53 protein-coding genes are annotated in these 42,407 nt (G+C 58.7%); 14 read left to right on the top strand and 39 right to left on the bottom strand.

Translation table 11 applies throughout. The features are described from left to right. Positions 1-14 precede the first annotated feature (14 nt). The 4 genes from BF99_RS0102085 (at position 15) to BF99_RS0102100 (ending at position 4,613) form a co-directional block, all read left to right on the top strand. Positions 15-1,865, top strand: a complete 1,851-nt coding sequence (locus BF99_RS0102085; RefSeq protein WP_025769563.1) for an aldehyde ferredoxin oxidoreductase family protein — start codon at positions 15-17, stop codon at positions 1,863-1,865. A gap of 108 nt (positions 1,866-1,973) precedes the next feature. After that, on the top strand, positions 1,974-3,317 hold the full coding sequence (locus tag BF99_RS0102090; RefSeq protein ID WP_025769564.1) for an NAD(P)/FAD-dependent oxidoreductase: 1,344 nt from the start codon (positions 1,974-1,976) through the stop codon (positions 3,315-3,317). Positions 3,318-3,431: 114 nt separating this feature from the next. Further along, positions 3,432-3,752: a hypothetical protein gene (locus BF99_RS0102095; RefSeq protein ID WP_025769565.1), complete on the top strand. Its 321-nt coding sequence runs from the start codon at positions 3,432-3,434 to the stop codon at positions 3,750-3,752. 3 nt (positions 3,753-3,755) lie between these two features. Further along, the gene (locus BF99_RS0102100; RefSeq protein ID WP_025769566.1) at positions 3,756-4,613 is read left to right on the top strand and encodes a biotin--[acetyl-CoA-carboxylase] ligase; all 858 of its coding nucleotides are present in this window, start codon (positions 3,756-3,758) and stop codon (positions 4,611-4,613) included. A gap of 223 nt (positions 4,614-4,836) precedes the next feature. Here BF99_RS0102100 and BF99_RS0102105 read toward each other — a convergent pair whose 3' ends face one another. Beyond that, entirely contained in the window at positions 4,837-5,553 is a 717-nt protein-coding gene (locus BF99_RS0102105) for a 3-keto-disaccharide hydrolase (RefSeq protein WP_081759066.1), read from the bottom strand. A 393-nt stretch (positions 5,554-5,946) separates the two neighbouring features. Here BF99_RS0102105 and BF99_RS0102115 point away from each other — a divergent pair, with 393 nt between their 5' ends. The 3 genes from BF99_RS0102115 (at position 5,947) to BF99_RS0102135 (ending at position 8,824) form a co-directional block, all read left to right on the top strand. Beyond that, positions 5,947-6,270 (top strand): YbjQ family protein, encoded by a 324-nt coding sequence (locus BF99_RS0102115; protein ID WP_038096977.1) that lies wholly within the window; start codon positions 5,947-5,949, stop codon positions 6,268-6,270. A gap of 481 nt (positions 6,271-6,751) precedes the next feature. Continuing rightward, entirely contained in the window at positions 6,752-8,293 is a 1,542-nt protein-coding gene (locus tag BF99_RS0102130) for a trimethylamine methyltransferase family protein (RefSeq protein WP_197019011.1), read from the top strand. A 36-nt stretch (positions 8,294-8,329) separates the two neighbouring features. Then, positions 8,330-8,824: a GNAT family N-acetyltransferase gene (locus BF99_RS0102135; protein WP_025769571.1), complete on the top strand. Its 495-nt coding sequence runs from the start codon at positions 8,330-8,332 to the stop codon at positions 8,822-8,824. 37 nt (positions 8,825-8,861) lie between these two features. Here BF99_RS0102135 and BF99_RS22750 read toward each other — a convergent pair whose 3' ends face one another. The 8 genes from BF99_RS22750 to BF99_RS0102195 form a co-directional block, all read right to left on the bottom strand. Continuing rightward, positions 8,862-9,017, bottom strand: a complete 156-nt coding sequence (locus BF99_RS22750; RefSeq protein WP_156013124.1) for a hypothetical protein — start codon at positions 9,015-9,017, stop codon at positions 8,862-8,864. A 50-nt stretch (positions 9,018-9,067) separates the two neighbouring features. Beyond that, positions 9,068-9,823, bottom strand: a complete 756-nt coding sequence (locus tag BF99_RS0102145; RefSeq protein WP_038096980.1) for a DsbC family protein — start codon at positions 9,821-9,823, stop codon at positions 9,068-9,070. Between the two features lie 282 nt (positions 9,824-10,105). Continuing rightward, positions 10,106-11,038: a site-specific tyrosine recombinase XerD gene (xerD, locus tag BF99_RS0102155; protein ID WP_051482741.1), complete on the bottom strand. Its 933-nt coding sequence runs from the start codon at positions 11,036-11,038 to the stop codon at positions 10,106-10,108. Between the two features lie 233 nt (positions 11,039-11,271). Next, positions 11,272-11,616 carry a 50S ribosomal protein L19 gene (gene rplS / locus BF99_RS0102165; RefSeq protein WP_025769574.1) on the bottom strand — a complete coding sequence of 115 codons (345 nt, stop codon included), beginning with the start codon at positions 11,614-11,616 and terminating at the stop codon, positions 11,272-11,274. 45 nt (positions 11,617-11,661) lie between these two features. Then, positions 11,662-12,438 (bottom strand): tRNA (guanosine(37)-N1)-methyltransferase TrmD, encoded by a 777-nt coding sequence (trmD, locus tag BF99_RS0102170; RefSeq protein ID WP_038096942.1) that lies wholly within the window; start codon positions 12,436-12,438, stop codon positions 11,662-11,664. A 139-nt stretch (positions 12,439-12,577) separates the two neighbouring features. Beyond that, positions 12,578-13,117, bottom strand: a complete 540-nt coding sequence (gene rimM, locus BF99_RS0102180; RefSeq protein ID WP_025769576.1) for a ribosome maturation factor RimM — start codon at positions 13,115-13,117, stop codon at positions 12,578-12,580. A gap of 23 nt (positions 13,118-13,140) precedes the next feature. Beyond that, positions 13,141-13,434 (bottom strand): 30S ribosomal protein S16, encoded by a 294-nt coding sequence (gene rpsP, locus BF99_RS0102185; protein ID WP_025769577.1) that lies wholly within the window; start codon positions 13,432-13,434, stop codon positions 13,141-13,143. Between the two features lie 276 nt (positions 13,435-13,710). Beyond that, positions 13,711-16,014 (bottom strand): NADP-dependent malic enzyme, encoded by a 2,304-nt coding sequence (locus BF99_RS0102195; RefSeq protein WP_025769578.1) that lies wholly within the window; start codon positions 16,012-16,014, stop codon positions 13,711-13,713. Between the two features lie 427 nt (positions 16,015-16,441). Here BF99_RS0102195 and BF99_RS0102205 point away from each other — a divergent pair, with 427 nt between their 5' ends. Together BF99_RS0102205 and BF99_RS0102210 are read left to right on the top strand one after the other, a co-directional pair. Beyond that, positions 16,442-17,194 carry a VWA domain-containing protein gene (locus BF99_RS0102205; protein ID WP_156013126.1) on the top strand — a complete coding sequence of 251 codons (753 nt, stop codon included), beginning with the start codon at positions 16,442-16,444 and terminating at the stop codon, positions 17,192-17,194. 4 nt (positions 17,195-17,198) lie between these two features. Then, positions 17,199-17,951, top strand: coding sequence for a hypothetical protein (locus tag BF99_RS0102210; protein ID WP_025769581.1), 753 nt, complete (start codon positions 17,199-17,201; stop codon positions 17,949-17,951). A gap of 167 nt (positions 17,952-18,118) precedes the next feature. Here the strand turns inward: BF99_RS0102210 and BF99_RS0102220 are convergent, their stop codons facing one another. Then, on the bottom strand, positions 18,119-18,850 hold the full coding sequence (locus tag BF99_RS0102220) for a sulfite exporter TauE/SafE family protein (protein ID WP_025769582.1): 732 nt from the start codon (positions 18,848-18,850) through the stop codon (positions 18,119-18,121). A gap of 464 nt (positions 18,851-19,314) precedes the next feature. Between BF99_RS0102220 and BF99_RS21735 the strand changes: the two genes are divergently transcribed. Next, positions 19,315-19,884 carry a c-type cytochrome gene (locus BF99_RS21735; protein WP_025769585.1) on the top strand — a complete coding sequence of 190 codons (570 nt, stop codon included), beginning with the start codon at positions 19,315-19,317 and terminating at the stop codon, positions 19,882-19,884. A 296-nt stretch (positions 19,885-20,180) separates the two neighbouring features. On the opposite strand, the gene uvrD is transcribed toward BF99_RS21735, so the two are convergent. Beyond that, positions 20,181-22,475 (bottom strand): DNA helicase II, encoded by a 2,295-nt coding sequence (uvrD, locus tag BF99_RS0102250; protein WP_025769586.1) that lies wholly within the window; start codon positions 22,473-22,475, stop codon positions 20,181-20,183. Positions 22,476-22,894: 419 nt separating this feature from the next. On the opposite strand from uvrD, the gene pmbA reads away from it, so the two are divergent. From pmbA to BF99_RS0102270, 3 genes are all read left to right on the top strand, one after another. After that, on the top strand, positions 22,895-24,283 hold the full coding sequence (gene pmbA, locus BF99_RS0102260; RefSeq protein ID WP_231471282.1) for a metalloprotease PmbA: 1,389 nt from the start codon (positions 22,895-22,897) through the stop codon (positions 24,281-24,283). A gap of 25 nt (positions 24,284-24,308) precedes the next feature. Beyond that, positions 24,309-26,507 carry an anthranilate synthase component I gene (locus tag BF99_RS0102265; RefSeq protein WP_025769589.1) on the top strand — a complete coding sequence of 733 codons (2,199 nt, stop codon included), beginning with the start codon at positions 24,309-24,311 and terminating at the stop codon, positions 26,505-26,507. Between the two features lie 99 nt (positions 26,508-26,606). Then, entirely contained in the window at positions 26,607-27,899 is a 1,293-nt protein-coding gene (locus BF99_RS0102270) for an MFS transporter (RefSeq protein WP_025769590.1), read from the top strand. 94 nt (positions 27,900-27,993) lie between these two features. Here BF99_RS0102270 and rplQ read toward each other — a convergent pair whose 3' ends face one another. Continuing rightward, positions 27,994-28,395, bottom strand: coding sequence for a 50S ribosomal protein L17 (gene rplQ, locus BF99_RS0102275; protein ID WP_025769591.1), 402 nt, complete (start codon positions 28,393-28,395; stop codon positions 27,994-27,996). Positions 28,396-28,488: 93 nt separating this feature from the next. Between rplQ and BF99_RS23890 the strand changes: the two genes are divergently transcribed. Then, positions 28,489-28,614, top strand: a complete 126-nt coding sequence (locus tag BF99_RS23890; RefSeq protein ID WP_306699459.1) for a hypothetical protein — start codon at positions 28,489-28,491, stop codon at positions 28,612-28,614. 11 nt (positions 28,615-28,625) lie between these two features. Here BF99_RS23890 and BF99_RS20015 read toward each other — a convergent pair whose 3' ends face one another. From BF99_RS20015 to rpsJ, 27 genes are all read right to left on the bottom strand, one after another. After that, on the bottom strand, positions 28,626-29,624 hold the full coding sequence (locus BF99_RS20015) for a DNA-directed RNA polymerase subunit alpha (protein WP_038096993.1): 999 nt from the start codon (positions 29,622-29,624) through the stop codon (positions 28,626-28,628). Positions 29,625-29,728: 104 nt separating this feature from the next. After that, positions 29,729-30,352, bottom strand: a complete 624-nt coding sequence (gene rpsD / locus BF99_RS0102290; protein ID WP_025769593.1) for a 30S ribosomal protein S4 — start codon at positions 30,350-30,352, stop codon at positions 29,729-29,731. 31 nt (positions 30,353-30,383) lie between these two features. Then, the gene (gene rpsK / locus BF99_RS0102295; protein WP_025769594.1) at positions 30,384-30,773 is read right to left on the bottom strand and encodes a 30S ribosomal protein S11; all 390 of its coding nucleotides are present in this window, start codon (positions 30,771-30,773) and stop codon (positions 30,384-30,386) included. 18 nt (positions 30,774-30,791) lie between these two features. Beyond that, positions 30,792-31,148: a 30S ribosomal protein S13 gene (gene rpsM, locus BF99_RS0102300; protein WP_025769595.1), complete on the bottom strand. Its 357-nt coding sequence runs from the start codon at positions 31,146-31,148 to the stop codon at positions 30,792-30,794. Positions 31,149-31,204: 56 nt separating this feature from the next. Further along, complete coding sequence (gene rpmJ / locus BF99_RS0102305) at positions 31,205-31,318, bottom strand: 50S ribosomal protein L36 (protein WP_025769596.1); 114 nt, start codon at positions 31,316-31,318, stop codon at positions 31,205-31,207. Positions 31,319-31,342: 24 nt separating this feature from the next. Then, on the bottom strand, positions 31,343-32,707 hold the full coding sequence (gene secY, locus BF99_RS0102310; RefSeq protein ID WP_025769597.1) for a preprotein translocase subunit SecY: 1,365 nt from the start codon (positions 32,705-32,707) through the stop codon (positions 31,343-31,345). Between the two features lie 6 nt (positions 32,708-32,713). After that, on the bottom strand, positions 32,714-33,148 hold the full coding sequence (gene rplO, locus BF99_RS0102315) for a 50S ribosomal protein L15 (protein ID WP_025769598.1): 435 nt from the start codon (positions 33,146-33,148) through the stop codon (positions 32,714-32,716). 3 nt (positions 33,149-33,151) lie between these two features. Then, positions 33,152-33,346 carry a 50S ribosomal protein L30 gene (gene rpmD, locus BF99_RS0102320; protein ID WP_025769599.1) on the bottom strand — a complete coding sequence of 65 codons (195 nt, stop codon included), beginning with the start codon at positions 33,344-33,346 and terminating at the stop codon, positions 33,152-33,154. A 3-nt stretch (positions 33,347-33,349) separates the two neighbouring features. Then, on the bottom strand, positions 33,350-33,859 hold the full coding sequence (gene rpsE / locus BF99_RS0102325; protein ID WP_025769600.1) for a 30S ribosomal protein S5: 510 nt from the start codon (positions 33,857-33,859) through the stop codon (positions 33,350-33,352). Between the two features lie 96 nt (positions 33,860-33,955). Then, positions 33,956-34,309: a 50S ribosomal protein L18 gene (rplR, locus tag BF99_RS0102330; RefSeq protein WP_025769601.1), complete on the bottom strand. Its 354-nt coding sequence runs from the start codon at positions 34,307-34,309 to the stop codon at positions 33,956-33,958. An 11-nt stretch (positions 34,310-34,320) separates the two neighbouring features. Further along, positions 34,321-34,854 (bottom strand): 50S ribosomal protein L6, encoded by a 534-nt coding sequence (rplF, locus tag BF99_RS0102335; RefSeq protein ID WP_025769602.1) that lies wholly within the window; start codon positions 34,852-34,854, stop codon positions 34,321-34,323. 18 nt (positions 34,855-34,872) lie between these two features. Further along, on the bottom strand, positions 34,873-35,268 hold the full coding sequence (rpsH, locus tag BF99_RS0102340; RefSeq protein ID WP_025769603.1) for a 30S ribosomal protein S8: 396 nt from the start codon (positions 35,266-35,268) through the stop codon (positions 34,873-34,875). Between the two features lie 13 nt (positions 35,269-35,281). Next, positions 35,282-35,587: a 30S ribosomal protein S14 gene (gene rpsN / locus BF99_RS0102345; RefSeq protein WP_025769604.1), complete on the bottom strand. Its 306-nt coding sequence runs from the start codon at positions 35,585-35,587 to the stop codon at positions 35,282-35,284. A gap of 38 nt (positions 35,588-35,625) precedes the next feature. Next, positions 35,626-36,174, bottom strand: a complete 549-nt coding sequence (rplE, locus tag BF99_RS0102350; protein ID WP_025769605.1) for a 50S ribosomal protein L5 — start codon at positions 36,172-36,174, stop codon at positions 35,626-35,628. An 84-nt stretch (positions 36,175-36,258) separates the two neighbouring features. Then, entirely contained in the window at positions 36,259-36,579 is a 321-nt protein-coding gene (gene rplX, locus BF99_RS0102360; RefSeq protein ID WP_025769606.1) for a 50S ribosomal protein L24, read from the bottom strand. Positions 36,580-36,598: 19 nt separating this feature from the next. Next, positions 36,599-36,967, bottom strand: a complete 369-nt coding sequence (rplN, locus tag BF99_RS0102365; RefSeq protein ID WP_025769607.1) for a 50S ribosomal protein L14 — start codon at positions 36,965-36,967, stop codon at positions 36,599-36,601. 68 nt (positions 36,968-37,035) lie between these two features. After that, entirely contained in the window at positions 37,036-37,275 is a 240-nt protein-coding gene (rpsQ, locus tag BF99_RS23650; protein ID WP_025769608.1) for a 30S ribosomal protein S17, read from the bottom strand. Positions 37,276-37,547: 272 nt separating this feature from the next. After that, positions 37,548-37,739, bottom strand: a complete 192-nt coding sequence (rpmC, locus tag BF99_RS0102375) for a 50S ribosomal protein L29 (protein WP_025769609.1) — start codon at positions 37,737-37,739, stop codon at positions 37,548-37,550. Then, positions 37,739-38,152, bottom strand: coding sequence for a 50S ribosomal protein L16 (rplP, locus tag BF99_RS0102380; RefSeq protein ID WP_025769610.1), 414 nt, complete (start codon positions 38,150-38,152; stop codon positions 37,739-37,741). Before rplP ends, rpmC begins: the two co-directional genes overlap by 1 nt. Beyond that, a complete protein-coding gene (gene rpsC, locus BF99_RS0102385) occupies positions 38,149-38,841 on the bottom strand; it encodes a 30S ribosomal protein S3 (RefSeq protein WP_025769611.1) in 693 nt (230 codons plus the stop codon). The genes rplP and rpsC overlap by 4 nt, the downstream gene beginning before the upstream one ends. 4 nt (positions 38,842-38,845) lie before the next feature. After that, positions 38,846-39,184 (bottom strand): 50S ribosomal protein L22, encoded by a 339-nt coding sequence (gene rplV / locus BF99_RS0102390; RefSeq protein WP_025769612.1) that lies wholly within the window; start codon positions 39,182-39,184, stop codon positions 38,846-38,848. 36 nt (positions 39,185-39,220) lie between these two features. After that, positions 39,221-39,496, bottom strand: coding sequence for a 30S ribosomal protein S19 (gene rpsS / locus BF99_RS0102395; RefSeq protein ID WP_025769613.1), 276 nt, complete (start codon positions 39,494-39,496; stop codon positions 39,221-39,223). A gap of 23 nt (positions 39,497-39,519) precedes the next feature. After that, positions 39,520-40,350 (bottom strand): 50S ribosomal protein L2, encoded by an 831-nt coding sequence (gene rplB, locus BF99_RS0102400; protein WP_025769614.1) that lies wholly within the window; start codon positions 40,348-40,350, stop codon positions 39,520-39,522. A gap of 62 nt (positions 40,351-40,412) precedes the next feature. Next, the gene (gene rplW, locus BF99_RS0102405) at positions 40,413-40,727 is read right to left on the bottom strand and encodes a 50S ribosomal protein L23 (protein ID WP_025769615.1); all 315 of its coding nucleotides are present in this window, start codon (positions 40,725-40,727) and stop codon (positions 40,413-40,415) included. Continuing rightward, a complete protein-coding gene (gene rplD / locus BF99_RS0102410) occupies positions 40,724-41,341 on the bottom strand; it encodes a 50S ribosomal protein L4 (RefSeq protein ID WP_025769616.1) in 618 nt (205 codons plus the stop codon). The genes rplW and rplD overlap by 4 nt, the downstream gene beginning before the upstream one ends. 23 nt (positions 41,342-41,364) lie before the next feature. Beyond that, positions 41,365-42,000, bottom strand: a complete 636-nt coding sequence (gene rplC, locus BF99_RS0102415; protein WP_025769617.1) for a 50S ribosomal protein L3 — start codon at positions 41,998-42,000, stop codon at positions 41,365-41,367. Positions 42,001-42,016: 16 nt separating this feature from the next. Continuing rightward, positions 42,017-42,328 (bottom strand): 30S ribosomal protein S10, encoded by a 312-nt coding sequence (gene rpsJ / locus BF99_RS0102420; RefSeq protein WP_025769618.1) that lies wholly within the window; start codon positions 42,326-42,328, stop codon positions 42,017-42,019. Positions 42,329-42,407: the final 79 nt, after the last annotated feature.

Raw genomic sequence — 42,407 nt, forward strand, 5'->3', positions numbered from 1 at the left:
AGGAGGATGCAGCCATGGGCTGGACCAGAAAAGTTCTGCGAGTGGACTTGCAAGCGCGCACTTGCACCGAGGAGCCCCTCAATATGGAGTGGGCGAACGATTATTTGGGGCAACGCGGACTCGCCTCCAAATACCTTGCCGAGGAAATCGATCCCAAAGTCGATCCCCTTTCCCCGGGGAACAAGATGATCATGGTCACCGGACCGTTGACGGGCACGATGGCCTCGACCGGGGGTCGGTATTCCGTGGTCACCAAGAGCCCTCTGACCGGAGCGATCGCCTGCTCCAACTCCGGTGGATTCATCGGGGCCGAGATCAAAAACGCCGGCTGGGACATGATCATTTTCGAAGGCAAGGCCTCGTCCCCGGTCTACCTCTACCTGGAAAACGACAAAGCCGAGCTGGTTGCCGCCGACGATCTTTGGGGGAAATCCGTTTGGGAAACGGATCAGCTGCTGCACGGCAAGCATCAGGATCCGAAACTTCGGATCGCCTGCGTGGGTCGCTCGGCCGAGGCCGGATGCCTCTATGCGTCCATCGTCAACGACCTTCACCGAGCCGCCGGACGATCCGGGGTCGGCACCGTCATGGCCTCCAAGAACCTCAAAGCGGTCGCCGTGCGAGGCACCAAGGGAGTCTCCGGCATCAAAGATCCCAAGCGCTTCATGCAATCGACCCAAGACGGCAAGAAGGTGCTAAAAGAACATGCGGTGACCGGCCAAGGGCTTCCGACCTTCGGAACCCAGGTTCTGATGAATGTCATCAACGAGGTCGGGGCGATGCCCACTCGCAATATGCGGGATGTGAAATTCGAGGGGGCGCATAAAATCTCGGCCGAAGCCATGGCCGAAAAGCGAGAAAGCGACAACCGGGCGAATTTGGTCACCAATGCCGCCTGCTTCGGCTGCACAATCGCCTGCGGACGAATCTCGGTGATGGACCAAGGCCACTTCACGATCGAGAACAAGCCTCAATACTGGGGAGCATCGGGAGGGCTCGAGTACGAGTCCGCTTGGGCCTTGGGCTCCGATACCGGAATCGATGATCTTGAAACCCTCACATACGCCAACTATCTGTGCAACGAGGATGGCATGGATCCGATCTCCTTCGGGGCCACGGTGGCGGCGGCGATGGAACTTTACGAAACCGGGGCGATCGACGACACGATCACCGGCGGTGTGAAGTTCAACTTCGGCTCCTCCGAGGCCTTGGCCAAGGCGGCGGAGATGACCGCCATCGGCGAGGGTTTCGGCAAGGATTTGGGCTTGGGTTCGAAGCGTCTATGCGAAAAATACGGGCGCCCCGAACTCTCGATGACCGTCAAGGGGCAAGAGTTTCCGGCTTATGACCCGCGCGGCATCCAAGGCATGGGCCTGACCTACGCCACATCGAATCGCGGGGCCTGCCATCTGCGCAGTTATACCGTCAGCGCCGAGGTATTGGGGCTGCCGGAAAAGCACGATCCTTTGACGACCGAGGGCAAACCGGCTTTGGTCAAGATCTTTCAGGATCTGACCGCGGCGGTGGACTCATCGGGTCTTTGCGTCTTTACCACCTTCGCTTGGGGGCTCGAAGACATCGCACCGCAGATCGATTCCGCATGCGAGGGCGAATGGACGGCGGAGCGTTTGCTGGAGGTCGGTGAGCGGATCTGGAATCTGGAGCGTCGTTTCAATAACCAAGCCGGATTCACCAGCGCGGACGATACCCTCCCCCCTCGCTTCTTCAAGGAGAAAGCGAATACCGGTCCCGCCGAAGGCAAGATCTCGGGGTTGGCCGAGATGTTGCCGGAATACTACGATCTCCGCGGTTGGACACCCGAGGGGGTGCCTTCCAACGAAACGCTGCAACGTCTCAAGCTCTGATAAAGCGGATACCGCCGGCGGGGCTGCGGGCTTTTAAGGGAACACCCCTTCTCGCCCCGCTCCGCCGGTCGGATCACAACCGATCCTCACACACCGGAGAGACGAACGATGCGCCACGTGATCATCGGAGCGGGGCCCGCCGGCGTGATCGCCGCCGAAACTCTCAAAAAAAACGATCCGGCAGCGACCGTCACCATCATCGGGGACGAGCCCGAGCCACCCTATTCCCGCATGGCCATTCCCTACCTGCTGCAAGAGAATATCCCCGAACAAGGCACTTGGCTGCGCAAGAATCGGGATCACTACGATGCCTTGGGCATCCGTATCATCCGGGATCGAGTCGAGTCGATCGATCGCAAAGCAAAGAGCGTTGCGCTCCTCGAAGGGGCGGCCGAATCCTACGATCGCCTGCTGATCGCCACCGGCTCAAGGCCGATCAAGCCCCCGATCGAAGGTATCGATCTGCCGCAAATACATCCTTGTTGGACGCTCGAAGACGCCCGCAACATCATCGCCTCGGCGAAAAAGGACGAGCCGGTGCTGCTGATGGGTGCCGGATTCATCGGCTGCATCATCTTGGAGGCGCTGGCTCGGCGCGGGGTCGATCTGAGCGTCGTCGAAATGGGGGACCGCATGGTTCCCAGAATGCTCGACGAAAAGGCGGGGGGCCATATCAAGCACTGGTGCGAGAGCAAGGGCATCGCCGTCCACACCTCCAATCGGGTCGAGCGTATCGAGCGGGTCAAGGGTAAATGGCCGGGGATCGGCGGCGATTCGAAGCTCGTCGCTCATCTTGCCGATGGCCAAACGATCGAGGCCTCCTTGATCATCCGCGCGACCGGGGTCCTCCCCAATATCGATTTTCTCGATGGCTCCGGTATCGAGATCGGGAGCGCAAAGGGTATCTTGGTGGACCGCCACTTGCGCAGCAGCGACGAGAATATCTACGCGGCCGGGGATGTGGCCGAGGGAATCGATTTCTCGACCGGCGAGCATTCGGTGCAGGCCATCCAACCGACGGCTGCGGATCACGGACGTATCGCAGCCCTCAATATGAGCGGAAGGAAGGCCCTCCATCAAGGCTGCGTCAATATGAACGTGCTCGATACCGTGGGGCTGGTTTCATGCTCTTTCGGTCAATGGATGGGGGTCGATGGCGGCAGCTCGGCGACCTTGGACTCCCCCGAACAATATCGCTATATCAACCTGCAATTCGAAGACGATATCTTGGTAGGGGCCAGCCTGCAGTTCAAGGTCAAGGAAGATGATGTACCGAGCCCTACCGGGCAACACGGAGTCGGCATCTTGCGGGGGCTGATCCAAAGCCGGGTGCGGCTCGGCCGGTGGGTGGAGCATCTGCGCGAGGATCCTTCGCGTTTTGCCGAGGCCTACGTTGCGCAATCCCAAGCGGTCGAGGCCAATACCCGGGCCTTCAATCCTCTCGGGCACTGAACGAGAGCGACCGAGAAGGCATGCATCGACCTTGGCGGGTGATGCGGACCGTCGGGTGAAGGGGGTACCGGAAAAGCCTTGCTCGATCCGCCGGATCATCGATACGAAAAGGCCATGAACTGCGATCCTCGTTTCGCCGAAGAACCCCTCGTGATTCGCCGTCGGATGAGCATCACCCGTCGGGAGTTCATGCGATCGCTGATACCGGCTATCGCCCCCGCCAAGTTCGAAGAGAGTATCGATGGTCACCTCATCGAGGTCATCGGGGCTCCCGGCAGGGTCGAGATACATCTTTCGGATGAGCGAGAGCGACGCCTGGCCTCGCTTCGCCTACCGATCATTGACGTTCGCATCACACTGACCGGCTTCGAGCCGGAGGCGAGGAAACGCTTTCTTTCCCGATTCGAGCGCGCTTTCCAGCGTGGCGGTGGGTGATGGATGATATCGAAGGCCGAGGATTCTTCCGCCCTTGAAGGAGACGACCGAAGCGGCGGACTCGCTTTTACCTCGGCGGACCTGCCGCATCTACCGCCGGCTTTTCATCCGATCCAAGTGGGGGCTGTCGGCAGCGTCGTCGACGAGGCGTTGGCAAGATCCCTTGATGGGGCCGAGGAAGGAACGCTGATCATCGCCGCCGAGCAAAGCGATGCCCGCACTCGTCGGGGGCATCGCTGGCAAGGCGATGCGGGAAATCTTCACCTCGCTCTCATCATCCGCCCCGACTACCCCAACGAGGAGGGTTGGCAGCTCGTCTACGTCAACGCATTGGCCGCAAGCAGCGCCATCGCCCAACTAATCTCGCCGATGACCGGCCTGCGTTTTTCTTGGCCGAATCGCCTGCTCATCAACGATCTGCTCGCCGCTCGTATCGATATGAGGAGCAACGATCCCGAGATCGATCCCCATCCCGATCTGATCCTCGGGCTCAGCGTCAATATCGCTTCCCACCCTCCCCAGCCCGAGCCCGAGGAATACAACTCGATCCACGCTTGCGGGAGTGTCGATATCGGCCCCTTCGATGCGCTCGAAGCTTATGCCAGTTGCTTCTTGTCATGGTCGGCTCTTTGGGCCGACGAGGGATTCGCACCGATCCGCCGGGCCTTTCTCATCCGCATGCAAGGTCTTCATGAGCGATGCGATCTGCGGCTCTTCGGCGGCGAGATCGTCTCCGATCGCATCGAGGATATCGATGATAAGGGGCGGCTGATCATGAGCGCTTCGAGTATCGGACCGGGAGAGTATTTCGGAATGGCCGGTTCTCATCATGATCGATCGAAGACATCGACGAGGATATAAAAAAGCCCGAGAAACGTTCTTTCCCGGGCCGAATCACCTTTGAGCCAAGCAAGCGGATTGGCCCGTATTCATCTACTTTTACCGCTATCCCTATCGACTCCTTGCTCGTAGCTTGCCAAGCCAAAAGAGAACTCCTTCGTCGACTCGAGGCCGAACAGAGGAGCGATGCGGGCTTTTCCCCGCTTTATTTCGAAAAGATCGCCTCGAAGATCGATCGATACCCTCAGCTGGAACCGGGAAATAGCGTGGTTCTGACGGAATCCCACCAAGAACTTCCGATCGGCTCGAAGTGGATCTTCCTAAACTGCACCTTGCCGTCGTTGAAACGCTGCAAGGCGATATGACCCTCTCGGTGGGTCTCATCGATCAAAGAGGCGGTTTCGACTCCGTTGATACTCACCTTGATGAGATCGCCCTCGGCATGGATATCCATTCGACTCCAGCGGCCGGCGGTATTGACCCGCTCGATCGGGGATTTATGGGTCACGATGGCCCCGGTGCGAAAATCCTGATTCTCGTGATCGTCCCAGATATTGAGTTCATAACACTCGAGCGGGGAGATCTTCTCGGGGGAGGAGCAGCGGATCAAGACCCCGCTGTTGACGAAGCTACCGACATGGAATTCGAGCGATAGGTGGAAATCGCCATAACGGCCTTGACTTATCAGCAGGGTATCGGCCTTGGAGTCCGATATGATCACTCCGTTTTCGACCCTCCAGCTACCATCGACGCTTTGCGTCCAACCATCGAGCGTGGCGCCGTCGAAAAATGGCTTGGACGAAAGGATATCGTCAAGGCCGGCGGCGAAGCCGGTACCGAAAAGCCCTCCTCTATTCTCTCCGCTTTGCCCACCGGTATCGAGACTTTGACAGCCGACAAGCACGGCGCTCGAAAAGACGAGAGCAACGAGGGGGTTTAGCAGCCTACGGCATTTCGCCATCTTTCCGCTCCTATGATAGTGCGAAGGATCCACGCTTTGATGCCCGGCTCGGCAATCAAGCAGTTAAATCCATGCCAATATAGCACATTGAAAAGCCTTTGGTATCCATCATGCCGACCATGCTTCGAAGATCGTCATCGAGCGGCATTCTTTCACCTGCCCAACGGAGGTCAAGGGGCGATGGGTGATGGGCAAGCAAACCGTCCCGTAAAGGAATATCCCGCCGACGACACCTCTTTTTCGGATAGGGCAAAGCATCTTTTTCGATGATCGAAAAAACCACCCTTGCGAAGTGGATTTGGATGGATCCAAAGGGCTTCTCCTCGGGCGAGGGAGGCTGATTCGATTCCCTGCACCAAGACCCGGTGACCTGTGGCAAAAGGAGACGCATCCATGCATGTGACAACGACCTTTCAGATCGAGGGATTCAGAATCTTGGAGTACAAGGGGCTGGTTCGTGGAATCGTCGTTCGATCCCCGACCATCAATCAAAGCATCACCGGAGGCCTGAAAAGCATCGTCGGCGGGGAAATCGGCGCCTATACGGAAATGTGCGAGCAAACTCGCGATCAGGCCTACCACGAGATGGTGCAACACGCTGTGGATCTCGGGGCAAACGCCATCGTCGGGATCCGATACGATGCTTCGGAGGTCGTGACGCGATCGACCGAAGTGCTCTGCTACGGTACCGCGGTCGTCATCGAGCGGGAGGTGTAACCCCCTCGATCTCGTTTGACGAGGCCCAAAAGGCATCCCTGAATCCGAGCGATCGACGATCGAGGGGGATGCCCATTCGCTTCGTATCTCTTGGCGTCTCCCCTGGCGGCATCCGAGGCGAGGGGGCGGCAACGACCGACTTGTCAAGGCGCACCGGATCCAAGTCTTTTCGAAGGCGGGCAGCGATGCCGGGAAGTCCGCAAACATCGAAACCCTTTGACCGCCGCAACCACTCTCCTTGGAAGGGATTCGAATGGGATAGTTCGGATCACGAATCCGATGCCTTGTCCATCGACGGATCAAAATGAATGAATCGAAAAAACGACGGCATCGTCGGCAAGGCGGCTCGGGCGATCCTTTATAAGATAGCGATACCTGTCAAGGCCGAGATGAGCGCATCTGCGACCAATCTCGGCTACGCTTGCAATCGAGAAGACCGCGGCCCGCTTCCGGCCCCGAAATATCCGAGGAGATGCTGTCGATGAGCGCTCGTAAAAGCACCAATCGCGCCGAAAAGGGCGGTCGCTCGGCCCGTCGCCGAGCCCGGCTCGAAGCCCCGGTGGAGATGTTACCCCCGCTGGAGATCGCCCTGCCCCTCTACGAGCCTTTGAACGAGGAAGAGGTCGAGAACCTGCACGATGCCTCGATGCGCATCCTGGAAGAAATCGGTATCGATTTTCGAGACCCTGAAGCACTGGAGTATTGGAGGCAAGCCCGCGCCGATGTCGAAGGCAATCGGGTGCGTATCGATCGAGGCCTGCTGATGGAGCTCGTCTCCTTGGCCCCCGAGCGCTTCGTTCTTTCGGCCCGCAATCCCGATCGCGATGTTCCGATCGGAGGGCGTTCGATGGCTTTCGTGCCCACCTACGGCTCGCCCTTCGTGCTCGATTTCGACAATCAGCGACGCTATAGCACCCTCGATGACTTGCAGGCTTTCCATCGACTGGCCTATATGTCTCCCTCGATGCACCTCACCGGCGGCGTCACCTGCGAGCCGGTCGATGTCCCCGTGCCCAAGCGCCACCTCCATATCGTCCACAGCGCGCTCGTCAACTCCGACAAGCCCTTCATGGGAGCCACCACCGCCCGCGACCGCGCCGAGGATACCGTGGCGATGGCCAAGATCGCCTTCGGCGAGGACTTCCTCGAAGAGCACGTCGTACTCACGGCGGTTTTGAGCTGCAATTCGCCCTTGGTCTGGGATGCGACCATGCTCGATGCGCTCAAAGTCTATGCCGCCAATAACCAAGCGATCATCCCCTCTCCCTTCGTGATGGCGGGAGCGAGCACCCCGGCCAGCATGGTCGGGGCGGTGGCCCAAATCAACGCCGAGGCGTTGGCCGGGACCGCCTTCGCCCAATTGGTACGAAAGGGCGCACCGGTGATCTACGGGCAGTTTCTGGCGACCGTGAATATGCAAAGCGGGGCCCCGATGGCCGGGACTCCGGAGATCAGCTTGATGAATTTCATGATCGGGCAATTGGCCCGGCGCTATCGCTTGCCGTGGCGGTCGAGCGGCATGACTGCCGGATCGAAACTCGCCGATGCCCAAGCGGCGTATGAATCGAGCATGACCATGCAATCGGTCTTGCTGTCGGGGGCGAATTATGTCTTTCACTCCGCCGGTTGGCTCGAAGGCGGGCTCATGGCGAGCTTCGCGAAATTCGTGCTCGATGCGGAGCAGATGGAGATGTATCATCGCTTCGGAAGCGGGATCGATATGAGCGATCTCGACGAAGCCATCGCCGCGATGCACGAGGTGGGGCCGAGCGGGCACTTCTTGGGCACCGCCCACACCTTGGAAAGATTCCAAACCGCGTTTTTCGCTCCGAAGCTGCTCGATAATTCCAGTTTCGAGCAGTGGACGATCGACGGCGCCCAAGATGCCAGTCAACGGGCTTTGCTGCGCGCCCGGCAAATGCTCGAATCCTTCGAACCGCCACCGCTATCGGAATCGATCGACCAAGCGCTCAAAGACTATATCGCCGAGCGCGAGCAGGAGCTGCCCGATGATGTATCGTGATAATCGACATTCGCAACCCTTGGATAGCTCGATCCGATGAATATACGCAAAGCGACGATATCCGACATAGCGGCGATCGATCGCATGCTCATGCGCTCGTACTCGCTATTGCTCGCTCCCGACTATGCACCCGATCTGTTGAGCGATGCCCTACCGGTGCTGGCTTGCGCCGAGAAAGGATTGATCGAGGACGAGCGCTATTTCGTTGCGGAAATCGACGGGGCGATTGTCGGGAGCGGAGGCTGGTCCCATCGACAACTCGTCACCGGGAAGGATCTACCCGGCATCGCCCATCTGCGAAGATTCGGCACCGACCCCGATATGGTCCGCCGCGGCATCGGCCGCGCTCTGATCGACCGTATCGCCCTCGATGCGAAAAAAGCGGATCGAAGCGAAATTCACTGCACCGCAACCCTGACCGCCATTCCTTTTTACAAGGCGCAAGGGTTTGGCGTTCTGTATCGAAACAGCGTGGAACTCAAACCCGGTCTGCACTTTCCGACCGCGGAGATGAGCCGAGCCCGGCAATGAATCGATCTTTGATCGACCCCGGCCGCGGGCCAAACACTCAATAAAGCCCGAAGGCCGCGGCGATCAACATATAGGCGGCAAGAAGGCAAAAGACCAAAAAGACCTGCGAAAGGGCGCGATTTCGCTTCCTGAGCTCGAATGAGAGCCAGCCCGATATGACGATGATCGCCGCCAGAATGTAGACGACTCGCATGAGTGGTAAGGGCTCTTGCTATCTCGATGATCGGGATCGCCGACCATCGCCTAGCTCTTACCGATTTCTTTCAGTTTTGCAATGAGATCTTCGGGCGGCATGAAGCCCGGGATCAAATCCCCGCTTTCCAATACCAACGCCGGAGTGCCTCTGATACCGATACTGCGCGCCACTTCGTAGTGCTCTCGAACATTGCGATGACCCGCCTCGCAGGGTTTCGAATCGAGCACCTTGCCCATCTTCGAATCGCCGATCGCGACCTGCGGATTGTCGGCACACCATGCCATCACCGCTTTCATATACGAGTTCGAGCCGATACCCGCTCGCGGAAAGGCGGTATAGCGAATCTCGATCCCGTTCCGGTTGTAGTCGGCCATCCGCTCATGTAGCCGAACGCAATAAGGACAATCGATGTCGGTGAAGACGGTTACGACATGCTCGGGCTTGGCGGTCGGGGTAAAAACGATCATGCCGTCTTCATCGAGAGCCGCCATCGCCTTGGAGCGCTCCCCTCGCCGTGCGATATCGGCAAGATTCATCCCGGTTTGCATATCGCGCATATCACCGGTGAACATATATCGGCCGTTCTCGGCGAGATAGAAAACCTCGACACCGAAACGCACCTGATAAAGCCCGTCGACCGGAGTGGGGGAGACTTCATCGGGTACCTTTTCCGGTACCAAGACAGCCAACCGATCCTTGATCCCCGGAGGAATACTCCCCTGCTGGGCATGAGCCGGTAGTTGGGCGAGGGCGAAGGCAAGGGCCGTGGATACGAAAAAGAGAAATCTCGCAAAGGTACGCATGGCGGTGGCTCCCATGGCAGGAACTTGAATCAAGGATGGTAAAGGGGGTATGATAAGACATTCGCAAAAACCTGCACTATTTCCTTCGCTTCGCTCCCCCTCTTGAAACGCCTTCTTATCGCAACGGCGATCCGGCGAGCGAAAACACCGCATAAGGTCGAGCGGTTTTTTGCCGGCGCCCTTTGCGCCGCCGATCCCTCGTGCATCCGCCTCGCTTGGCCCCTCGCATCGTCGCAAAGCGATGGCAACGAAAGGTGTATCGAGCCTCCGACTTTCGATCCTTCAACCTCGAGGATGATGTTCGAGATGCAGATTTTTCAGGCGCTCTCGAGCGACGTGGGTGTAGATCTGAGTGGTCGATATATCCCGATGCCCCAACAACATCTGCACCACCCGCAGATCCACTCCGTGATTCAAAAGATGGGTGGCAAAAGCATGGCGCAAGGTATGGGGGGAAATGGGATCGGTGATACCCGCTTTCAGCGCATAACGACGGATCATCTGCCAAAAAGCCTGACGGCTCATCGGCTTGCCCAAAGCGGTGGGGAAGAGGGCTTGGGAGGATAGCCCGCCGATGATGCCGGATCGAGCATCGGCGAGGAATCGCTCGATCCATTCGATCGCCGGCTCCCCCAAAGGCGTCAAACGCTCTTTGCCACCTTTGCCCACCACCCGAACCGCTCCTTGGCGTAAGTTCACTTGGGCCAAAGAAAGCCCGACCAACTCCGAAACCCGCAGCCCCGTAGCGTAGAGCACCTCGAGCATCGCGCGATCCCGCAATCCCAAAGGCCTATCGAGATCGGGGGCTTCGAGCAAACGCTCCACTTGGGTCTCGCTCAGGGTCGTCGGCAAGGAGCGCCCCAAACGGGGCGATTCCACCCGATCGCAAGGATTGCCCTCGACCTTTCCTTCTCGTTCGAGATGTCGATAGAAACGCCGCAATGCCGAAAGACGCCTTGCAAGGGTGCGAGGCGGCCAATGCGAATGCTCCGAAATGAACTCGAGAATATCGGCCCGGCGCGCCTTTTCGACCCCCGCCTCGCCTTCCATCTTGGCGAAAAACCATCGACAGAAGTGGACCAGATCGCCGCGGTAGGCGCTCGAAGTGGCGGGGGAAAGACCGCGTTCCAAAAAGCCGGCATCGATGAACCCGTCGATCAATCGGGCATCGGCAGGATGCACATCGCCGGCAACGATCGAACGAGATGGGCTCATCGAAGAAGCAAAAGACTCCTGACCAAGGCTTCGGCAGGATCCGAAATATCCTCGCCGACGACAATGAGCCCCGATCCAAGGCCGAGGCAATCGACCTGCTATCTTGGCAATAGGATGATCGGTGACCTTCTCATGGCTTTCGAACCATGACTTTCAAATCATGGCTTTCAGATCATGGATAAGCGCAAGCGATATTGCATCGAGCGCAAGGCTCTTCAGCCGAGGGAACGATCTCATATCTTTTCCCGGATCCGCGCCGCATTTCCGGAGCGATCCCGCAGGTAATAAAGCTTGGCGCGACGCACCGCACCCCGGCGTTTGACCTTGATATCCTCGATCTGCGGACTATGCGTCTGGAAGACCCGCTCGATCCCCTCACCGTGGGAGATCTTGCGAACGGTGAAGGCGGAATTGAGCCCGCGATTTCGTCGGGCGATCACCACCCCCTCGAAGGACTGCAATCGCTCGCGGGTGCCCTCCCGAACCTTCACTCGGACAACGATCGTATCCCCCACCGAAAACGCCGGCACCTCGGACTTGAGCTGCTCGTTTTCAATATCTTCGATAATTCGATGCATCATGTCTCGTCTCCTTAAAAAACGCTCGGGATTCACATCGCCCCCTTATCCGGGCTTCGTTCCCTTCGATTCGCTATCCTCGGCGGATTCGCCGATATATTCTTTCAAAAGATCCCGCTCGAGCGGCTGCAATCGACGCCGGGCGAGCAAGTCCGGCCGCCTTTGCCACGTACGACCGAGCGATTGCTTGAGTCGCCAACGCGAAACGGCTCCGTGATCCCCGGAAAGCAGCACCCCGGGCACCCTTCGCCCTTCGATCTCCTCCGGGCGAGTGAAGTGGGGGCAGTCCAAGATCCCCTGCGAAAAAGAATCCTCCGCGGCCGACTCCTCGTTCCCCAACACCCCGGGGAGCAACCGGGTCAGCGCATCGATCACGACCATCGCCGCCAGCTCTCCCCCGGAAAGCACATAGTCCCCGAGAGAAATCTCATCGTCGATCTCGGCCTCGATCAGGCGCTCGTCGATTCCCTCGTAGCGCCCGCAAAGCAATAGCAGGTCGGGGCCCTTCGCCAAGCGGACCATGTCCGCATGCTCGATCCGGCGCCCCTGAGGGGAAAGATGGATCGAGCGGGAATCACCCCCTAGCATCCGACGAGCGGCAACGATGGCCGCTCGCAGGGGCTGGTACATCATCACCATCCCCGCTCCGCCGCCATACGGTCGATCATCGGTACGACGATGGGGGTCGAGAGCATAATGGCGCGGGTTCCAGCATCGAAGTTCCAGCAATCCGCGCTCGACCGCCCTCGCCGTCACCCCATGGCGAACGACCGTCTCCACCATCTCCGGGAAGAGCGTTACCACCGCCACCCTCTTCCCCATCGATCTCCGCTCCTTCTTCGAAGCCCTTACCGCTTGCGACCGGCGTCGATGCGAAGGGCTTTTTTCCATCGATATCCCATCGTTCCCATCGACCTCGTAGACAACGAGAGGTGGGGATATTCCACGACGGGGCTATCTTTCAATCATCGAAATGCCAGTCGACGACGATCCTTGCACGGTCGATCTCGACCGAGCGCACCACATCCCCGAAAAGAAAGGGAATCAGGCGGCGCCTTTCGCCGACCACCACCATCACGTCGTTGGCACCGGTTTCCAAGATGCGCTCGACCTCGCCCAAGCGCACCCCTTCATGATCGAATACGGAAAGACCGATCAGATCCGTCCAGTAGAACTCGCCGGCTTCGGGCTCGGGTAAGCGGGATCGATCCGTCGCCAAAGCGCAGCCCCGAAAGGCGCAGGCCGCTTCTCGATCGAGGCAACCATCGAAGCGCACCAGCACTTGGGCGCCTTGCATCTCGAAGTCCGCGACATCGATCTCCGCCCATCGCCCGTCGCGCTCGATCTGCCATGGCCGGTAGTCGAGGATATTGCCCGAAGGATCGGTGGCCGAGTGAATCCTCGTCCACCCTCTTACGCCGAAAGCCCCACCGACTCGTCCCACGATCACCTGAGATGACGAGGGATTCGAGGATTTCTTTTCGCCGTCGCCCTCGTGCATCGCCGCCGAGCGATCCCCTCGTATCAGTCGGCCCGGGTCGGTTCGGAAGTCGACTCGGAAGCCTTCTCGGAGGGCGAATCCGGCAAGCCCTTGATGAGTTTCGATACCGCATCGGTGATGCGCACCCCGCAAGAGGTCCAGTGCGCAATCCGCTCTCGATCGATACGGACGCGCTCTTCCTTCTCATTGGCGATGGGGTTGAAAAAGCCGATGCGCTCGATGAAACGCCCGCCGCGCGCATATCGGCTATCCGCAACGACCACATGATAGAAGGGTCGCTTCTTGGCGCCCGTACGGGCAAGGCGGATGGTCACCATCTTGATTGATCCTGAAGTTATCGATTCGTATCGGGAAGACCGCCTTCGAAGCGAACATCCTTCCCTGCGTATTGCGCCCGCTTGGGTATGGCGATCCGATGATCCCCCAAAAAATCCGCACGACTGAGAATCCGCACGATCGGGCGGCAGGCGCATTTTCAAAACGGGTAATTGTAGCCCCGATCGAGGGGGCGATGCAAGCATGGAGATGAAAATATCGAAAAATCCCGCAAATCTTTGCGATGAATCCACCCCCTTCGATCCCTATCTCGGTCCTTATCGTTGCGATTCGGGAGTCATCGCATCGGCGCGAGCCACGGCCAACGCCGTCATGTTGACGATACCGTGCGCGGTGATGGTGCGGGTAACGACTTGGGCCGAAAGCGCAGCCCCGATCAGAATCGGCCCGATCGCGACCCCGCCGCCGATGACCCGCAGCAGGTTATAGGCGATATTCGCAGCCTCCACATCGGGCATCACCAAAAGGTTGGCCTGACCCTCGAGCCGGCATTCCGGCATCAAGCGGCTGCGGATCGATTCCGATATCGCGGCATCGGCATGCATTTCCCCGTCGACCTCGAGATCGGGAGCGATCCGATGCAAGCGGCGAACCGCCTCGCGCATCCGCAAAGCGGTGGGGGAATCTTGGGTACCGAAACTAGAGCGCGAGAGCAGCGCCACCTTGGGCTCGATCCCGAAACTCCTGACCTCGGCCGCCGCCAGCTGCGTCATTTCCACGAGATGATCGACGCCAGGCTCGGAGGAAATATGGGTATCGCATATAAAAAAAGTGCCGCTATCGAGGATATGGGCGGAAAGCGTGGAGAGTTCGCTCACTCCTTCTCGCACGCCGATCAGCCCGCTGACATGGTGCAGGTGCTCATCGAAGCTGCCGACGGTTCCGCACAGCATGGCATCGGCATCGCCCAGCCTCAATGCGAGGGCGGCGACTGCCGTGCCTTGCGAGCGCACCACGGCTTTGGCCTCCCTCGGGGAGATCCCCCGCCGTCCCATGACTTTGTGATATTCCTCCCAATAGAGGCGATATCGCTCGTCATCTTGGATATTGACGAGATCGAAATCCCGATCCGGCACCATATTCAGCCCCATGGACTCGATCCGAGAGAGAATCACATCCGGGCGTCCGACCAGAATCGGTCTGGCCAATTTCTGGGAGCCGACCTGTTGCGCAGCCTGCAATACCCGCCGATCTTCGCCCTCGCCGTAGACCACGCGTTTGAAGACCTGACGGGCATGCTCGAAAACCGGCTTCATCACCAAGCCGGAGCGGAAAACGAACTCGATCAATCGCTCTTGATAGGCATCGAAATCGTCGATCGGACGCGTCGCCACCCCCGATTCCATCGCCGCTTTCGCCACCGCCGGAGCGAGCTCGAGCAACAATCTGGGATCGAAGGGGCGGGGAATCAATTTCGACGGACCGAAGCGGATCTGCTCGCCCCCGTAGGCGGCGCTCGCCTGGTCCGATACCCCCTGTCGCGCGAGGTTGGCCAAGGCATCCACGCACGCCAGCTTCATCTCCTCGTTGATCGCGCTCGCCCCGCAATCGAGCGCGCCGCGAAAGATGAAGGGAAAACAAAGGACATTGTTGACCTGATTGGGATAATCGGATCGACCGGTGGCGATGATCGCATCGGGGCGGGCTTGCCGGGCGAGCGCAGGGTCGATTTCCGGCTTCGGGTTGGCAAGGGCCAAGATGATCGGCGTTTTCGCCATGCGCCGAACATGATCGGGGGACAGCGTATCGGGTGCGGAAAGGCCGAGAAAAATATCCGCCCCATCGATCACATCGCCCAAGGTGCGCGCCGAGGTATCGATGGCATAGCGCATCTTCCAAGGATCCATCAACGCCTCTCGATCGCGATGGACCACCCCGGCGAGGTCGGTCATGACGATATTCTCGCGCCGCAGGCCCATCTTGGTCAGCAAGTCCAAACAGGCGATGGCCGCCGCCCCCGCCCCCGATGTCACCAACCGCACTTCCTCGGGTGATTTGCCGGCGATATCCAGTGCATTGCGCACCGCGGCTCCCACGATGATGGCGGTTCCGTGCTGATCGTCGTGAAAGACCGGGATCCGCATCCGCTTGCGCAAGGTCGACTCGATTTCGAAGCATTCGGGGGCCTTGATATCTTCGAGGTTGATACCCCCGAAGGTCGGCTCCAAACTAGCCACGATATCGCAAAAACGAGCCGGATCTTGCTCTGCGATCTCGATATCGAAACCATCGATACCGGAGAATTTGCGAAAGAGCACCGCCTTGCCTTCCATCACCGGCTTGGCCGCCAACGGGCCGATCGATCCAAGACCGAGCACCGCGCTTCCGTTGGTGATCACCGCCACCAAGTTCGAGCGAGCGGTCAAGGAGGAAACTTCCGCCGGATCGGCGACGATGGCATTGCAGGCGGCGGCCACCCCCGGGGAGTAGGCGAGCGAGAGATCGTGCTGATTGGCCAAAGGCTTGGTCGCTCCGATCGCCAATTTGCCCGGTACCGGCAGGCGATGATAGGCAAGAGCGTCTTTGAACAGCGGGTCGGAAAATCGATCGGGATCGGTCATGGATATCGAAAAAGCCGAAGGAGGGGATCAAAAAAAGGAGGGTGGATTATGATGGCGATCGCTCCGTGCGGATCGACTTCCAAGGAGATCGACCCTCGGGTTCGCAGATGCCATATTCGGCATAATACACATACCCGCTTGCGATCACGGGTTCAAGATATCGTACATCGTCGCCGCCTCGAAAATGTCGACCGACAGGAGGGATCGATGCTTCGGCGGCGCGCAAGATGTCGATATCGCCCCCGTCTCGGCGATCCGACCGTGGCGCTCCATCGAGATCCTGTTGCGAACGCCCGATCGATCGGGCGTTTTGAAAGCGATCTTCGAACCGACGCTTCGATCCCGATACGAGCGAAATCGCCGCTTCGATCAAGAAGCGGCTTCGTCGATCGAAACTCAACCACCCTTTGATGCGGATCATCCGAAGATGGCCAATCAGCGCACCGATCACCTTCCCTTGTCTTCCAAGGGCTCCAAGGAGATATCCACCTCCGACGAGGTCGACCGCTTCCTTGCGCGGGCCGCCCGCACCCCGCTTTCGACCGAGCGACAGGGCCGGGGAAGACTGCTCTTTGCCATGGATGCCACCGCCAGTCGCGAACGAACTTGGGATCGCGCTTGCCACATCCAAGGCGAGATGTTCACCGTCACCGATGCCATCGGCGGTCTGTCGGTACAACTTTGTCATTATCGCGGATTCCATGAATTCGAAGCCGGGCCTTGGCTTTCGAACGCCAAGGATCTGCTGGCGCGGATGAGCGCCGTGCGCTGCGCCGCCGGCGCCACCCAAATCGAACGGGTGCTGCGTCATGCCGCTTCGCAAGCCGAAAAGGCTCGCATCGATGCCATGGTCTTCGTCGGTGATTGCGTCGAGGAGGATGTCGATCGCCTCTGCGCCGCCGCCGGGGTCTTGCGCTTGCACTCGATCCCGGTCTTCATCTTCCATGAGGGATACGATCCGAGCGCCGAAAGGGCCTTCGGCGAGATCGCCCGACTCACCGGCGGGGCTTGCTGCCGCTTCGATGCCTCCAGCGCAGCGGAACTTCGGGATCTGCTACGCGCGGTGGCCACCTACGCCGCCGGAGGCCGCTTGGCTCTCAAGGCACTGGGCAAGCGCGAGGGCGGGGCCATCCGGCTGCTCGAACACTCCCTGCCCCCGCCGACTCGGACCGGGAGATGAAGGCATGCACCCTTTGCTGCTGCTCGCCGCTCTGGTCGCGATCCTCATTCTGATCAGTTGGTATAAACGCGCCCCCGAAGCCAGTCGCCGACGATTTCGCAATCGAGGTCTTCTGATCGGGGGCGGGGCCTTGCTTCTCTTCGCCCTTCTCACGGGTCGATTGCATCCGCTTTTCGCGGCCTTGGGCGCCGTCGTCCCCTTGGCTTGGCGGGCCATCGGCCTGTTCCAGACCTTTCAGAACCTGCGTTCCTTCACCCGACAAATGCATGCCGGGGCATCCCCCGGTCATACCCCCGGCCAACACTCGGAAGTGACCACCGCTTTTTTGCACATGCGGCTCGATCATGACACGGGGGCGATGGAAGGCAGCGTGCTCAAAGGGCGCTTCGAGGGATGCGATCTGGGCGATCTCGATCTCGAACGACTCCTCGAATTGCTGGCCGAATGCAAGGCGCACGATCGACGATCCGCCGCCTTGATCGAGGCTTGGCTGGATCGCGGCTTCGAGGGCTGGCGCGACCATGACGCTTGTGCCTCGGCGGGGGATGGCCGACAAGCCAAGGGAAGCGCCGGGCTCGATGACGCCGAGGCGCGGGCGATCTTGGGAGTCGGGCCCGATGCCACGAAAGAGGAGATCGTCAATGCCCACCGGAGCCTGATGCAGCGGATGCACCCGGATCGAGGAGGCACCGACTATCTCGCATCGAGGCTCAATGCGGCGCGGGATCGATTGCTCGCCTCGCTCGATGGATCTTGAAAAAACCGAAAACGCCGATCCCGATCGATCCCGTCGGGCTTGGCTTGGATCTCGACCATCCTCGACGGGGCACCTTGTGGGGTGGATGGCAAACGACCCTTCGACAAAACTTTTGCCGACTCGCAAGCACACCCTCGGGTAAGGGGATCGGCACCAAAGGCTCTTTGCTAAAACACCGAAAGCTTGATCCCCACTCCCGCCAATCCCGCCATCAACCACTTGCGAAAGATCGGCGGACTCATGCAAGAGCGAATTCGGGCACCGATGACCATGCCCGCCACGGCGGGGATCACCGCCGCCGCCGAAAGAAGACCGGCATCCGGCCGATAGGCATCGTGCCCTATCAGAATCGCCGCCAAAGCGATCGTCGATAGGCTGAAAGCGATACCCATCATCTGCACCAATTCATCGCGCTCCATCCCCAAAGCCTCGAGGTACATGACGAGGGGGATCACGAAAGTGCCGGTAAATCCGGTGATCAGTCCGTTCAAAAAACCGACGAGCGGCGTTGCAATCCCCTCCATCCGTGCCGGAACGGACCATCTCACGGAAAAAACCCCCAAGCCTGCATAGACGATCAGCACCACCCCCAAAAACCGATCCATCGACTGCGGGGCTTCGAGAAAGATATGACGGTAGCCGATCCATATCGCAACCGGAATCAACATCAGCGCAGGCCAAAAACGGATCGAAAGGGCGAGCGCTCGCCCGCCGATCGACGCCTGCCAAAGATTGGTGAGCAACGATGGGATCACCAACAAGGGGATGGCCTCCTCGATCCCGAAGCGGGCGCTGAGCAGCGCTAACGATACCGTCGGCAACCCCAATCCGACGATCCCCTTGACGCCCCCGGCGAAGAGGAAGACGAGCAGCACGATGATCGCATCAAAGGGATCCATCCGCCTTCCTTGCCCGAGGCGCATCCGACGAGCGAAGCGATATCCCCAAACCCTCGATCTCGCCTTTCGAGCCCCGACGATATCGGGGTCTGAAAGCCCAAGATCCCGTCTCGGGCGACGATGGGGACTGCGCCCGAAAACACGGCGTAGACCGAGCATCGATGGCTTCGGGCGATGCGCCCCGAAACGACATCATGTCATCGAATCCTTCCATAAAAAACCACCCATGACCTGCCCCCCTTATCGCTCGAAAAAGGCAATCGCCATCCCCATATCCAAGATAAGCGGGGGCCGAGAATATATAATCGTCAAGGAGCGGCAATCGGTGGCTTCCACGGTCGATCGCTTCTCGGTCCTTCAAAGCCCGACCTTCGAAGGGCGAGAGTGCATGACACCTGTGCGTCAAGGGATTTTTCAACACCCTTTTTTCGTGAATCGACAAGCAATCATCCGAGGAGATTTCAGTGAGCAAGGCTGATGATGTTTTTTGGCGGCAGTTCGGGATGATAGTGGTTCTTCTGACGATTTTCGGCTTCGCCATGTATTTCCTTGCAAAGGCGATCGGCAGCGAAGCCTACGCAAGGATGCAGCACGATCCCGATGCGATCGCCCAACGAATCGCTCCCGTCGGCAATGCTCGCATCGGCGACCCCGAGGCTCGATTGGCGGCCGCAACCCCCCAAAGCGCACAAGCCTTGCAAGACCAAAGCGACTCCCTCGATGCTTCCGCCTCGCAAACGGACGCAAGCGGCGAGAACGTGACCATGGCCGCCGCCGATGCCGCCGGCGAGGAGATCTACAAAAGCGCTTGTTTCGCCTGCCATTTGAGCGGAGCGGGAGGAGCGCCGAAACTCGAAGACAAGAGCGCATGGGAAACGAGGGCCGCCCAAGGCTTCGATACCCTCTTGCAATCGGTGATCAACGGCAAAGGAGCGATGCCCCCGAAGGGTGGATTCATGCACCTGACGGATGACGATCTGCGAGCCGCCATCCACTATATGCTCGATCAAGCGGGCGTATCGGCCGACGGATAAAACGCATCGGTCGGATCCCCCTCGACAAGGCATCGACCGCCGATCCCGACCCCGACAATCCCCGGGGTCGGTATTTTTTTGCAACCCGCAAGCCTCCCGCTCATCGGTCGGCGACATCATCAAGGGATAGGGACCGATACCTCGGGATATCGAAAGTGCATCCTGTCTATCGAGCTATCATGCTATCGAAGGCGATACGAAGCGATGACAAGCCCGATCGGCCAATGAAGAGGGCGGCAACGATCCCGATGCCGAAAATGCCCGAATCGAAAATGGTATGAACACGCCTTCGGCCATCATGCTATCGGCGATAGCTTCGCATAGGCGATGACGAGCCACTTACTGCCGGCCCTTTCGAATCTGACCTGCACCCGCCCGTGCTCGTCCTGGCCTTCGAAGTGCAAGACCGTCCCCTCTCCGAATTTCGGATGGGAGACGCGCTGCCCCAAACGCAGCCCTCCCATCTCGGTGGTCGTCGCCTGCGCCGCCGACATCATCCGATTGGGAGCGTTGCCGAAAGCGCTCCTTCGGCCTTGATTGGCGTATCCGAAAGAGTCCGAGCTCGAGGCACGAAGCGGTCGGCTGATAGTGCCCCCCATCTTCTCGCGGTGCACCCGATTTGAGGGGATCTCATTCAAAAATCGAGAAGGGACGCTCTCGTTGCTGCTCGTCCCGTGCAAACGCCGGGTCTCGGCGTATGACATGTGGAGTTTTCGCTTGGCCCGGGTCATGCCCACATAACAAAGCCGCCTTTCCTCCTCGAGCTTGTCGGGATCCTCCATGCTGAGATTATGAGGAAAGAGCCCCTCCTCCATCCCGCATAGAAAGACGACCGGAAATTCCAAACCCTTGGCGGCATGCAAGGTCATCAGCTGCACCCTTCCCGTTCGCTCTTGCACCGCCTGCTCGTCGTCCTCCTGATCCCCGGCATCGAGAGAAGCCCGATCCAGGAACTGGCTCAAATCGTCCTGCAAGGGCTCCCCTTCGTCATCCTCGCTCGCTTCTTCGGCGACGAACTCCTCGGCGGCCGATAGCAGCTCTTCGAGATTGCTGATTTTGGTATCCAAAGGATCCTTGTTCTTCTTTGCATAGTGTTCGCGCAGATCGCTGCGATCGATGGCGATCTGTACCCGGTCTTTGAGCGATAGCCCGACGAATTCATCGGCGATGGAATCGATCAGATCGAGGAAAGCGCGCAGGGATTCACGCGCCCGGGCCGTCAGCGTCGATCGCTGGATCATCGACCGCGCCGTCACCCATAGCGATTGTCCTTGGGCCACCGATCCCTCGTGTAAAAGGCCGATGGTGCGATCCCCGATCCCCCGAGGCGGAAAGTTGACGACGCGGGCAAAGGCGACATCATCGTCTCGATTCAACGCCAAGCGGCAATAAGCCAGCGCATTCTTGATCTCCCCTCGGGCATAAAAACGCAGCCCCCCGTAGACCCGAAAGGGGATGCGGCTTGCGCTCAGACACGATTCCAAAATGCGCGACTGGGCGCTGACCCGATATAAAACCGCGAAATCATCGTATCTTCCGCTCGCCGGAAAAAGCCGCTCGATCCCCTCGACGATGATATCCGCCTCGTCCCTTTCGTTGTAGGCGGCGTAGATCGAAACCGGCTCTCCGCTTTCATCCGCGGTCCATAGATTTTTTCCCAAACGCCCTCGATTGTGATCGATCAAGCCATTGGCGGCGGCGAGGATATTCCCGGTCGAACGATAATTCTGCTCCAAGCGGATCGTCGTCACATTCGAGAAATCCCGATCGAATTTCCGGATATTGTCGATTCGGGCACCGCGCCATCCGTAGATGGACTGATCGTCATCGCCGACACAATACAACTGGCTATGGTCGCCGCCGGCCAGAAGGCGCAACCATCGATATTGCATCTCATTGGTATCTTGAAATTCGTCGACCAATAGATGAACGAAGCGCTCTTGATAAGCGGACAGGATCTCTCGCCTTTTATCGAGCAACTCGTTGCAGCGAAGCAAGAGCTCGGCGAAATCCACCAACCCCGAGCGCTCGCAAGACTTCTCGTAGAGATCATAGATCTGCGCCTTGCGATCGAGCAGGGCTTCGTCCTCGTGATCCGCGAAATGATCCTTCGCCCTCGCCGCCCGAACCCCTTGATCCTTCCAATCGTTGATGAATGCCTGCACCCGACGCGGCGCCCATCTTTTGGGATCGAGGCCGAGTTCGTCGAGCACTTGCCGGATCAGGCGGTGTTGATCGTCGTTGTCGATGATTTGAAACTCTTGCGGCAATCCGGCCTCGAGCGGATTCCTGCGCAACATCCGATGGGCCAATCCGTGAAAGGTGCCCATCCACATCGCACCGCTCGGTCGATGCGTGATCGCCTCGATACGAGAGCGCATCTCCTTCGCCGCCTTGTTGGTGAAGGTGACCGCCAAAAGATTGTGCAATCCGAGATCCGGATGCTCGCTCAACAACCATGCGATACGGTGCACCAATACCCTCGTCTTGCCGCTGCCGGCACCGGCGAGGACCAGATAATTCCCGAAAGGGGCGATCACCGCCTCTCGCTGCTTGTCGTTGAGACCGTCGGTCAGGCTTGTCGTATCCATCTCGCTATCGAAATCGAGGCTTTGGAATCCAAGGCCGAATGAAGGGAGAGATCGGGTGCGAAGATCCCCGATCCCCTGCAAAAAAACGCATATCGAAGGCACAAAAGGGTGAATTTACCACCGACCCTTCGCCGCCGACAAATCGAATGGATCAAAGCCATCTATGGGGTGCAAAAAAGCGGCGCCGGAGGCGATGGATTTTTCCGTCGATTCGATCGATGGCCGGAAGCGATGGTCGGATCGATGGTTCGAAGGCAAATATCGAGATTCCACGAGCGCCTCATCACCGGCATCGCTCTCGCACCGATGCTCGATGCGCATCCGAAGACAAGGGCTAAGATACACTTGCCACTTTATGCGATGATCCTGCGCCCGATCGCTTGAGCGATGCGATGGCGAACCATGAACGAGGGCTCTCGATGCCGAATGAAAACCGCATGGTGTCAAAGGGCGATGGCCGCGCGCTTTTAGTCGAAGACGACGAATCCCCGGACATGGACGCCCTGTCAGAAACCGCCGCCATGGCCCTCGAAGTGGCCAAGGAACTCGGGGCGAGCGCCGCCGAGACGAGTATCCGCTGCGGAGACGGGCTCCATATTCAGGTTCGTATGGGAGAGGTCGAGACCATCGAGCATACCCAAGGCAACGACCTCGGGATCACCGTCTATTTCGGACATAGCACGGGCTCGGCCGGCAGCACCGATTTCGGCCCGAAGGCTCTGCGCGAGACCGTGGAAGCGGCCTGCCGAATCGCCCGTCATACCACCGCCGACGAATACTCGGGACTCGCCGATGCCGATTTGATGGCGGTCGATCCCCCGGATCTCGATCTCATGCATCCTTGGCCCATCGAGATGGAAGAGGCGATCGAGATCGCCCTCCAAGCCGAAGACGCCGCCCGACAATGCGACGAGCGGATCACCAACTCCGAAGGCGCGGTGATCTCCCGGCACCGCAGCACCATCGTCTACGGAAATTCGCATGGCTTTTTGGAGGGCTTCTCTCGCAGCAGCCACGGTATCGGCTGCACCGTCATCGCTCAAAATGATTCCGGTATGCAGCGCGATCACTGGTACTCGTCGGCCCGCAATCCGAAATGGCTCGAAGACCCTTCGATCATCGGTCGCACCGCGGCGCAGCGGACCTTGCGCCGTCTCGACGCCCGCAAGATATCGACCCGCAACGCCCCGGTGCTCTTCGAAGCCCAAGTCGCACGCCGATTGATCGGCCAGTTGGTCGAGGCCGTCAGCGGATCGAACTTGCACCGCAATGCCAGCTTTCTATCGGGAGCCTTGGACAAGCAAGTGATGGCCTCCCATCTGCACCTTTACGAACGGCCCCATCTGCCGGGGGGGAATGCCAGCGCGGCCTTCGATAACGAAGGGGTTGCCACCGATGATCGCGATCTGGTTCGAAACGGGGTGCTTTGCGGCTATGTGCTCGATAGTTATTCGGCGCGCAAACTCGGCACCGTCACCACCGGAAATGCGGGCGGGATACATAATCTCACGGTCGAGGCGGGGACGAAATCCTTCGACGACCTCGTGGCGGAAATGGGCGAGGGGCTGATCGTTACCGAAATGATCGGGCACGGCGCCAATATCGTCACCGGAGATCTTTCGGTCGGAGCGGTGGGATTATGGGTCGAAAACCAAGCCATCGCCTTTCCCGTCGAAGAAATCACCATCGCCGGGAATCTATCGGATATCTTCTTGGGGATCTGCGAGATCGGCAACGACATCGATTCGAAAGGGGCGATCCGAACGGGTTCGATCCTGACCGATCGCATCACGATCGCCGGGAACTGAAAAAAAGCGAGCGAGCCCTTTCGATATGAACGAGAGCGAGACGAAGCGCTATAAAAGCCAAGGTGGAATCACGATCACGCGAACCCTTCGCATCGTCAAAAACAGCGAGCGAGCCATCGAACGCCTCGCCAAGGCATTGGATGAGCGAAAAGGGGCGCTCCTGACCTCTTCTTTCGAATATCCGGGACGCTATACGCGCTGGGATATCGGTTTTTGCAACCCCGCCATCGAATTGACCGGCAGCGATCGCTCGTTCACCGTCGATGCTTGCAATCGACGAGGATCGGTTTTGCTTGCATCCATCGAAAATGCGCTCGAAAAAAACCGGGATATCGAACTCGATAACGAAAGCGCCGCCGGCTCTCTTTCCGGCCGGGTGCTCCTTTCGAAAAACGAGGAATTCCCGGAGGAAATGCGCACTCGGCAGCCGACCCTGTTCTCGGTGGTGCGGGCGCTGATCGATCTTTTCAAATCCCCGAAGGATGAACACTTGGGTCTTTACGGTGCCTTCGGCTACGAACTCGCATTCCAGTTCGATCCGGTGCGCATGGCGATCCCCCGTCAAGGGGACGAACGCAATCTGGTGCTTTATCTGCCCGATGACATTCTCGTGGTCGATCACCGCCGCGAACTCGCCGCCCGCTACCTCTACGAATTCGAAGTCGAGGGCAAAAAGACGCAAGGCTTGGCCCGCAGCGGAAAGCGCACCGACTGGCAAAGGGCAAAAAGGGTGCCCTCGGACTGCGACCATGCGCCGGGGGAATATGCCGAGACCGTGCGCAAGGCGATCGAGGCCTTCCGGCAGGGGGATCTCTTCGAGGTGGTTCCGGGCCAGACCTTTTTCCATTCCTGCCCCGCTCCGCCCTCGGAAATCTACCGACGACTGAAAAAGCACAACCCCGCCCCCTACGGGGCGCTGTTCAACTTAGGTCGCAAGGAATATCTCGTTTCCGCCTCGCCGGAGATGTATGTACGAGTCGAAGGGCGCCGGATCGAAACCTGCCCGATCTCGGGCACCATCGCCCGGGGGAAAACCCCCTTGGCCGATGCCCGTCAAATCCGCACCTTGCTCAACTCCGAAAAGGAGGAATCCGAGCTCACGATGTGCACCGATGTCGATCGCAACGATAAATCCCGGGTCTGCGAGGCCGGTAGCATTCAGGTGATCGGACGGCGGCAAATCGAGCTCTATTCCCGGTTGATCCACACCGTCGATCATGTCGAGGGGCGCTTGCGAGAGGGATACGATGCTCTCGATGGCTTCCTCGCCCACACTTGGGCGGTTACCGTCACCGGCGCCCCGAAGCGGCATGCCATTCAATTCATCGAAGATCACGAACGCTCCCCCCGACGCTGGTACGGAGGGGCGATCGGCTTCATCGGTTTCAACGGGAACATGAATACCGGCCTCACCTTGCGCACCATCCGCATCATCGAGGGGGTGGCCGAAGTGCGAGCGGGGGCCACCTTGCTCTACGGCTCCGACCCGGAAACCGAGGAGGCCGAAACCCGACTGAAAGCCTCGGCACTGATCCATGCCATCGGACACGAGGATCGCAAGGAATCCTCTTCGGGTACCCAAGGACGAATCGCTGCCGGCGACGAACGACCGGGAGAGGGGCGCCGAGTGTTGATGATCGATCACGAGGATTCCTTCGTCCATACCCTGGCCGGATATCTAAGACGCACCGGGGCCGAGGTCATCACCTATCGGGCGAGCGCCGACGGCTTTCCGAGATCGAAGATCGAGCGCGAACGAGCGGATTTGATCCTGCTCTCGCCGGGACCCGGTCGACCGCAAGACTTCGGGCTGAAACAAACGATCGGGGCCGCCTGCGAGATGCGAACTCCCGTCTTCGGGGTTTGTTTGGGCTTGCAAGGAATCGTCGAATACTGCGGCGGAAAACTCGGCTTGCTGCCGGAGCCGATGCACGGCAAGGCCTCGATGGTCCGTGTACGAAAACCGGGCCGACTCTTCGAGGGATTGCCCGAACGCTTCGAAGGCGGCCGCTACCACTCTCTTTATGCGGATCGGAAGCGCTTCCCAACTGATTTATCGATCACCGCCGAAAGCGACGAGGGTCTGGTGATGGCGATCGAGCACAAGGCTTTGCCCATCGCCGCGGTGCAGTTTCATCCGGAGTCGATCCTCACCCTTGCCGACGATGCCGGCTTCCGGCTGATCATGAATGTCGTTCGCAATCTGCGGGCATCGACGAGCTGATCGACGATCCGATCGGCGATCAGCTCGAACAAGCGATCCGACTTCGATACTCGAAGAAGGCGAGTATCGGGGACCGATAACGATCGAGGACTTAAGGGTATGAGCGAAGAAGCCGCCGGCGTCGAGGTCGATCCTTCTTATGGCCGCAAAAGCGCAGCGGTTGGCGGGATCGATGCCTTCGAGCGCCGTCAAGATCTCTGCGCCATCGCTTTTTCGAATGTCGCCCATACCTTCACCCACCTGCTGACAGCGCTTTACGCCACCGCCGTTTTGCATTTGCCATTGGTTTTCGGCATGCCTTATGGGGAGATGCTGAGCCTTTCGAGTTTGGGGCTCGTGCTCTACGGGGTGGGAGCGTTGCCCGCAGGCTGGCTTGCGGATCGCTGGAGTCGGGCGGGAATGATGGTGATCTTCTTTTTCGGTGTCGGGGCCGGATCCATCTTGACCGGACTGGCCGATGGGCCCGACATGATTTTCATCGGTCTGACCGTTATCGGATTGTTCGCCTCGATCTATCACCCGGTCGGCATCGCTTGGATCGTCGCCTCCGCCCGCCGAAGAGGTATCGTCCTCGGGATCAACGGCGTCTTCGGCAATATCGGCACTTCATTCGCTCCGGTTCTGGTCGGCATGACGATCGATTTTCTATCTTGGCGTGCCGCCTTTTTGATTCCCGGCATCCTGGCCATCCTCAGCGGCATCGGATTGCTCGTCGCTTTGAAAAAGGGACTGGCCAGCGATGTCGAAAACGATCGCACCCCGACCCCGAAGGCACAGCCGGGGGCGGTCTTGCGCGTCTTCCTGATCCTGACATTGACCATGACCTGCGCCGGTTTCATCTATGCCGGACTATCCAATACGATGCCCAAGCTCTTCGAGATCGCACTGGCGGGGGATGGCGATATCAGCTATACCCGTATCGGACTTCTCGTAGGCGTCGTTTCCGCTTCGACCTCGATCTTCGGGGTCTTCGGCGGCTGGCTTGCGGATCGCCTGCCCGTACGCACCATCTATATCATCTGCTGGCTCTTGCAAATCCCGCTGCTTTTAGGGATCGTCTCGATGAGCGGGCATATCGTGATCGCCGCGATCCTGATCGTCTATGGACTCAATATCACTTTCACCGCGGCGGAGAATATACTGGTTGCCCAATACTCGCCTCAACGTTGGCGATCGGTGGCTTATGGCGCGAAATTCGCGCTGGCATTGGGCATCGCAGGTCTATCGGTCATCGTCGCCGGGGATCTATTCGATAGCCAAGGCAACTTCGATATGTTCTATATCATCTTGGGACTTGCAGCCATCTCGGCCACGATCGCCTGCATTTTGCTCCCGAGAGAAAGTGCTTCCACGAGAGTCGTCGAACAGCCATCCCTCAATACATCGAACTGAAATATCGGCCGAGGATTCTCAATCCGCCTCGGATAGGGAAGGATATTCCATCGAATATTCGTTCAGGCGCTCTTTCCAATACTCGCTATCGAGATCAGGACGATTCATCGCCGGAAACGGGAGTTCCCTCTTCCGAGCGAGAGCCATCGACCAATTGAACATAGGCCATCATCGCCTTGTCGCCGGCGCGGTAGCCACATTTGATGATCCGTAGGTATCCACCCGGACGTGCACGATAGCGCGGACCGAGTGTCGAGAAGAGTTTTTGAACGCATTCTTTATCGCGTATCCGGGCAAAAGCGATGCGTCGATTGGCAACGCTGTCGGTCTTCGCCCGGGTGATGAGAGGCTCGATAAAACCCCGCAGCTCCTTCGCCTTGGGCAATGTGGTCCGGATCATCTCATGCTTGACAAGAGAAGCGGACATATTGCGAAACATGGCGTGATAGTGGCTTCGGCTGCGATTGAGATGTCGGCCGGATTTTCGATGCCGCATAGTCTGATACCCGATGATGAAAAAAATGCGAATCGGAGATTTCGCGAAAAGTTGAAACCAAGAACGCCCGACCGGCCTTGTATGGAATCCGAAGTGACAGCGGATGCCTTTCAAACGAATCGGCTCACCGCCGATACATTCGATGCTGATACCTTCGATGCCGATTCCATCGATGCCGATTCCATCGATGCCGATAGATTCGATACCGCTTGGCGCTAGGTGGCTTTCGCTCAATACCTGATCTGTATGCCCTTGGGCGGCCAATTCTCGATTTTCATGCCGAGTTTGAGCCCCTTGGAGGCCAAGGCATCCTTGATCTCGTTGAGAGTCTTCTTGCCGAGGTTGGGGGTTTTCAGCAACGCAGTCTCGGTGCGATTGACCAGATCGCCGATATGATGGATGCCCTCCGCTTTGAGGCAATTGACCGACCGCTGCCCCTTGAGATCGAGCTCGTCGATCGGCATCAAATAGACCGGATCGATTTTATTCTCGGCCTCTTGCGGAGAGGGCAGCGCGGACTCTTCGTCTCCTTGCGATGCCACCGATGCCGAAAGCTGCTCTTGCATCAAACGCACGGCTTCGCGCATCGCCTCCTCGGCGGTGATCGTCCCGTTGGTCTTGATATCGACGATCAACTTGTCGAGATTCGTACGCGATCCCCCGCGCGTGGTATCCACCACATACGAGACCCGACGGATCGGAGAGAACGAGGCATCGAGCAGAAGTTTGCCGATGGACCGATGGGACTTGGCTCCGGTGCGAGCGGATACCGGCTGATAGCCCCTTCCGCGCTCGACCTTCATCGTCATGTCCAAGGCGCCCCCTTCCCTCAAGGTGGCGATCTCGTGATCCTCGTTGATGATCTCGACATCGTGATCGACCACGATATCGCTTGCAAGCACCTTGCACGGTCCCTTCTTGTTGATCGTCAGATCCGATTCATCACGCGTGTGCATACGTACGGCCAATCCCTTGATATTCAGCAGGATGTCCATTACGTCCTCGTGCACACCCTCGATCGTCTCGTAGTCATGCGCCACCTTTTCGATACTCACCTCGGTCACCGCGGACCCGGGCATCGAGGACAGCAAGATCCGACGCAAGGCATTGCCCAACGTATGGCCAAATCCCCGCTCCAAAGGCTCGATGGTGATTTTCGCCTCGTTCTTCCCGGTCTCTTGGACCAAGAAGGGTCTCGGTTTCAAAAGCTCGATCGAACTTTCATCCATCGTCGGCCTCCCGCTGCCAAGATTGGTGTTTTCAAGGAGTTTCGAAGTGGCTCCCATATCCCATACGGAACGGTCGCCTCCTGCTGCTTCGAGCATCGTCGCGATTATTTGGAGTAGAGCTCGACGACGAGCTGCTCGTTGATATCCGGTGGAAGATCCGCACGCTCGGGAGGGGATTTGAAAATGCCCTCCATCTTCGAAGTATCCACGTCCACCCAATCCGGAAAACCGTATTGCTCGGCGAGCGTCAGGGAATCCTGGATGCGTTGCTGTTTTTTGGACTTTTCCCGAATCGCCACCACATCGTCGGCCTTGACATGATAGGAAGGGATATTGACGCATCGTCCGTTGACGGTCACCGCCTTGTGGCTGACCAATTGACGGCTCTCGGCCCGGGTCGCCCCGAAGCCCATACGATAGACCACGTTATCCAAGCGGCATTCGAGCAAGCGCAGAAGATTTCCGCCGGATGCCCCTTTCAAGCGCGCCGCCTCTTTGTAGTAGTTCCGAAACTGCCGCTCGAGAACCCCGTAGATCCGCCGCAGTTTTTGCTTTGCCCTTAACTGCAACGCATAGTCCGAGGCGCGACGCTGACGCCGCGCTCCGTGCTGCCCCGGGGGAGTCTCGAGCTTGCATTTCGAATCCAACGATCGCGAGCGACTCGTGAGCATGAGATCCGACCCCTCGCGCCGGCTGAGTCGGCAGCGAGGACCTGTATACCTTGCCATCGTCTTCTCCGATGTTTTTTACGAACGGGTCTCAAACACGCCGCTTTTTGGGGGCGCGACAACCATTATGCGGAATCGGAGTGACATCCGATATACCGGTGATTTTCAAAAAGCCCGAATTATGCAATGCCCGCACGACGGATTCCCGCCCCGGGCCGGGACCCCGGATCATCACTTCCAGGGTTTTCAATCCATATTCCCTGACCGTCTCGCAGGCCTTGGCGGCGGCGATCTGCGCCGCGAAGGGCGTGCTTTTGCGCGATCCCTTGAAACCATTGGCCCCGGCGCTCGACGACGCCAAGGTATTGCCTTGTCGATCGGTGATGGTGATCACCGTATTGTTGAACGAGGCATGGACATGGGCGATGCCGTCGGTGACGGTATGCCGTATCTTTTTCTTTTTACTGCGAGTCTTGGCCATGATCCGATATCTCGATGATCAGCGCTTGATCGGTTTTCTCGGCCCCTTACGGGTACGAGCGTTGGTATGGGTGCGCTGTCCGCGCAACGGCAACCCGCGACGATGACGGATTCCTCGATAGCAGCCGAGATCCATCAACCGCTTGATATTCATCGCCACCTCCCGACGCAGATCACCCTCGGTGGCGTTATTCGATACTTCCTTGCGCAATATGTCGAGTTGCGAATCGTCGAGATCGCGCACAACGGTCTCGGGATTGATTCCGGTTGCCGTGCAAATTCGCAGGGCGCGGGTGCGGCCAATCCCGTAGATATGCGTCAGCGCTATCCAGATGTGCTTTCGGTCCGGAATGTTGATACCGGCGATGCGAGCCATGACTGTCAGATCTCCTGTTATCTTAAAAAACGAGGCATGCGGCCCCGAGGGCCTTTTTAGCCTTGCCTTTGCTTATGACGTGCATCCTTGCATATCACGCGCACGGTTCGATTGCGCCGAACGATTTTGCAATTCCGACACAGTTTTTTGACCGATGCTCTCACTTTCACGATTGCTCTCCAACGATTCGATGATCAGCGGGGAACCCCTGCGCCTCGGCTATAACCCTTGAGGTTGGCCTTGCGCAGCAGTCCTTCGTATTGATGGGACATCAGATGCGATTGCACCTGGGCCATGAAATCCATGGTCACGACGACGATGATCAACAAGGAAGTGCCGCCGAAGTAAAAAGGGACGTTCCAATTGACGATCATGAACTCCGGCAACAAACAAACCAATGCGATATACCCTGCGCCGAATACCGTCAACTTGGTCATCACGCCGTCGATATATTGCGCCGTTTGATCCCCGGGCCTGCGACCGGGAATGAACGCTCCGGATTTGCGCAGATTATCGGCGGTCTCCTTGGGATCGAAAACCAATGCGGTATAGAAAAAGCAAAAGAAAATGATCGCCGCGGCATAGAGCATCACGTAGATCGGCTGCCCCGGCTGCATCGTAGTGGAGAGATCCCGCAGCCAGACCATCCCCTCGGCGCTACCGAACCAACCCGCCAAAGTACCGGGGAATAAAATGATGCTCGAAGCGAAGATCGGCGGTATCACTCCCGCCATATTCAGTTTGAGCGGCAGATGACTGCTCTGTCCGGCATAGACCCGACGGCCGACCTGTCGCCGGGCGTAGTTGACGGTGATACGACGCTGTCCGCGCTCGACGAAAACGACGAAAGCCGTCACCGCCAAGGCCAAGAAGAGCAAGAAGAGGACGATCATCACGCTCAACTCGCCGGTACGAGCGAGTTCCAAGGTGCCGCCGATGGCCGATGGCAACCCCGCGACGATCCCCGCGAAGATGATGATCGAAATACCGTTTCCGATCCCGCGCTCGCTGACCTGTTCGCCGAGCCACATCAAGAACATCGTCCCCGCCACCAAACTGGTCACCGCGGTGATACGAAAGCCCCAACCGGGATCGATGACCACCTGTAAATTCCCCGCCTGTTGGGCCTCGAGGGCGATCGCCACCCCCAAGGATTGGAACAAAGCCAGAGCGACCGTTCCATAACGGGTATAGCGGGTGATCTTGCGCCGACCCGATTCACCCTCCTTGCGCATCTCCTTGAGTCGAGGATCGACATGGGAGAGAAGCTGCATGATGATCGAGGCCGAGATATAAGGCATGATGCCGATGGCGAAGATCGAAAATCTCTCGAGCGCCCCGCCCGAGAACATGTTGAACATGTCAAGAATCGTGCCCCTTTGCTGTTCGAAGAGGGCATCGAGGGCGATGGGGTCGATCCCCGGGACCGGAATGAAGGTCCCCAGCCGGAAAACCACGAGGGCTCCGAGCACGAAGAGGAGGCGGGCTTTGAGCTCGCTGGAAGTCCCCCCCGAACCGGGAAGGATACCCCCCGAAGACTGTTTTTTACTCTTTGCCATGGAGGATCAATCCTCGACGCTTCCGCCACCGGACTCGATTGCCGCCTTGGCCCCCTTCGAAACGGGAATGCCGCGAACGGTATAGGCTTGGGTCAAACTCCCCTCGCCGTAAATCTTGACGTATTTGATATTCTTTCGAATCAGCCCCGCTTTTTTGAGACTATCGATGGTGATGACGGTCTCACCACAGCCTTCGAGGGCACTGATGCGCAGATTGCGACGAAAAAGGGATTTACGCGAAGTGAATCCGAATTTCGGCAGCCGTCGCTGCAAAGGCATCTGCCCCCCTTCGAAACCCTTGCGCACCGATCCGCCGGCACGGGACTTCTGCCCCTTATGCCCGCGACCGCAAGTCTTGCCGAGCCCGGAAGCCGCACCGCGACCGCAGCGTTTGCGCTCGCGCTTGGCCCCTTTGGGAGAGCGGATATCGTTGAGCTGCATCGTTCAGACCTCCTCGACATCGAGAAGATAGGCCACCTTGTTGATCATCCCCCGGGTGCAGGGCGTATCCTCGATCACCTTGCTGTGCCGAATGCGCCGAAGACCGAGTCCGCGCACGCAAGCCCGATGGCTTTTCAAACGCCCGTTGACACTCTTTCGCAATGTGACCTTCACTTTCTTCGTCGCTCCATCACTCATGGCTCACCCCCGCAGGTCCTTGATATCGAGCCCGCGCTTGGCCGCATAGTATTTGGGCGAGCGCATGCTCGAAAGCCCGCCCATCGTCGCGCGAATGACATTGATCGGATTATTCGATCCGATGCATTTGGCAAGGATATCCCGGACCCCGAGAACCTCGAAAACCGCCCGCATCGAGCCGCCGGCGATAATCCCCGTACCCTCGGATGCAGGCTGCATGTAGACCCGAGCGGCACCGTGCCTTGCGGTGATCGGATAGTGGATGGTGCCCTCGTGCAAGGGAACATCCACCATGTTGCGACGGGCGTTTTCCATCGCCTTTTGGATGGCGGCGGGCACCTCTCGGGCTTTGCCGCGACCCATACCGACTTTTCCCTTGCCGTCTCCGACCACGGTCAAAGCGGTAAACCCGAATAAACGCCCACCCTTGACAACCTTGGCGACTCGATTGATCGCCACGAGTTTCTCGAGCAGATCTTCCTTGTTATCCGCGGAGTTCTGATAGTTCGCCATAACCGTGATTCTCGATCCGCCAACGGGCGGTCACAATGAAAAGGTGAAAGGGGTATTGCCCTTGTCAGGGCTTTCGCCTCGATCCGCCGGCATGTGTCAAAAGGACAAGCCCGCCTCGCGCGCGGCATCGGCCAAGGCCTTGATACGGCCGTGGTATTTGAAGCCCGAACGATCGAAGGCCACGCGTTCGACCCCCGCCTGCTTCGCACGCTCGGCGACGATACGTCCGACCACCGAGGCCGCCGAACGATTTCCCCCGTATGAAACTTCGCTGCGCACGTCTTTGTCGAGCGTCGAGGCGCTGGCGAGGGTGCGATCTCCCTCGGGAGAGATGATCTGGGCATAGATATGCCTGGGCGTCCGATGGATGCTCATCCGGGGAACTCGCAGACCGAGGATATGTCGGCGCGTTTTCTTCGCCCGCCTCATGCGAGACTGTTTTCGATGCAGGTTCATGTCGGTTACTTTTTCTTGGCTTCCTTGCGAACGATATTCTCGTCTTTGTAGCGAACGCCCTTGCCCTTGTAGGGCTCCGGCGGCCGCCAGGCTCTGATCTCCGCAGCGACCTGACCGACCCGCTGCTTATCCGCCCCGCGCACCGAGATTTCGGTTTGCGCCGGAGTCTCGATATCCACTCCATCCGGAACCGGATATTCGACCTGGTGCGAATAACCGAGCGAAAGATTGAGGATCTTGCCCTGCATCTGCGCTCGATAGCCGACCCCGACCAACTGCAGGTTTTTCACGAAGCCTTCCGACACTCCATGCACCATATTGGCAATCAACGCCCGGGCCGTGCCCACCTGCATCATTCCACCCTCGACACCCTTCTTCAAGGAGCAGCGGATCTCGTCGCCTTCTTGCACCACATCGACCGATGCGTGCAAGGGCATATTCAGCTGTCCCTTCGGTCCTTTGACCGAAACGCCTTCCTTTCCGATCGCGACCTCGACTCCCGCAGGCACGGCGACCGGCATTTTTGCGACCCTGGACATGATGGCTAATCTCCGATGTCATGCAACGATGCAGATCACTTCGCCGCCGTGACCTGCAGCACGTGCCTGGCGATCGGTCATCAGCCCTTTGGATGTCGATATCACGGCGATGCCGAGACCGTTCATCACAGTAGGCAGAGCGTCTTTTCCCCGGTATACCCTCAAACCGGGGCGACTGACTCTCTTGAGGGTCTCGATGACCGGTCGCCCTTCGAAATAGCGAAGCACGATCGAAATTCGAGGCTTGTCATCAGCCTCCTCGATGGAAAAATCCTTGATATAGCCCTGCTGTTTGAGCAGCGCCGCGATCGCGGATTTCTGCTTCGACATCGGGATCATGACCCGCACCTTACCCGCGGACTGGCCGTTGCGGATGCGAGTCAGCATATCGGCAATGGGATCTTGCATGCTCATAAAAGAGGCACCTTCACCAGCTGGCCTTCACCAAACCCGGAACATCTCCATTCATCACGGATTCACGCAGTTTATTGCGGCCGAGACCGAATTTTCGGTAGTAAGCATGTGGTCGGCCGGTCAATCTGCAGCGATTTTGCCTCCGTGTCGGGCAGGAATTGCGGGGCAAGGCATTGAGACTTCTTTGCGCCCGCTCACGCTCTTCATAACTCGATCGCGGATTGCGAATGATCTCTTTGAGCTGCGCTCGCTTTTTTGCGTGCTTCGCCGCAAGCCTCGCCCTTTTCGCCTCGCGATTGATGATCGAAAGCTTCGCCATGAATGCTTCGCTCCTCTTTGTTCTTGTCTTGTCGTCGATCAGTTTCGGCGAAAGGGGAAATCGAAACCGGATAGAAGAGCCAAGGCTTCCTCGTCCGTATTCGCCGACGTGGAGATCGATATATCAAGCCCTCGAATCGCATCGATCTTGTCGTAGTCGATCTCGGGAAAGATCACCTGCTCCTTGATCCCGAGGTTGTAGTTCCCCCGACCGTCGAAAGCCGACGCCCTGAATCCGCGAAAATCACGAACCCTCGGTATGGCCACGCTGATCAAGCGATCCAGAAATTCGTACATGCGATTGCGCCGCAGCGTAACCTTGCATCCGATCGGCCAGCCTTCTCGAATCTTGAAGCCCGCCACCGATTTCCGCGCCCGGGTCATGATCGGATTCTGGCCGACGATCAATCGCAGATCCCCCAGAGCGTTTTCCAACACTTTCTTGTCGCCGACGGCCTCTCCGACCCCCATGTTGAGGGTGATTTTCTCGATCTTCGGCACCTGCATCACATTCGAATAGCCGAAACGCTCCTTGAGCATCGGGATCACCGATTCTCGATAGGTCTGCTGAAGCCTTGGCGTGCTCACGAAAAAAACTCCTTGGAAAACGAAACGGCCGGCGATGCGATACCGACGATCCGGGGAATATCGAGCGATCCGTCGAGGATCTTGCTAGATATCCACAACCTCACCGGTGGACTTGAAGATCCTCACCTTGCGGCCGTCTTCGAGGTTCTTGACCCCGATGCGATCGCCTTTGCCGGTGACGGGATTGAAAAGCGCGATATTGGAGATCTGAATCGGAAGCTCCTTTTCCAATATCCCTCCCGATGTCCCTTTTTGCGGGTTGGGGCGAGTATGGCACTTGGCGAGATTGACACCCTCGACAAGCGCCTGATTTCGATCCTTGTGCACCGAGATCACTCGACCGCGTTTGCCGCGATCCCGTCCGACGAGGACCACGACATCGTCTCCCTTCCTGATTCTTTGCATCGCCATCGCCGTCGAACCTCTACAAGACTTCGGGGGCCAAAGAAACGATCTTCATGAACCGCTCGCCCCGCAATTCACGGGTGACCGGTCCGAAAATACGGGTGCCGATCGGCTGCATCTGATTCGTCAAGAGAACGGCGGCATTGCGATCGAAACGAATCAAGGATCCGTCGGGACGCCTTACCCCCTTGCGGGTACGAACCACCACCGCGTTGTACATTTCGCCCTTCTTGACCTTGCCTCTGGGGATCGCCTCTTTGACGGTGACCTTGACGACATCCCCGATCCCGGCATAACGACGCTTCGATCCGCCGAGCACCTTGACGCACATCAATCGCCGGGCACCGCTGTTATCTGCGGCATCGAGCATGGATTGCATCTGGATCATGATTCGTATCTCGCTTTATGAAGCCCGAAAACGCTCTCGGTGATGATCGTTGGGATCGTCGGCGACGATCACTTCGAGCGCCTGATGATCTCGTGCACCCGCCACGACTTGGTCTTCGAGATCGGGCGACATTGCACGATGGAGATGCGATCTCCGATGCGACAGGTTTCGCTTTCATCATGGGCGTGCATCTTCGTCGAACGCCGGATGTACTTTTTATAAAGCGGATGCTTGACCTTGCGCTCGACCAGCACGGTCACCGTTTTTTGCATCTTGTCGCTCACGACCTGCCCCACCACCTTGCGGATCGTCTTCGGCTTTGGGCTTGCGCCCTCGGCTTGGCTCTTTGCGCTTGCCGATTGCACCGATCCATCGACCGATCCATCGGCGGCGGTCGCCTCCTTAGGCTCGGCTGGCGAAGGCTCGGCGGAATCGGATTCGACCGGGGCGTCGGCGGCGTTCGAAGGGGCCGGGGCTTCCGGAGTCTCCTCCGGGGCCTGCTCCGAGGCCGATACTTCAACGTCCGCAGACGAAGGATCGGATGATTCGGCCTTCACTTCTTCGGCTGATCGTTCTTCGTTCATGATCTTTCTCGTTCGCTCAAGATCGTTTGGATACGGGCGATGGTGCGCCGGGCTTCTTTGAATCGATGGTGCCCGGTCAGTTGCCCGCTACCCCTTTGCATCCGAAGATTGAAAATCTCCCGATGGGATTCGAGCAACTCCTTGCGAAGCTCCTCGTCGCTCTTTTCTCTCAATAAGCCCGCATTCATCAGATCGCCGTCCGGTTGATGAAGGTCGTGCGCACCGGGAGTTTGGCACCGGCAAGGCGGAAGGCCTCTCTGGCCAGACTCTCGTCGACGCCTTGCATTTCATAGAGCATTTTTCCCGGCTGGATCAGCGCGACCCAATACTCGACATTGCCCTTGCCCTTGCCCTGTCTGACTTCGAGGGGCTTTTTGGTAATCGGCTTGTCGGGGAAGATGCGAATCCACACCTTCGCGCCGCGTCGGACCTTACGGGTGATGGCCCGTCGCGCAGCCTCGATCTGGCGAGCGGTGATTCGACCCCTGGTCGTGGCCATCATCCCGTACTCGCCGAAGCTGACGCGATTGCCTACGGTCGCAAGCCCTCGATTTCGGCCCTTGTGCTGCTTGCGATACTTCGTTCTCTTCGGCTGCATCATGGCCGTTCAGACTCCTTCTGACGCTGCTTGCTCGACTGCGTTTTTTCTTCGAGATCGGCGCGACTCAAAATCTCGCCTTTGAATATCCAAACCTTGACTCCGATGATCCCGTACGACGTTTTGGCCTCGGAGAATCCGTAGTCGATATCCGCTCGCAGGGTATGCAGCGGAACCCGACCCTCCCGGTACCATTCCGAACGGGCGATCTCCGCTCCGTTGAGGCGACCGGAAACCCGCACCTTGACCCCTTGAGCCCCCAAGCGCATGGCGTTGGTAACCGCACGGCGCATCGCCCGCCGAAACATGATGCGGCGTTCGAGCTGATTGGCGATGCTCTCGGAAACGAGGTAGGCATCGATTTCGGGCTTCCTGATTTCCTCGACCGCCACATGGACCTGGATACCCATCATCTTCGAAATTTCATTGCGCAAGGATTCGATATCCTCGCCTTTCTTGCCGATCACGATCCCGGGGCGGGCGGTGTGGATGACGATGCGCGCGCTCTTCGCCGGACGTTCGATCGTTATCCGACTCACCGAAGCATGGGCGAGTTTCTTGCGAATATGAGCCCGGACCGCGATATCCGTATTCAAATGCTCCGAATATTCGGCGCGCTCGGCATACCAAGTCGAGGACCAATCCTTGACGATCCCGAGTCTTATTCCGATCGGATGTACTTTTTGGCCCATGGTGCTATGCCCGCTCGTCGGTTACGGTCAGCATGATATGACTCGTGCGCTTGATGATTCGATTGGCTCGTCCTCGAGCCCGGGGGCGATGACGCCGATATACCGGACCCTTGTCGACCATGACGGATGCGATGCGGAGATCGTCGATATCCGCACCCTCGTTATTTTCGGCGTTGGCAATGGCGGATTCGAGCACTTTACGCATGGCAACCGCCGCCTTTTGTTTGCTGAAGCGCAAAATCTCGACCGCTTTTTCTACCGGCAACCCGCGAACCTGATCCGCGACCAACCTCACCTTTTGCGGCGAGAGACGCGCTCGGGAAAGCCTTGCGGAGGTATCCATCATGCAATTCCTTTTCCTTCTTGCGCAAAGGAGCGCTTATCTTCTGGTCTTGCGATCCGCGGCATGCCCACGAAATGTGCGGGTAGGCGCGAATTCGCCGAGTTTGTGGCCCACCATGTTCTCGGTGATCAACACCGGGACATGCTGGCGACCGTTATGCACCGCAATGGTCAGACCGACCATCTCCGGAATCACCATCGAGCGTCTGGACCAAGTACGAATCGGGCGCCGGCTGCCGGATTCCTGCGCTGCATTGACCTTGTCGATGAGGTGGTTGTCGACGAAAGGACCTTTTTTGATCGAACGTGGCACGGTTCAAGATTCCCTTGGAAGATTTATTTACGCCGATTCCTGCGCCGGACGATCATCGAAGAGGTCCGCTTGTTGCGCCGGGTCTTGTGTCCTTTGGTGGGCACACCCCATGGAGTGACCGGATGCCGACCGCCGGAAGTCCGGCCCTCGCCCCCGCCATGCGGGTGATCCACCGGATTCATCGCCACCCCCCGAACCGTAGGGCGCCGTCCCCGCCACCTCGTGGCTCCCGCCTTGCCCAAAGAGCGCAATGAATGCTCGTTGTTGCCGACCTCGCCCACCGTCGCTCGGCATGCGCTTTGCACCTTGCGCAGCTCTCCGGAGCGAAGACGCAAGGTGGCATGGGCACCCTCTCGAGCCACGATCTGAACGCTGGCTCCTGCGCTGCGCGCGATCTGCGCCCCCTTGCCGGGCTTGAGTTCGATGCAATGCACCGTGGTCCCCACCGGAATATCGGTCAGCGGCAGGCTGTTGCCGGGACGAATCGGAGCGTTGCGACCGGAAAGCAGAGCATCCCCCGCCGCCACATGGCGGGGCGCGATGATATATCGGCGCTCGCCGTCGGCATAAAGAAGAAGGGCGATATTGGCGCTTCGATTCGGGTCATATTCGATCCGCTCCACCTTGGCCGGAACATCGTCCTTCGTCCGTTTGAAATCGACCTGTCGATAGCGCCGTTTATGACCGCCCCCTCGATGTCGAGTGGTGATCCGGCCCAAGTTATTGCGCCCACCGCTACGCGTCTTCTTCGCCACCAAAGGGCCATGAGGCTCGCCTTTGTGCAGGCTGCGATCCTTGACGCTCGAGACGAAACGCCGACCGGCGGAGGTGGGTTTCGCTTGGGTGACTGCCATCACTGTCTCTCCTGATCTGTCGAAGCGGCGAGTGTTCGAGGCGATGCCGAAAATCGTTTCGGCTACTCGGCCGCGGCCACGGGTTCTGCGAAGTCGATATCAAAACCCGGCTTCAACTTGATATAGGCCTTTCGCCAATCCGAGCGGCGACCGCGATTTCTTCCCGGCAAGCCCTTGGTCTTGCCCTTGACGTTCAAAACCCTCACCGATGCCACCTCGACCTTGAACATCTTTTCCACCGCCCGCCGAATCTCGTCCTTGCGAGCGTCGGTGCGCACCCGAAAGGCGATCTGATTGGATGCCTCGGCCAAGCGCGTGCTCTTTTCGGATATATGCGGAGAGAGAAGAACGTTCATCAACCGCTGCTCGTTGTTCATGCGAATCGCTCCTCGAGCATCTTCACCGCCGCCGCCGTCATCAAGATGCTCTTGAACGCCAGCAGACTCACGGGATTGATCTCGGCGCTGCACTGCACATCGACCCGAGGGAGGTTGCGGCAGGCCAAAGCGATGGTATCGTCCCGCTGGGCCGTTACCACCAGAACGTCGCTTACCCCCAAACCCGAAAGGCGCGCCGCCATCTCCTTCGTCTTCGGCTTTTCCATGGAGAGATCGTCCACCACCAACAGACGTTTCTTGCGCAGCAGCTCGGAGAGGATCGAGCGCATCGCACCTCGATACATCTTGCGATTCACCTTTTGCTTGAACGAGCGCGGGCGAGCCGCGAAGGTGACCCCGCCTCCACGCCAGATCGGGCTACGGATACTACCGGCGCGGGCTCTTCCCAATCCTTTTTGTCGCCAAGGCTTGGAACCGCCGCCGCGTACATCGGAGCGGTTTTTCTGCATTTTCGTACCGGCCCGGCCCGCCGCCATATAGGCCACGACGACTTGGTGAACCAAAGCCTCGTTGTATTCGACCCCGAAGGCGCTGTCGGCAAGACCCAATGGGCCGCCTTCTTGGCCGTTGCCGGTGAGAATCTTGATTTCCATGATGCGGCTCGTCCTCGAAACTCTCAGCGCGCCTTGACCGCCGGACGCACGATGACATGGCCGCCTTTGGGCCCCGGAATCGCCCCTTTGATCAACAACGCGCTCCGGGCTTCGTCCACCCGCACGATCTCGAGATTTTGAACGGTGCGGCGCACATTTCCCATTCGACCGGCCATCTTCTTGCCTTTGAATACCCGACCCGGGGTCTGGTTCTGGCCGATCGAACCGGGCGCGCGATGCGCAAGAGAATTTCCGTGCGTGGCGTCCTGGGTACGAAAGTGATGGCGCTTGACCACGCCGGCATAGCCTTTGCCGATGCTGGTACCGGTGGCATCGACTTTCTGTCCTTGCTCGAATACGGTGACTTCGAGGATATCCCCGGAGGCGAATTCCTCGCCCTCGGCGAGACGGAATTCCCACAGCCCTTCTCCGGCCTCGACCTTGCAGCCGGCGAAATGACCGGCCTCGGGGCGGTTCAAACGGCTCGGCTTCTTGGATCCCGTGGTCACCTGAATCGCCCGATAACCGTCGCGATCCGAGGCTTTGACGCAAGTCACCCTATTGGGCTGCACGAAGACCACGGTCACCGGAATGGATTGTCCGGTGTCATCGAATATTCGGGTCATCCCCACTTTGCGACCTACAAGACCGATCGGCATCTTCATTCGCTCCGGTTCAACTGACCTTGATCTGAACATCCACGCCGGCGGCCAGATCAAGCTTCATCAAGGCGTCGACGGTCTTGTCGGTGGGATTGACGATATCGAGGATTCGCTTGTGAGTGCGAAGCTCGTACTGATCCCGGGCGTCTTTGTTGACATGCGGAGAGATCAAGATGGTGTAGCGTTCCTTTCTCGTGGGCAGGGGGATGGGGCCGCGCACCATCGCTCCGGTACGACGAGCGGTCTCGACGATTTCTGCCGCCGATTGGTCGATCAGCCGGTGATCGAAAGCCTTGAGGCGAATTCGGATAGTCTGATCTGCCATCGGTTCAACTCTTCGGGCGACTCACCGCGAGGGTGAAGAAAGGGGAGAAAAGGGCGCTCATTCGATGATTTTGGCGACG

The sequence above is a fragment of the Thioalkalivibrio sp. HK1 genome (genome assembly GCA_000583135.1).
GTDB lineage: Bacteria > Pseudomonadota > Gammaproteobacteria > HK1 > HK1 > HK1.

Excerpts from the sequence above, each read along its gene's own strand:
- BF99_RS0102085 (WP_025769563.1), top strand. The coding sequence starts at position 15 with ATGGGCTGGACCAGAAAAGTTCTGCGAGTGGACTTGCAAGCGCGCACT.
- BF99_RS0102090 (WP_025769564.1), top strand. The coding sequence starts at position 1,974 with ATGCGCCACGTGATCATCGGAGCGGGGCCCGCCGGCGTGATCGCCGCC.
- BF99_RS0102095 (WP_025769565.1), top strand. The coding sequence starts at position 3,432 with ATGAACTGCGATCCTCGTTTCGCCGAAGAACCCCTCGTGATTCGCCGT.
- BF99_RS0102100 (WP_025769566.1), top strand. The coding sequence starts at position 3,756 with ATGATATCGAAGGCCGAGGATTCTTCCGCCCTTGAAGGAGACGACCGA.
- BF99_RS0102105 (WP_081759066.1), bottom strand. The coding sequence starts at position 5,553 with ATGGCGAAATGCCGTAGGCTGCTAAACCCCCTCGTTGCTCTCGTCTTT.
- BF99_RS0102115 (WP_038096977.1), top strand. The coding sequence starts at position 5,947 with ATGCATGTGACAACGACCTTTCAGATCGAGGGATTCAGAATCTTGGAG.
- BF99_RS0102130 (WP_197019011.1), top strand. The coding sequence starts at position 6,752 with ATGAGCGCTCGTAAAAGCACCAATCGCGCCGAAAAGGGCGGTCGCTCG.
- BF99_RS0102135 (WP_025769571.1), top strand. The coding sequence starts at position 8,330 with ATGAATATACGCAAAGCGACGATATCCGACATAGCGGCGATCGATCGC.
- BF99_RS22750 (WP_156013124.1), bottom strand. The coding sequence starts at position 9,017 with ATGCGAGTCGTCTACATTCTGGCGGCGATCATCGTCATATCGGGCTGG.
- BF99_RS0102145 (WP_038096980.1), bottom strand. The coding sequence starts at position 9,823 with ATGCGTACCTTTGCGAGATTTCTCTTTTTCGTATCCACGGCCCTTGCC.
- xerD (WP_051482741.1), bottom strand. The coding sequence starts at position 11,038 with ATGAGCCCATCTCGTTCGATCGTTGCCGGCGATGTGCATCCTGCCGAT.
- rplS (WP_025769574.1), bottom strand. The coding sequence starts at position 11,616 with ATGCATCGAATTATCGAAGATATTGAAAACGAGCAGCTCAAGTCCGAG.
- trmD (WP_038096942.1), bottom strand. The coding sequence starts at position 12,438 with ATGGGGAAGAGGGTGGCGGTGGTAACGCTCTTCCCGGAGATGGTGGAG.
- rimM (WP_025769576.1), bottom strand. The coding sequence starts at position 13,117 with ATGCACGAGGGCGACGGCGAAAAGAAATCCTCGAATCCCTCGTCATCT.
- rpsP (WP_025769577.1), bottom strand. The coding sequence starts at position 13,434 with ATGGTGACCATCCGCCTTGCCCGTACGGGCGCCAAGAAGCGACCCTTC.
- BF99_RS0102195 (WP_025769578.1), bottom strand. The coding sequence starts at position 16,014 with ATGACCGATCCCGATCGATTTTCCGACCCGCTGTTCAAAGACGCTCTT.
- BF99_RS0102205 (WP_156013126.1), top strand. The coding sequence starts at position 16,442 with ATGGCCAATCAGCGCACCGATCACCTTCCCTTGTCTTCCAAGGGCTCC.
- BF99_RS0102210 (WP_025769581.1), top strand. The coding sequence starts at position 17,199 with ATGCACCCTTTGCTGCTGCTCGCCGCTCTGGTCGCGATCCTCATTCTG.
- BF99_RS0102220 (WP_025769582.1), bottom strand. The coding sequence starts at position 18,850 with ATGGATCCCTTTGATGCGATCATCGTGCTGCTCGTCTTCCTCTTCGCC.
- uvrD (WP_025769586.1), bottom strand. The coding sequence starts at position 22,475 with ATGGATACGACAAGCCTGACCGACGGTCTCAACGACAAGCAGCGAGAG.
- pmbA (WP_231471282.1), top strand. The coding sequence starts at position 22,895 with ATGCCGAATGAAAACCGCATGGTGTCAAAGGGCGATGGCCGCGCGCTT.
- BF99_RS0102265 (WP_025769589.1), top strand. The coding sequence starts at position 24,309 with ATGAACGAGAGCGAGACGAAGCGCTATAAAAGCCAAGGTGGAATCACG.
- BF99_RS0102270 (WP_025769590.1), top strand. The coding sequence starts at position 26,607 with ATGAGCGAAGAAGCCGCCGGCGTCGAGGTCGATCCTTCTTATGGCCGC.
- rplQ (WP_025769591.1), bottom strand. The coding sequence starts at position 28,395 with ATGCGGCATCGAAAATCCGGCCGACATCTCAATCGCAGCCGAAGCCAC.
- BF99_RS20015 (WP_038096993.1), bottom strand. The coding sequence starts at position 29,624 with ATGGATGAAAGTTCGATCGAGCTTTTGAAACCGAGACCCTTCTTGGTC.
- rpsD (WP_025769593.1), bottom strand. The coding sequence starts at position 30,352 with ATGGCAAGGTATACAGGTCCTCGCTGCCGACTCAGCCGGCGCGAGGGG.
- rpsK (WP_025769594.1), bottom strand. The coding sequence starts at position 30,773 with ATGGCCAAGACTCGCAGTAAAAAGAAAAAGATACGGCATACCGTCACC.
- rpsM (WP_025769595.1), bottom strand. The coding sequence starts at position 31,148 with ATGGCTCGCATCGCCGGTATCAACATTCCGGACCGAAAGCACATCTGG.
- secY (WP_025769597.1), bottom strand. The coding sequence starts at position 32,707 with ATGGCAAAGAGTAAAAAACAGTCTTCGGGGGGTATCCTTCCCGGTTCG.
- rplO (WP_025769598.1), bottom strand. The coding sequence starts at position 33,148 with ATGCAGCTCAACGATATCCGCTCTCCCAAAGGGGCCAAGCGCGAGCGC.
- rpmD (WP_025769599.1), bottom strand. The coding sequence starts at position 33,346 with ATGAGTGATGGAGCGACGAAGAAAGTGAAGGTCACATTGCGAAAGAGT.
- rpsE (WP_025769600.1), bottom strand. The coding sequence starts at position 33,859 with ATGGCGAACTATCAGAACTCCGCGGATAACAAGGAAGATCTGCTCGAG.
- rplF (WP_025769602.1), bottom strand. The coding sequence starts at position 34,854 with ATGTCCAGGGTCGCAAAAATGCCGGTCGCCGTGCCTGCGGGAGTCGAG.
- rpsH (WP_025769603.1), bottom strand. The coding sequence starts at position 35,268 with ATGAGCATGCAAGATCCCATTGCCGATATGCTGACTCGCATCCGCAAC.
- rpsN (WP_025769604.1), bottom strand. The coding sequence starts at position 35,587 with ATGGCGAAGCTTTCGATCATCAATCGCGAGGCGAAAAGGGCGAGGCTT.
- rplX (WP_025769606.1), bottom strand. The coding sequence starts at position 36,579 with ATGCAAAGAATCAGGAAGGGAGACGATGTCGTGGTCCTCGTCGGACGG.
- rplN (WP_025769607.1), bottom strand. The coding sequence starts at position 36,967 with ATGATCCAGATGCAATCCATGCTCGATGCCGCAGATAACAGCGGTGCC.
- rpmC (WP_025769609.1), bottom strand. The coding sequence starts at position 37,739 with ATGAATGCGGGCTTATTGAGAGAAAAGAGCGACGAGGAGCTTCGCAAG.
- rplP (WP_025769610.1), bottom strand. The coding sequence starts at position 38,152 with ATGATGCAGCCGAAGAGAACGAAGTATCGCAAGCAGCACAAGGGCCGA.
- rpsC (WP_025769611.1), bottom strand. The coding sequence starts at position 38,841 with ATGGGCCAAAAAGTACATCCGATCGGAATAAGACTCGGGATCGTCAAG.
- rplV (WP_025769612.1), bottom strand. The coding sequence starts at position 39,184 with ATGGATACCTCCGCAAGGCTTTCCCGAGCGCGTCTCTCGCCGCAAAAG.
- rplB (WP_025769614.1), bottom strand. The coding sequence starts at position 40,350 with ATGGCAGTCACCCAAGCGAAACCCACCTCCGCCGGTCGGCGTTTCGTC.
- rplW (WP_025769615.1), bottom strand. The coding sequence starts at position 40,727 with ATGAACAACGAGCAGCGGTTGATGAACGTTCTTCTCTCTCCGCATATA.
- rplD (WP_025769616.1), bottom strand. The coding sequence starts at position 41,341 with ATGGAAATCAAGATTCTCACCGGCAACGGCCAAGAAGGCGGCCCATTG.
- rplC (WP_025769617.1), bottom strand. The coding sequence starts at position 42,000 with ATGCCGATCGGTCTTGTAGGTCGCAAAGTGGGGATGACCCGAATATTC.
- rpsJ (WP_025769618.1), bottom strand. The coding sequence starts at position 42,328 with ATGGCAGATCAGACTATCCGAATTCGCCTCAAGGCTTTCGATCACCGG.